Source organism: Amycolatopsis ponsaeliensis, from assembly GCF_030182635.1.
GTDB lineage: Bacteria > Actinomycetota > Actinomycetes > Mycobacteriales > Pseudonocardiaceae > Amycolatopsis > Amycolatopsis ponsaeliensis.
Map to the genome: position 1 here is coordinate 1 of NZ_JAPZLD010000014.1, position 57,109 is coordinate 57,109.

Annotated in this window: 51 protein-coding genes and 2 pseudogenes (1 of these 53 cut by a window edge); 34 read left to right on the forward strand and 19 right to left on the reverse strand. The window is 71.8% G+C overall.

Annotation, left to right across the window (positions count from 1 at the left end; genetic code table 11):
* Nucleotides 1-425: 425 nt before the first annotated feature.
* A pseudogene (locus QQ657_RS21370) lies at nt 426-728 on the forward strand (GtrA family protein); the annotation flags it as partial.
* Nucleotides 729-800: 72 nt separating this feature from the next.
* On the opposite strand, the gene QQ657_RS21375 reads toward QQ657_RS21370, so the two are convergent.
* Nucleotides 801-1,358: a GNAT family N-acetyltransferase gene (locus QQ657_RS21375; protein ID WP_284743967.1), complete on the reverse strand. Its 558-nt coding sequence runs from the start codon at nt 1,356-1,358 to the stop codon at nt 801-803.
* Nucleotides 1,359-1,471: 113 nt separating this feature from the next.
* Here QQ657_RS21375 and QQ657_RS21380 point away from each other — a divergent pair, with 113 nt between their 5' ends.
* Complete coding sequence (locus tag QQ657_RS21380; RefSeq protein ID WP_284743968.1) at nt 1,472-2,686, forward strand: winged helix-turn-helix domain-containing protein; 1,215 nt, start codon at nt 1,472-1,474, stop codon at nt 2,684-2,686.
* A 165-nt stretch (nt 2,687-2,851) separates the two neighbouring features.
* On the opposite strand, the gene QQ657_RS21385 is transcribed toward QQ657_RS21380, so the two are convergent.
* Both QQ657_RS21385 and QQ657_RS21390 read right to left on the reverse strand, forming a co-directional pair.
* On the reverse strand, nt 2,852-3,814 hold the full coding sequence (locus tag QQ657_RS21385; RefSeq protein WP_284743969.1) for a DUF4097 family beta strand repeat-containing protein: 963 nt from the start codon (nt 3,812-3,814) through the stop codon (nt 2,852-2,854).
* 11 nt (nt 3,815-3,825) lie between these two features.
* Nucleotides 3,826-4,338, reverse strand: coding sequence for a toxin-antitoxin system HicB family antitoxin (locus QQ657_RS21390; protein ID WP_284743970.1), 513 nt, complete (start codon nt 4,336-4,338; stop codon nt 3,826-3,828).
* A gap of 121 nt (nt 4,339-4,459) precedes the next feature.
* Between QQ657_RS21390 and thyX the strand changes: the two genes are divergently transcribed.
* From thyX to QQ657_RS21430, 8 genes are all read left to right on the forward strand, one after another.
* Nucleotides 4,460-5,212, forward strand: a complete 753-nt coding sequence (gene thyX, locus QQ657_RS21395) for an FAD-dependent thymidylate synthase (RefSeq protein ID WP_284743971.1) — start codon at nt 4,460-4,462, stop codon at nt 5,210-5,212.
* Nucleotides 5,212-5,610, forward strand: a complete 399-nt coding sequence (locus QQ657_RS21400) for an ACT domain-containing protein (RefSeq protein WP_284743972.1) — start codon at nt 5,212-5,214, stop codon at nt 5,608-5,610. Before thyX ends, QQ657_RS21400 begins: the two co-directional genes overlap by 1 nt.
* A gap of 113 nt (nt 5,611-5,723) precedes the next feature.
* The gene (locus QQ657_RS21405) at nt 5,724-6,965 is read left to right on the forward strand and encodes an Nramp family divalent metal transporter (RefSeq protein WP_284743973.1); all 1,242 of its coding nucleotides are present in this window, start codon (nt 5,724-5,726) and stop codon (nt 6,963-6,965) included.
* 26 nt (nt 6,966-6,991) lie between these two features.
* Nucleotides 6,992-7,438 carry a hypothetical protein gene (locus QQ657_RS21410; RefSeq protein WP_284743974.1) on the forward strand — a complete coding sequence of 149 codons (447 nt, stop codon included), beginning with the start codon at nt 6,992-6,994 and terminating at the stop codon, nt 7,436-7,438.
* A gap of 76 nt (nt 7,439-7,514) precedes the next feature.
* Nucleotides 7,515-9,014, forward strand: a complete 1,500-nt coding sequence (locus QQ657_RS21415) for a serine/threonine-protein kinase (protein ID WP_284743975.1) — start codon at nt 7,515-7,517, stop codon at nt 9,012-9,014.
* A 102-nt stretch (nt 9,015-9,116) separates the two neighbouring features.
* A complete protein-coding gene (dapA, locus tag QQ657_RS21420) occupies nt 9,117-10,130 on the forward strand; it encodes a 4-hydroxy-tetrahydrodipicolinate synthase (protein ID WP_284743976.1) in 1,014 nt (337 codons plus the stop codon).
* A complete protein-coding gene (locus tag QQ657_RS21425; protein ID WP_284743977.1) occupies nt 10,127-11,824 on the forward strand; it encodes a ribonuclease J in 1,698 nt (565 codons plus the stop codon). The genes dapA and QQ657_RS21425 overlap by 4 nt, the downstream gene beginning before the upstream one ends.
* A 349-nt stretch (nt 11,825-12,173) precedes the next feature.
* Nucleotides 12,174-13,817 (forward strand): VWA domain-containing protein, encoded by a 1,644-nt coding sequence (locus QQ657_RS21430; RefSeq protein WP_284743978.1) that lies wholly within the window; start codon nt 12,174-12,176, stop codon nt 13,815-13,817.
* Nucleotides 13,818-13,904: 87 nt separating this feature from the next.
* On the opposite strand, the gene QQ657_RS21435 is transcribed toward QQ657_RS21430, so the two are convergent.
* The 4 genes from QQ657_RS21435 to QQ657_RS21450 all read right to left on the reverse strand — a co-directional run bounded on the left by QQ657_RS21435 (nt 13,905) and on the right by QQ657_RS21450 (nt 18,014).
* Entirely contained in the window at nt 13,905-15,251 is a 1,347-nt protein-coding gene (locus QQ657_RS21435; RefSeq protein ID WP_284744176.1) for an amino acid permease, read from the reverse strand.
* Between the two features lie 89 nt (nt 15,252-15,340).
* Nucleotides 15,341-16,288 (reverse strand): EamA family transporter, encoded by a 948-nt coding sequence (locus tag QQ657_RS21440; protein WP_284743979.1) that lies wholly within the window; start codon nt 16,286-16,288, stop codon nt 15,341-15,343.
* Nucleotides 16,289-16,338: 50 nt separating this feature from the next.
* Nucleotides 16,339-16,953 (reverse strand): NAD(P)H:quinone oxidoreductase, encoded by a 615-nt coding sequence (gene wrbA / locus QQ657_RS21445; protein ID WP_284743980.1) that lies wholly within the window; start codon nt 16,951-16,953, stop codon nt 16,339-16,341.
* Nucleotides 16,954-17,198: 245 nt separating this feature from the next.
* Nucleotides 17,199-18,014, reverse strand: coding sequence for a lysophospholipid acyltransferase family protein (locus tag QQ657_RS21450; protein WP_284743981.1), 816 nt, complete (start codon nt 18,012-18,014; stop codon nt 17,199-17,201).
* Nucleotides 18,015-18,169: 155 nt separating this feature from the next.
* On the opposite strand from QQ657_RS21450, the gene QQ657_RS21455 reads away from it, so the two are divergent.
* The 4 genes from QQ657_RS21455 to QQ657_RS21470 all read left to right on the forward strand — a co-directional run bounded on the left by QQ657_RS21455 (nt 18,170) and on the right by QQ657_RS21470 (nt 22,996).
* The gene (locus QQ657_RS21455) at nt 18,170-20,665 is read left to right on the forward strand and encodes a DNA translocase FtsK (RefSeq protein WP_284743982.1); all 2,496 of its coding nucleotides are present in this window, start codon (nt 18,170-18,172) and stop codon (nt 20,663-20,665) included.
* Between the two features lie 146 nt (nt 20,666-20,811).
* A complete protein-coding gene (locus QQ657_RS21460; RefSeq protein ID WP_284743983.1) occupies nt 20,812-21,963 on the forward strand; it encodes an AAA family ATPase in 1,152 nt (383 codons plus the stop codon).
* Nucleotides 21,964-22,019: 56 nt separating this feature from the next.
* Nucleotides 22,020-22,523: an RloB family protein gene (locus QQ657_RS21465; RefSeq protein ID WP_284744177.1), complete on the forward strand. Its 504-nt coding sequence runs from the start codon at nt 22,020-22,022 to the stop codon at nt 22,521-22,523.
* A gap of 44 nt (nt 22,524-22,567) precedes the next feature.
* Nucleotides 22,568-22,996, forward strand: a complete 429-nt coding sequence (locus tag QQ657_RS21470) for a hypothetical protein (RefSeq protein ID WP_284743984.1) — start codon at nt 22,568-22,570, stop codon at nt 22,994-22,996.
* On the opposite strand, the gene QQ657_RS21475 is transcribed toward QQ657_RS21470, so the two are convergent.
* The 3 genes from QQ657_RS21475 to QQ657_RS21485 all read right to left on the reverse strand — a co-directional run bounded on the left by QQ657_RS21475 (nt 22,989) and on the right by QQ657_RS21485 (nt 24,735).
* Nucleotides 22,989-23,600, reverse strand: coding sequence for a nitroreductase family protein (locus QQ657_RS21475; RefSeq protein WP_284743985.1), 612 nt, complete (start codon nt 23,598-23,600; stop codon nt 22,989-22,991). The two genes, QQ657_RS21470 and QQ657_RS21475, sit on opposite strands and share 8 nt — an antisense overlap.
* Nucleotides 23,601-23,644: 44 nt before the next feature.
* Nucleotides 23,645-24,076: a phospholipase gene (locus tag QQ657_RS21480; protein WP_284743986.1), complete on the reverse strand. Its 432-nt coding sequence runs from the start codon at nt 24,074-24,076 to the stop codon at nt 23,645-23,647.
* Nucleotides 24,077-24,219: 143 nt separating this feature from the next.
* Complete coding sequence (locus QQ657_RS21485) at nt 24,220-24,735, reverse strand: amino-acid N-acetyltransferase (RefSeq protein ID WP_284743987.1); 516 nt, start codon at nt 24,733-24,735, stop codon at nt 24,220-24,222.
* 145 nt (nt 24,736-24,880) lie between these two features.
* Between QQ657_RS21485 and rimO the strand changes: the two genes are divergently transcribed.
* The 7 genes and pseudogenes from rimO to QQ657_RS21520 all read left to right on the forward strand — a co-directional run bounded on the left by rimO (nt 24,881) and on the right by QQ657_RS21520 (nt 32,352).
* On the forward strand, nt 24,881-26,317 hold the full coding sequence (gene rimO / locus QQ657_RS21490) for a 30S ribosomal protein S12 methylthiotransferase RimO (RefSeq protein ID WP_284743988.1): 1,437 nt from the start codon (nt 24,881-24,883) through the stop codon (nt 26,315-26,317).
* Nucleotides 26,314-26,955, forward strand: coding sequence for a CDP-diacylglycerol--glycerol-3-phosphate 3-phosphatidyltransferase (pgsA, locus tag QQ657_RS21495; RefSeq protein WP_284743989.1), 642 nt, complete (start codon nt 26,314-26,316; stop codon nt 26,953-26,955). Before rimO ends, pgsA begins: the two co-directional genes overlap by 4 nt.
* Nucleotides 26,956-27,000: 45 nt before the next feature.
* Nucleotides 27,001-27,384: pseudogene (locus QQ657_RS21500) on the forward strand (CinA family protein); the annotation flags it as partial.
* Between the two features lie 318 nt (nt 27,385-27,702).
* Nucleotides 27,703-28,170 (forward strand): helix-turn-helix domain-containing protein, encoded by a 468-nt coding sequence (locus QQ657_RS21505; protein WP_284743990.1) that lies wholly within the window; start codon nt 27,703-27,705, stop codon nt 28,168-28,170.
* A gap of 428 nt (nt 28,171-28,598) precedes the next feature.
* Nucleotides 28,599-29,438: a PspA/IM30 family protein gene (locus tag QQ657_RS21510; RefSeq protein WP_284743991.1), complete on the forward strand. Its 840-nt coding sequence runs from the start codon at nt 28,599-28,601 to the stop codon at nt 29,436-29,438.
* 29 nt (nt 29,439-29,467) lie between these two features.
* On the forward strand, nt 29,468-30,460 hold the full coding sequence (gene pspM, locus QQ657_RS21515; protein ID WP_284743992.1) for a phage shock envelope stress response protein PspM: 993 nt from the start codon (nt 29,468-29,470) through the stop codon (nt 30,458-30,460).
* 446 nt (nt 30,461-30,906) lie between these two features.
* Nucleotides 30,907-32,352 (forward strand): allophanate hydrolase-related protein, encoded by a 1,446-nt coding sequence (locus tag QQ657_RS21520; protein ID WP_284743993.1) that lies wholly within the window; start codon nt 30,907-30,909, stop codon nt 32,350-32,352.
* On the opposite strand, the gene QQ657_RS21525 is transcribed toward QQ657_RS21520, so the two are convergent.
* The 5 genes from QQ657_RS21525 to QQ657_RS21545 form a co-directional block, all read right to left on the reverse strand.
* Nucleotides 32,318-33,361 (reverse strand): quinone-dependent dihydroorotate dehydrogenase, encoded by a 1,044-nt coding sequence (locus tag QQ657_RS21525; RefSeq protein WP_284743994.1) that lies wholly within the window; start codon nt 33,359-33,361, stop codon nt 32,318-32,320. The two genes, QQ657_RS21520 and QQ657_RS21525, sit on opposite strands and share 35 nt — an antisense overlap.
* A gap of 66 nt (nt 33,362-33,427) precedes the next feature.
* Nucleotides 33,428-33,997, reverse strand: a complete 570-nt coding sequence (locus QQ657_RS21530; protein ID WP_284743995.1) for a GNAT family N-acetyltransferase — start codon at nt 33,995-33,997, stop codon at nt 33,428-33,430.
* Between the two features lie 386 nt (nt 33,998-34,383).
* Entirely contained in the window at nt 34,384-35,430 is a 1,047-nt protein-coding gene (add, locus tag QQ657_RS21535; RefSeq protein ID WP_284743996.1) for an adenosine deaminase, read from the reverse strand.
* 121 nt (nt 35,431-35,551) lie between these two features.
* Nucleotides 35,552-36,361, reverse strand: coding sequence for a DNA-formamidopyrimidine glycosylase family protein (locus QQ657_RS21540; RefSeq protein ID WP_284743997.1), 810 nt, complete (start codon nt 36,359-36,361; stop codon nt 35,552-35,554).
* Nucleotides 36,362-36,364: 3 nt separating this feature from the next.
* Nucleotides 36,365-37,258 (reverse strand): ParA family protein, encoded by an 894-nt coding sequence (locus QQ657_RS21545; protein ID WP_284743998.1) that lies wholly within the window; start codon nt 37,256-37,258, stop codon nt 36,365-36,367.
* Between the two features lie 106 nt (nt 37,259-37,364).
* Here QQ657_RS21545 and QQ657_RS21550 point away from each other — a divergent pair, with 106 nt between their 5' ends.
* From QQ657_RS21550 to QQ657_RS21560, 3 genes are all read left to right on the forward strand, one after another.
* Nucleotides 37,365-38,090, forward strand: a complete 726-nt coding sequence (locus tag QQ657_RS21550) for a methyltransferase domain-containing protein (protein ID WP_284743999.1) — start codon at nt 37,365-37,367, stop codon at nt 38,088-38,090.
* Nucleotides 38,091-38,196: 106 nt separating this feature from the next.
* Entirely contained in the window at nt 38,197-39,411 is a 1,215-nt protein-coding gene (dinB, locus tag QQ657_RS21555; RefSeq protein ID WP_284744178.1) for a DNA polymerase IV, read from the forward strand.
* A 482-nt stretch (nt 39,412-39,893) separates the two neighbouring features.
* Nucleotides 39,894-40,298, forward strand: coding sequence for an SCO2097 family morphological protein (locus QQ657_RS21560; RefSeq protein ID WP_284744000.1), 405 nt, complete (start codon nt 39,894-39,896; stop codon nt 40,296-40,298).
* A 162-nt stretch (nt 40,299-40,460) separates the two neighbouring features.
* Here the strand turns inward: QQ657_RS21560 and QQ657_RS21565 are convergent, their stop codons facing one another.
* The 3 genes from QQ657_RS21565 to QQ657_RS21575 all read right to left on the reverse strand — a co-directional run bounded on the left by QQ657_RS21565 (nt 40,461) and on the right by QQ657_RS21575 (nt 45,531).
* Complete coding sequence (locus QQ657_RS21565) at nt 40,461-42,950, reverse strand: transglutaminase TgpA family protein (RefSeq protein ID WP_284744001.1); 2,490 nt, start codon at nt 42,948-42,950, stop codon at nt 40,461-40,463.
* Between the two features lie 208 nt (nt 42,951-43,158).
* The gene (locus QQ657_RS21570; protein WP_284744002.1) at nt 43,159-44,433 is read right to left on the reverse strand and encodes a DUF58 domain-containing protein; all 1,275 of its coding nucleotides are present in this window, start codon (nt 44,431-44,433) and stop codon (nt 43,159-43,161) included.
* A gap of 27 nt (nt 44,434-44,460) precedes the next feature.
* Nucleotides 44,461-45,531 (reverse strand): AAA family ATPase, encoded by a 1,071-nt coding sequence (locus tag QQ657_RS21575; RefSeq protein ID WP_284744003.1) that lies wholly within the window; start codon nt 45,529-45,531, stop codon nt 44,461-44,463.
* Nucleotides 45,532-45,838: 307 nt separating this feature from the next.
* Between QQ657_RS21575 and QQ657_RS21580 the strand changes: the two genes are divergently transcribed.
* The 4 genes from QQ657_RS21580 to QQ657_RS21595 are packed head-to-tail and all read left to right on the forward strand — an operon-like array spanning nt 45,839 to nt 48,031.
* On the forward strand, nt 45,839-46,189 hold the full coding sequence (locus tag QQ657_RS21580; protein WP_284744004.1) for a hypothetical protein: 351 nt from the start codon (nt 45,839-45,841) through the stop codon (nt 46,187-46,189).
* Entirely contained in the window at nt 46,182-46,736 is a 555-nt protein-coding gene (locus QQ657_RS21585) for a DUF3558 domain-containing protein (protein ID WP_350310693.1), read from the forward strand. The genes QQ657_RS21580 and QQ657_RS21585 overlap by 8 nt, the downstream gene beginning before the upstream one ends.
* A 15-nt stretch (nt 46,737-46,751) precedes the next feature.
* The gene (locus QQ657_RS21590; protein WP_284744005.1) at nt 46,752-47,309 is read left to right on the forward strand and encodes a PPE domain-containing protein; all 558 of its coding nucleotides are present in this window, start codon (nt 46,752-46,754) and stop codon (nt 47,307-47,309) included.
* Nucleotides 47,306-48,031 (forward strand): ESX secretion-associated protein EspG, encoded by a 726-nt coding sequence (locus tag QQ657_RS21595; protein WP_284744006.1) that lies wholly within the window; start codon nt 47,306-47,308, stop codon nt 48,029-48,031. Before QQ657_RS21590 ends, QQ657_RS21595 begins: the two co-directional genes overlap by 4 nt.
* A gap of 63 nt (nt 48,032-48,094) precedes the next feature.
* Here the strand turns inward: QQ657_RS21595 and QQ657_RS21600 are convergent, their stop codons facing one another.
* On the reverse strand, nt 48,095-49,051 hold the full coding sequence (locus tag QQ657_RS21600; RefSeq protein WP_284744007.1) for a hypothetical protein: 957 nt from the start codon (nt 49,049-49,051) through the stop codon (nt 48,095-48,097).
* A 543-nt stretch (nt 49,052-49,594) separates the two neighbouring features.
* Here QQ657_RS21600 and mraZ point away from each other — a divergent pair.
* The 6 genes from mraZ to QQ657_RS21630 form a co-directional block, all read left to right on the forward strand.
* Entirely contained in the window at nt 49,595-50,026 is a 432-nt protein-coding gene (mraZ, locus tag QQ657_RS21605) for a division/cell wall cluster transcriptional repressor MraZ (RefSeq protein WP_284744008.1), read from the forward strand.
* A 213-nt stretch (nt 50,027-50,239) separates the two neighbouring features.
* Complete coding sequence (gene rsmH / locus QQ657_RS21610; RefSeq protein WP_284744009.1) at nt 50,240-51,193, forward strand: 16S rRNA (cytosine(1402)-N(4))-methyltransferase RsmH; 954 nt, start codon at nt 50,240-50,242, stop codon at nt 51,191-51,193.
* Nucleotides 51,190-51,921, forward strand: coding sequence for a cell division protein FtsL (gene ftsL, locus QQ657_RS21615; protein WP_284744010.1), 732 nt, complete (start codon nt 51,190-51,192; stop codon nt 51,919-51,921). Before rsmH ends, ftsL begins: the two co-directional genes overlap by 4 nt.
* Complete coding sequence (locus tag QQ657_RS21620; RefSeq protein ID WP_284744011.1) at nt 51,921-53,843, forward strand: peptidoglycan D,D-transpeptidase FtsI family protein; 1,923 nt, start codon at nt 51,921-51,923, stop codon at nt 53,841-53,843. The genes ftsL and QQ657_RS21620 overlap by 1 nt, the downstream gene beginning before the upstream one ends.
* 235 nt (nt 53,844-54,078) lie before the next feature.
* Nucleotides 54,079-55,623 (forward strand): UDP-N-acetylmuramoyl-L-alanyl-D-glutamate--2,6-diaminopimelate ligase, encoded by a 1,545-nt coding sequence (locus QQ657_RS21625; RefSeq protein ID WP_284744180.1) that lies wholly within the window; start codon nt 54,079-54,081, stop codon nt 55,621-55,623.
* Nucleotides 55,620-57,109 carry the 5' portion of a UDP-N-acetylmuramoyl-tripeptide--D-alanyl-D-alanine ligase gene (locus QQ657_RS21630; RefSeq protein ID WP_284744012.1) on the forward strand. Its footprint extends 13 nt past the window's final position, so 1,490 of the gene's 1,503 nt are visible here — the first part of the coding sequence; the start codon lies at nt 55,620-55,622; its stop codon lies beyond the right edge, outside the window. Before QQ657_RS21625 ends, QQ657_RS21630 begins: the two co-directional genes overlap by 4 nt.

Below are 57,109 nucleotides of genomic sequence, written 5' to 3' on the forward strand. Positions count from 1 at the left end.
CGGCGGAGTCGCCGTAGCCCGGGCTGCCTCGGCGCGCCAGCGTTTCGCGGTCCGGTAGTTGACCCCGACCTGCCGGGCCGCTTCTCTGCTGCCTGTTCCTGCTTCCACCAGCGCAAAGTAGGTCACCCGCTCGGCGGTTAACGCTCGGCCACGCCGATCAGGACTACACACGGTCCGGCTCAAAGCCCGGTCTCGATCCCGTCTGGACAAGAGGCAACTCCTGAAAACTCAGGTGTTGCAACCAACCCTAGAAACCGCCGCGCCAGGGGGGTCGCACCGGAAGATCACCTGCCGGACGGCCTGCGGTCACCTTTGCTTGCCAGGCTGACGGGGTGGCCGCCGACCTTTCCCGAACGCCCGCCGACCGATTCGGCGCCCTCTGCCGGGCGCTCGTGCGGGTACTGCCGCTGGGGTTGTCGCGGATCGTGGCGCCGACGTTTCTCGGCTTCTGCCTCATCAACGGCTTCACGTTCGGCGTCGACCTGGGGCTGCTGACCGTTTTCCACGGGCTGGCCGGCTGGCCCGTGTGGCTCGCGATCACGGTTTCCTACGTCTGCGCGTTCGGGCTGAGCTTCGCGCTGAACCGGACGTTCAACTTCCATTCCCACGCCGCCGTCGGAATCCAGCTGCTGCTTTACATCGTCGCGATCGCTGTCAATTACGCGGCGTTTTTGCTGGGTGTGGGCGCGGGCCTGACGGCGCTGGGCGTCGAATACCACCTGTCGCGGGTGCTCGCGGGCGCCTGCGAGGGCGTGTTCATGTACGCGGTGATGCGGTGGGTGATCTTCCGCGACGCCGGCTCAGGCGAGCGCGAGGTCGAGGGTGCCGGTGAGGCGGACCTCGCGGACCATGCGGTCGCCGGTGTCGAGGGTGCGGACCGTGCCGTCGGGGTTCCAGCCGGCCCGGCGGTAGAAGCCGAGGGAGGCGTGGTCGCCCTGGGCGACCCAGGCGATGCCGCGGGCGGCGCCGTCGGCCCGCAGGCCCGCGGCGGCCGTCGCGAGTAGGCGCCCGGCGTGCCCGCGCCGTCCCCACCGCGGCTCGACGAGCAGGGCGGCGACGAGGCCGGTGCTGCCGGCGTCCTCGGGCAGGCTGCCGTCCGCGGCGGCGACTTCGCCTTCGGGCGCCCGGCCCGCGACGCAGAACCCGACGGTGAACTCGCCCTCGACGGCGACGTAGACCTGGCTGCCCGGGTAGTCGATGGTCTCGGTCCAGGTGCCGACGAGGTCGGCGGCGTCCAGCTCGGCCAGGGCGCTCTTGCCGAGGAGGTCCTCGTAGGCGGCGTGCCAGGTTTCGCGCTGGATGCGGGCGATCTCCGCGGCGTCGGACAGGTCGGCGGGGCGGACGGCGGCGTCGCTCATGCCAGGAAGTTAGTACAGCGGAGCGCGGCTCCTCCGTCGAGGGCGGTGGCGGGGCATGGATGGAGCTGGCGGGGCGCGTTTTTGTCGGTGGTGGGTGGCACCATGACGGCACCATGCAAACGATCAGCGTCACGACGGCCCGGAAGACCTTCCTGGCCGCACAGGGCTTCGCCGACCCACGTCCGTCCGGTCCGGTTTCCCGGCGGCACCTGAAACGCGTGCTTTCGCGAGTCCAGCTGTTGCAGCTGGACTCGGTGAACGTCGCGGTCCGGGCGCACTACATGCCGGTGTTCTCGCGGCTGGGCGCGTACGAGCCCGCGCTCCTGGACGGCGCGGCGTGGTCGCACTCGGCCCGCCAGCCCCGGCTGCTGGTCGAGACGTGGGCGCACGAGGCGAGCCTGCTGCCGGTCGAGGACTGGCCGCTGATCCGTTCCGGCGCGAAGCGCGACGGCTGGTGGAAGCACTACGGGCCGCTGATCGAGAAGTCGCCGGGGCTGGTCGAGGAGATCCTGTCGGTGGTGAAGGAGCTGGGCCCGATCGGCGCGGGCGGCATCGAGCGCGAGGTGGCGGCGGACGCGCAGCGGCGCGGCCCGGGCTCGTGGTGGGAGCGGTCGGAGGTCAAGCGCGTCTGCGAGTACCTGTTCGGGATCGGCCAGCTGACCACGGGCACGCGCCGCTCGTTCGAACGGCTCTACGACCTCACCGAGCGCGTGGTCCCCCCGGAGATCCTGGCCCGGTCGATGTCGGCGGAGGAAGGCGCGCGGGGCCTGATCGAGCGATCGGCGCGGGCGCTGGGCGTGGCGACGGAGACGGACCTGCGCGACTACTACCGCCTCGGCCCGGCCCCGGCGCGCCAGGCGGTGTCGGAGCTGGTGGAGTCGGGAGTCCTGGAGCCCGTGGCGGTCCACGGCTGGAAGGCAACGGCCTACCGCCACCTCGAGGCGCGCACGCCCCGAGCGGTCACAGGCCGGGCGCTGCTGTGCCCGTTCGACCCGCTGATCTGGGAACGAGCCCGCACGGAGCGGCTGTTCGGGTTCAGGTACCGCATCGAGATCTACGTCCCGGAGCCGAAGCGGGTGTACGGGTACTACGTGTTCCCGTTCCTGCTGGACGGTTCGCTGGCGGCGAGGGTGGACCTGAAGTCCGACCGCGCGGCGGGGGTGCTGCGGGTCCAGGGAGCGTTCGCGGAGGAGGGCGCGGACGTGGCGCGGGTCCTCCCGGAGCTGGCGGCAGAACTGCGGCATATGGCGGAGTGGCTGGGCTTGTCGGGCGTGGCGGTGGGCCACCGCGGCGACTTGGCGCCGGCATTGAAGAAGCTGGTGCGCTGAAGCGACCCGGCCGGAAACCTCCGCCGGATCGCCCGGACGCAAAGAAACGGGCCGTTCCCGGAAACCCCTCCGGGAACGGCCCGTCACCCCCTTCGACCAGGCGGCCGCGGGAGTCGCCCGGTCGTGCGGGTCGTTCCCGGCCCCCACCGGGAACGACCCCTTTCATCAGCCGGCCGCGCGCGTCACCACGGCGTTGCCGGAGCCCGTGCGGGCTCGCACCTTCAGCTTCACTCCACCCGTCGGGGCGCTGTCGGCGATGTCCAGCTCGCTGGACACCTTGCCGCCACTGGACGTCAGGTCGACCTCCGCCGCCGTGCCGCCGCGGATGCCGATGCGGACCTCGCCGGAACCGGTGATCAGGTCGAGCGTGCCCGAGGCCGCGTCGGCCACCGACAGGTCGCCGCTGCCCGTGCGGGCCATCACCTCGCCCGATACCGCGCCCAGCCAGACGTCGCCGGTGCCCGTCGCCAGCGTTGCGGAGCCCGCGATCGACGACGCCTCGACGTGGCCGCTGCCGCTGCGCAGCTGCAATCCGCCGAGTGTCGGACCGAGCTTGATGCCGCCGCTGCCGGTGCGGACCGTCGCCGAGCCGTCGGCCCGGTCGAGCTTGACCTCGCCGGAGCCCGTCAGCAGGTCGACGCGCCCGGCCGAACCGGTCACCGTGACGTCCGCCGCGCCGGCCCGCACGTCGACGTGCGATCCCGCCGGGGCGCGCACGATCACCGACAGCGCGACGTTGCGCAGCTGCCACGCCTTCGGCGCCTGCACGACCAGCCGGTTGCCGAGCTTCTCGATCCGGCTCTGCCGCACCGCCTCGGCCGGGTTGGCCCCCGACGGGTCGACGCCGAGCTGGTCGCCGAAGCGCTCGCCGACCCAGGACAGCAGGTTGTTGACCCCCGCGACCCACGGCTGCTGCTCACCCTGGTCGTGCCGCAGCTCGACGCGGGCGCCGGAGTCGCCTTCCAGGACCACCTCGACGCGCCCGATCGTCACGCCGATGTCGAGCTCCAGCGGGACGTCGGTCTCGAACTCGTCGATCCGGACCAGCTCGTCGTCCGGAGCAGCGGGCTCCGGAGCAGTGGTCTCCTCGGGAGTCTCTTCGGCCGGTGTCGTCTCTTCGTCACTCATCTTCGATCCCCTCAACCCTCGACCCAGCCGTGCAGGTGCGACCCGGGCCGCTCGCCCTTGCCGTGGTGCTTGGAGCCCCCGCCGAACGAGCCGTGGCCCAGCGCCCCCTGCACCGCCTGGGAGACGAACGTGTTCAGCGAGACACCCTGGGCCTGCGCCGCGCGCTCGGCCTGCCCCTTGATCTGCTCGACCAGGCGCAGGGTGATGCGCGAGATGTCACCGCCGTCGATCGGTGGTGGCGGCGTGGTGTCACGTGGTGTCGCGTGTGGCGGCGCCTCTTCGGCGGCTCCGGTGACGACCACGCGGACGTCCCGGCCGTCCAGCCGCACGTCGACCACCTGGCCGGGCAAAGCGGCCGTGACCTCGGCGGCGAGGTCGGCGAGGGCGTTCATCAGCGTCAGGCGGACGGAGGGTTCGAGCGCGGAGGACAGCAGCGCGGCCGCCCGCCGGGTCTGCTCGTCCCCGGCGGCAGCCGTGTTCGCGAGGTCCTCGCGAAGGTTGGCGATGTACGGCGTCAGGTCCATGACACCACTATGACGTCATTAGTGGTGTCAGTCAAGGAAGCCGGTGCTGTCACGTGTCCCCCGGGAGTGGGCGCCCGCACGCGGTTAGGCTGCCGGGGGGAGCTTGCGGAAGGAGTGCGGAGTGGCCGAAACCGTGTCACCGAGGGTGCAGCTGATCGCCAAGACGGAGTTCTTCCCGCCCGCGGACGTCCCGTGGACGACCGACGCGGACGGCGGCGAGGCGCTCGCGGAGTTCGCCGGCCGCGCCTGCTACCAGTCGTGGCAGAAGCCGAACCCGGCCACCGCGACCAACGCCGGCTACCTCGAGCACATCATGGACGTCGGCCACCTTTCGGTGCTGGAGCACGGATCGGTGACCTTCTACATCACCGGCATCTCCCGCTCCCTGACCCACGAGCTGATCCGGCACCGCCACTTCTCGTACTCGCAGCTCTCCCAGCGGTACGTGCCCGAGCGCGACGCCGAGATCGTCGAGCCGGACGTCATCGCGAACGATCCCGTGCTGCACGAGAAGTTCCTCGCGGCGGCCCAGGCGAGCGTCGACGCCTACAAAGAGCTCCTGGCCGGGCTCGAGGAGAAGTTCGCCGACGTCCCGAGCGCGACGCTGCGCCGCAAGCAGGCCCGCCAGGCCGCGCGGGCCGTGCTGCCGAACGCGACCGAGACGCGCATCGTCGTCACCGGGAACTACCGGGCCTGGCGCCACTTCGTCGCGATGCGCGCCACCGAGCACGCCGACGTCGAAATCCGCGAGCTGGCCGTGGAATGCCTGCGGCACCTGCAGAAGGCCGCGGCGAACGTGTTCGCCGACTTCACCATCTCGACGTTGCCGGACGGCACCGAGATCGCTACGAGCCCGAAGGTGTTCGAAGGCTGATGAAGCGTCTCGCGATCGATGTCCGTCCCGGCGAGTACGCCGTCGTCCGGCTGCCCGCGGACGCCCCGGTGCCCGCCGAGCTCCTCGCCGCCGGCGAGCCCGCGTTCGTCTCGGTGACCCGGACGCCCGAAGAGCTGTCCATCATCTGCCCGGCCGGACGCGAACCATCCGGTGGCACGGCGTCAGAGGACGGCTGGCGGCTGCTCTCGGTCCGCGGGCCGCTGGAGTTCACGCTCACCGGCATCATCGCCGCGCTGGCCTCCGAGCTGGCCGCGGCCGGGGTGGCGCTGTTCTCGATGTCCACCTTCGACACCGACCACATCCTGGTCCGCGCCGACGACCTCGGGCACGCCGTGAAGGCACTGCGCGAATCCGGCCACGAGGTCGCGCACCCCTGACCGAATCGGGTACCCGGGAGGCGAGGGTGGGAGCCGTCACCCTTGAAATCGAAAGTTCGGCACGCCTAAACTTCGATTTGGGATCCCCGACACCCGGTTGAGAGGCAGGCGCCATGGCGGTCACCGAGGCGGCCCGGCCGAGACTCGCGTCGCGCCTGCGCACCGGGTCGGCCCTGCTGGGCCCGGCGTTCGTCGCCGCGATCGCCTACGTCGACCCGGGGAACGTCGCGGCCAACATCAGCGCCGGCGCCCGCTACGGCTACCTGCTGGTCTGGGTGATCGTCGCGGCGAACCTGATGGCGGTGCTCGTGCAGTACCTGTCGGCGAAGCTCGGCCTGGTCAGCGGGATGTCACTGCCGGAGGCCCTGCGCGCCCGGCTGTCCAAGCCCGCGCGGCTGGCCTACTGGCTGCAGGCCGAGGTCGTCGCCATCGCCACCGACCTCGCGGAGGTCGTCGGCGGCGCGATCGCCCTCTACCTGCTCTTCGACCTGCCGCTCGTCGTCGGCGGCCTGATCACCGGCGCGGTCTCGCTGACGCTGCTGGCGGTCCAGGATCGCGGCGGCCAGCGCACGTTCGAGCGCGTCGTCACCGGCTTGCTGCTGGTCATCGCGGTCGGGTTCCTGGCCAGCCTGTTCGTCGAGCCGCCGTCGGCGTCGGGCACGCTCGGCGGGCTGGTGCCGAAGTTCGACGGCTCCGGCAGCATCCTCATCGCGGCGGCGATGCTGGGCGCCACGGTCATGCCGCACGCCGTCTACCTGCACTCCGGCCTGGTCCGCGACCGGCACGGCCTGCCGGACGTCACCACCCGCCGCCGCCTGCTGCGCGCCACCCGCGCCGACGTCGGCCTCGCGATGCTGCTGGCCGGCGCGGTCAACCTCGGCATGCTGCTGCTCGCCGCGACGAACCTGCAGGGCCAAACGGGCGTCGACAGCATCGAAGGCGCGCACGCCGCGGTCGCGGTGGCCCTCGGCCCGGGCATCGCGTTGATGTTCGCGATCGGCCTGCTGGCGTCGGGTCTGGCGTCGACGTCGGTGGGCGCGTACGCGGGCGCGATGATCATGCAAGGGTTGCTGCACAAGCGGATCCCGCTGGTCCTGCGCCGTCTCGTGACGCTCACGCCGGCGATCGTGGTGCTCGCGCTCGGCGCCGACCCGAGCGCGGCGCTGGTCGTCTCGCAGGTCGTGCTGTCGTTCGGGATCCCGTTCGCGCTGGTGCCCCTGATCCGGCTGACAGCGGACCGTGATCTGATGGGGGCGGACGCCAACCGCAGGCTGACGACCATCGCCGCGTCACTGATCGCGGTGGTGATCATCGCGCTCAACCTGGTGCTGATCTACCTCACCTTCACCGGGTGAGCCCACGAGCAGGGAGACTCTCCACCATGGCCTGGATCTTCGCCCTCAACGCCGAATGCGGTGGGCGGGAGACCCACGCCCGTGACCTCGCGCGCCACTTCGACGGCTGGCCCGCCCGAGTCTTCGGCGACTCCGGCGGCGGCTGGTGGTGCGGTGTCGCGCCCGAAGGGCTCAGCCGCAGCGGCGCGCACACGCCCGAAGAGGCCGTGGCGATGACCGCGGCCGGGCGCCGGCTCTACTGGCTGCTGCGCACCGCGCCGCCGGTCTACCGCTACGCCCTCGCCGGGGTCGAGACCGACGAGTTCCGCACCTACGACGAGCTGATGGCCCAAGGGGAGGACCTGACGGTCTTCCCCGGACTCGTGGTCAGCGAGGACATCTGGGCCGCGACCGGCGAACGCGCCGAGTTCAGCGACTTCGCCCCCGGCTACCGGTGGATCCCCTACCGGGGGGAGACCCCCACCCGCGGCTGACAACAATTCCGCGGAACCCCGAACGCTCCGGAGCGGTCCGACTAGCATCTGCGCGACCGCCGCTTGAAGGAGCACCGTGACCGACGAACAGACCCGGCCGTATCCACCCCAGGCGCCCGCCACGCCTGGTCAGCGGGTGGTCGCGGGCCGTTATGCGCTGCTGGGCGAGCTCGGCCGGGGCGGCATGGGCGTCGTGTGGCGGGCGCAGGACCAGGTCATCGGCCGGCAGGTCGCCGTCAAGGAACTGAGGCTGCCCGACGCCGAGTCCGCCGCCGTCTTCTCCGAGCGCGCGCTGCGCGAGGTGCGCACCGGCGGGCGGCTCAACGACCCCGCCGTCGTCACCGTCTACGACGTCGTCACCGACGGCGGCACCACCTTCATCGTGATGGAGCTCGTCGAGGCGCCGTCGCTGGCCGACCTCGTCCGCCAGCGCGGCCCGATGCCCGCCGCACAGGCCGCGCTGATGGGGGAGCGGGTCCTGGCCGCGCTGCAGGCCGCCCACGCCGCCGGGATCGTGCACCGCGACGTCAAGCCAGCGAACATCCTCGTCGCGCCGGACGGCCGCGTGAAGCTCACCGACTTCGGCATCGCCCACGCCGTCGACGACCCGCGCCTGACCACCAGCGGGATGATCGTCGGCTCGCCCGCGTTCATGGCGCCGGAGCGCGTCGAGGGCCGCGAAGCGCTGCCCGCGTCCGACCTGTGGTCCCTCGGCGCGACGCTGTTCTTCGCCGTCGAAGGCTCGATCCCGTTCGAGCGCGCGACCACCGCCGCGACGCTGCACGCGATCATGACCGAGATCCCGTACCTGACCCGCGGCCAGGGCCCGATCGCCGCGGCCATCCTCGGCCTGCTCGTCGCCAACCCCGACGCGCGCCTCACCGCCGCCCAGGCGCAGAACCTGCTGACCACGGCGCAGGGCGTCCGGCCGACACCGCCGAACGGCACCGCGATGCTCCACGGCGGCGGCCCGATGACGCGGGTCGCGCCGCAGCCGCCCGCCAAGAAGAACCTCCGCGCGCTGTGGATCTCGCTCGCCGCGGTGCTCGTCGTGGGCGCGCTGGTCGGCGGGTTCTTCGCGGGCAAGGCCTACGAAGCCCCGGTCGTCGACGCGCAGATGCTGCCGACCGTCACCTTCGGCCTCGGCGGGCAGATGCGCGTGGACTCCCGATCCGGCTACCCCTGCTACAACGCCCAGATCCAGGACGGCAACGAGCTCAGCAACGCCAACGACGGCGACTGCAAGGAGAGCCACACCCTCGAGATCTACGACGCCGAGGACGTCATCGGCATCGCGAGCTGGTCCGACAGCGACGCCGCCGTCGCGGACTACCCGGGCCTGGCCGCCGTCACCGCGGCGGCCGAAGCCCGCTGCGCGGCGTCGTTCCACTCGTCGATCGTTCCCCAGGCCAAGCGCGAAGGCCTCAAGTACCGGGCCCTGGTACCGACCGAGGCGCAGTGGAAGAGCCTGCCCGACGAGGAGACCAGCGACCAGCCGACGCGGGAGTTCTACTGCGTGCTCGCCAAGGGCGACGGCGGACCGATCTCCGCGCCGATCGTGACCAAGGTCAAGTAGAAGTTCCGCGACGAGCGGCCGGGGCCCGGAAATCCTCCGCACTTCGCCGGGCGTGACCAGGTCGGCGCGGTTTTCGCCCGCGTGACGGGGTACCGTCTCAGCATGTCCAACCCACCTACCGCAGCGCCCGGAAGGCCCTTCGGGCGCGTGCTCACCGCGATGGTCACCCCCTTCGACGCCGAAGGCGCGCTGGACCTGAAGCGGGCGCAGGAGCTGGCCGAGCACCTCGTGGAGCTGGGGAACGACGGCCTCGTCATCAACGGCACCACCGGCGAAAGCCCGACCACGAGCGACGCGGAGAAGCAGGAGCTCATCCGCGCCGTGGTCGAGGCCGTCGGCGACCGCGCGACGATCGTGGCCGGCGCGGGCACCAACAACACCGCGCACAGCATCGAGCAGGCGAAGCAGGCCGAAGCGGCCGGTGCGCACGGCCTGCTGGTCGTCACCCCGTACTACTCGCGGCCGAGCCAGGCCGGCCTGCACGCGCACTTCACGACGGTCGCCGACAGCACCGGGCTGCCGGTGATGCTCTACGACATCCCGCCGCGCTCGGTCGTGCCGATCGAGGTCGACACGCTGCTGCGGCTGGCCGAGCACCCGCGGATCGTCGCGGTCAAGGACGCCAAGGGCGACCTGATCGCCGGCTCCGAGGTCATCGCCAACACCCACCTCGCGTACTACTCCGGCGACGACGGGCTGAACCTGCCCTGGATCTCCGTCGGCGGCACCGGCGTGGTGAGTGTGATCGGTCACGTCGTCGCGGGCCGGATCCGCGCGATGATCGACGCCTACGAGAACGGCGACACGTCCACCGCGCGCACGAACCACCGCGGCATGCTTCCGGTGCTGCGCGCGATGTCGCGGGTCGGCGGGGTCGCGTTCAGCAAGGCGGCGCTGCGGCTGCGCGGCTTCGACGCCGGCGAGCCGCGGCTCCCGATCGTCGCGCCGACGGCCGAGCAGACGGCCCTGATCGCCGGTGATCTCGGGCAGGGCGGCGTGCCGCTGGGCGACACGGCGGCCCGGGACTGGCATGGTGAGCGGGTGGCACAAGCAGATTCGAGGGCCGCCTACGTGGCGCCGACCTCGCACACCAGCGTTGGGACCCTGCCTCGGTGAGCTCACTTCCCCCAGGTCCAGGCCCCACCAACGCCCCGCCCGAACTGCCCGCCGGGGCCCTGCGCGTCGTCGCGCTGGGCGGCATCGGCGAGGTCGGGCGCAACATGACCGTCTTCGAGTACGCCGGCCGGCTGCTCATCGTCGACTGCGGGGTGCTCTTCCCCGAGGACGACCAGCCCGGCGTCGACCTGATCCTGCCCGACTTCCGCGCGATCGAGGACCGCCTCGACGACATCGAAGGTCTGGTGCTCACCCACGGGCACGAAGACCACATCGGTGCCGTCCCGTTCCTCCTGCGCCTGCGGCCGGACCTGCCGATCTACGGCTCGAAGTTCACCAACGCCCTGCTCGCGGCGAAGGCCAAGGAGCACCGGCAGCGGCCGAAGCTGATCCAGGTCCGCGAGGGCGAGCGCCGCGACGTCGGCGTGTTCAACCTCGAGTTCTTCGCGGTCAACCACTCCATCCCGGACGCGCTGGCCGTGGCCATCCGCACCCCCGCGGGCGTGGTGCTGCACACCGGCGACATCAAGCTCGACCAGCTCCCGCTGGACGGTCGTCTCACCGACCTGGCCGGCTTCTCCCGGCTCGGCGACGAGGGTGTCGACCTGTTCTGCGTCGACTCGACCAACGCCGAGGTGCCCGGGTTCGTCATGCCCGAGCGCGACATCGGCCCGGTCCTCGACGACGTCATCCGCCGCGTCGACCAGCGTGTGATCGTGGCCTGCTTCGCCAGCCACGTCCACCGCGTCCAGCAGGTGCTCGACGCCGCCCAGCGGCACGGCCGCCGGATCGCGTTCGTCGGCCGGTCGATGGTCCGCAACATGGGGATCGCGGCCGAGCTGGGCCTGCTGAACGTGCCGGACGGCCTGCTGGTCGACCTCGACCAGGCGAGCGGCCTGCCGGAGAGCAAGGTCCTGTTCGTCTCGACGGGGTCGCAGGGCGAGCCGCTCTCGGCGCTGTCGCGGATGGCGCGCGGCGAGCACCGGCAGATCTCGATCCGCGCGGGCGACACCGTCGTGCTGGCCAGCTCGATGATCCCGGGCAACGAGACCGCGGTGTTCGGCGTGGTCAACGGCCTGACCCGGCTCGGCGCGAACGTCGTGCACCAGGGCAACGCCAAGGTGCACGTGTCCGGCCACGCGTCGGCGGGGGAGCTGCTCTACCTGTACAACGCGGTCCGGCCGAGCAATGTCATGCCGGTCCACGGCGAATGGAAGCACCTGAAGGCCAATGCCGAGCTGGCGATCCGCACCGGCGTCGCGGCGGACAACGTGGTGATCGCCGAGGACGGCGTGGTCGTCGACCTGGTCGACGGCAAGGCCACCCGCACCGGCCGCGTCGAGGTCGGGCACGTCTACGTGGACGGCCTCTCGGTCGGCGACGTCGGCGAGTCGACCCTGTCCGACCGGCTGGTGCTCGGCGAGGGAGGGTTCATCTCGATCAGCGTCGCGATCGAATCCGCCACCGGCCGCCCGGTCAGCGCCCCGACGGTGTCCGGCCGCGGCTTCTCCGACGACCCGAAGGCGCTCGCCGCCGTCGTGCCGCTGGTGGAGATGGAGCTGGCGCGCACCGAGGCCGAAGGCATCACCGACACCCACCGCATCGCGCAGGCGGTCCGCCGGGTGGTCGGCCGCTGGGTGGCCGACACCTACCGCCGCCGCCCGATGATCGTCCCGACGGTCATCCCGGTCTAGCTTCGGTCTTTTTGGCCGTGAGGGGCACCCTGATGGACTTCAGGGTGCCCCTCACGGCTTTCAGCGCGTCACCTTGGCCAGCACGAGGGCGAAGGCGACGGTGGCGGTCTGGCGGAGCAGAGCCCGGCGGGCGCGGCGCTGGTCGGCTCGTGTCGGTTTCATGCGTACCCCCAAGCGGTCAGGCCCCCAGTGTCGCGCGCGGGCCGGGCTCGGACATCCCACTTCGGGCCAAGACCGCATCCTTCCCGGGTATGAGGGCTGCTGTTAGGCCGTCTGGACCACGAACCGGTGGTTTGCCGGGCGATAGCCTTGATCCCCACCCCCGCCTCCCCGAAGAGAGGCCGCGCCGATGGGACGTCACTCGCCGGACGGACGACGCCGGCTGCTCGTACCCGTCCTCGCGACCTCTCTCGTGGTCGTCCTCGGGGCCGCGACCTGGGTCACCGTTTCGGCGGTGCGGTCCCGGCCCACGTGCGAGCAGCCGGCGAAGGTCCTCGTCGCCGCGTCCGCCGACATCGCGCCCGCGCTCTCGATCGTCGCGCGCGGTCTCGACCTCCCGTGCGGCAGCGTCGAGGTCCAGACCAGGGAGGCGGCCGCCGCGGCCGAGCAGCTCGCCATGTCCGACGGCAGCCCGCGGCCGCAGTTGTGGGTGCCGGACTCGACCCTCGCGCTGCGCCGCGCCCACCAGTTCGGCGCCGCCGACGTCCCCGAGTCCGGGGCGTCGGTGGCCAGCTCGCCGGTCGTGCTGGGCGTCGCCGAGGCCGTCGCCAAGGGCATCGGCTGGCCCGAGCACGTGCCCACCTGGGCGGAGGTCCTGGGCGCGCAGGGCGCCGTCCCGGGGATGTCCGACCCGGCGCGCGACTCGGTCGCCGCCGTGTCGTTGCTGGGGTTGAAGGAGAGCGTGAAGACGGCGCCCGAGCCGGCGGCCGCGTATGTCGCGCTGCTGCGGCGGTTCTCCGCCAACACGCTCGGCGCGGAGACGGACCTGATCGCGCGGCTGCCGGGATCGGGCGGCACCGGCGGCACGGCCGCGGTGACGATGTTCCCCACGTCGGAGAACGCCTTGCTGCGCCACAACATCGAGGACGCGTCGTCGCCGCTCGTCGCCGTCTACTCGAGCGCGGTGCCCACATTGGACTATCCGTTCGCCGAGCTGGGCGGGGTCACACCGCAGCAGCGGCCGATCGTCGACGCGTTCCGGGAAGCGGTCCTCGGCGACGCGGGCGCGGACGCGATCGCGAAGACGGGCCTGCGTGCGGCGGGCGGGCAGGCCCTGCGCGAGCACGCCGACGACCCGCGCGTGTCGACGGCCGGGTTCCGGGCCGCGATCCTGCCGCCCGCCGCGTCCGTCGACGAACTGCTCAACCAGTGGGCCGGGATCAACCTGAGCGCGCGGGTGCAGGTGCTGGTCGACGTCTCGGGGTCGATGAACGCGCAGGTGCCGGGGACCGGGCTGAACCGGATGCAGCTGTCGATGCAGGCGACGGCGAAGGCGCTGCACCTGTTCAAGCCGACGACCCAGCTGCGCATGCTGGCGTTTTCGACGCGCTTGGACGGCGACAAGGACTACCGCGAGCTGCTTCCGATGGCCCCGGTGGCCCAGCACCTGGCAAGCGGCGCGCTGGACAAGCTCGCCCAGGTGAAGGCGACCCCGAACGGCGGAACGGGGTTGTACGACAGCGTCCTGGACACGTACCGGACGGCGCGGCGCGAGTGGGAGCCGGGCCGGCTCAACCTGGTGATCGTCCTGACGGACGGCCGGAACGAGGACCCACGCGGGATTTCGCGCCCGGACCTGCTGGCGGAGCTGGCAAAACTCCAGGACCCCCGCCGCCCGATCCCGCTGATCGGCGTGGGCATCGGCCCGGACGCGGACAAACCGGAACTGGACCAGCTGACCGCGGCGACGGGCGGCCAGGCGTTCGTGGCCCCGGACCCGGCAAAGATCACGGACGTGTTTTTCGGAGCACTGAGCCGCATCGCCGGCGGCTGAGACCGTAACTCGCGTGACCGGAGGCGGATCTCGCGTGATCAGACCCGTAACTCGCGAGTTCCGCCTTCAATCACGCGAGTTCCGGCCTCAATCACGCGAGACACGAGGGGAATCACGCGTGTCGACCGTTGAGTCACGGCTCGAGCGCCGGCGGATGAGGGCATAGACGCCCAGGATCACCGCCAGGCTGATCAGGCTCAGATACAGCTGCGCCCGCGTGTCCTCGTCCACGAACAGCATCGACGCCACCACGACCAGCGTCAGCACCAACGTCAGCCAGCTCAACCACGGATAACCCCACATCCGCAGCTTCAACGTCTCCGGCGCCGAAGCCTCCAACCGCCGCCGCATCCGCAGCTGGGACCCGCAGATGATCGCGTACACGAACAGCGCCACCGCGCCCGCCGAATTGATGATGAAGTAGAAGATCTTGTCCGGGGAGACGTAACTCATCACCACGGCCACGTAACCGACCGAAGTGGACACCAGGATCGCCTTCCACGGCACGCCGCGCCGGTTCGTGTCCGCCACCCACGACGGCGCCCACCCGTGGCGGTGCAGGGCGAACAGCATGCGGGATGCCGTGTACAGCCCCGAATTCAGCACCGACAACGCCGCCGTCAGGACGACCGCACTGACCAAAGTGGACGCCGCCGGGACGCCGAACCGGCCGAACGCCGCCGCGAACGGGCTCGTCTCGCTCGGGACCTCGCGCCACGGCGTGATCATCACCAGCAGGGCCACCGAGCCCACGTAGAACACGATCACGCGCCAGACGATCGTCGACGTCGCTTTGCGGACCGCCGTCTCCGGCTCGCTCGACTCCGCCGCCGCGATCGTCACGATCTCCGCGCCGAAGTACGAGAAGATCACGATCACCACGCCGTGGACGACCGAGAACCCGCCGTTCGGGACGAAGCCGTCGAGCCCGATGTTGCCCACCGAGAAGTGCGCGCCCGGCCAGAGCCCGAGCACGAACAGCAGGCCCAGCACCAGGAACACCACGATCGTCGCGACCTTGATCGACGCCAGCCAGAACTCCGTCTCGCCGAACGACCGCGCCGACGCCAGGTTCGTCGCCGTGAGCAGCAGCATCAGCGCCAGCGAGAACACCCATTGCGGCACACCGGGAATCCAGCCCTGCAGGATCTTCGCGCCGGCCACCGCTTCGAACGCCACCACGCCGACCCAGAAGTACCAGTACAGCCAGCCGATCGTGAAGGCCGCCCAGCCGCCGAGCGAGTCGCGCGCGTACTCCATGAACGAGCCGAGCGCCGGTGCGGCCGTCGCCATCTCGCCGAGCATCCGCATGACGAGCACGACGAGCAGCCCGCCCAGCGCGTAGGAGAGCACGGCCGCCGGGCCGACGGTGTGGATCACCGCGCCGCTGCCGATGAACAGGCTCGCGCCGATGATGCCGCCGAGGGCGATCATCCGGACGTGCCGCTGCCGCAGTTCGGGCCGCAACCCCTGAGTCGTCACGGTGGGGAATTCTCGCACCGATGCGTGATCTCGTGAAGAGATCAGCTCGTCAGGATCTCCGACTTCCGCTGCACCAGGTACGCGCCGGCCAGCAGGATCGCCGAGCCGAGCAGCTGCGGCCAGGTCAGCTCCTCGCCGATCAGCGCCCACGCTGCGACGGTGGTGATCACCGGCTCGACCAGCCCGAGCACGCTCGCGACCGACGCGGGCAGGTGCCGCAGCGACGAAATCCCGCAGACGTAGGCGAGCACCGTCGCGACCAGGACCAGCAGGACCATCAGCAGCCACACCGGCGGGTGCCAGGCGCCGAACTCGACGTCCACGGCGAGCAGCCCGACCGGCCACGTCCACGGCGGCGCGACGAGGCTGATCAGCACCGCGCCGATCACCATGCCCCAGGTGACCAGGCCCAGCGGGTCGATGTCGGCCACCGCGCGTTCGCCGAGCAGGAAGTACCCGGCCGAGCACAGCGCCGCGCCGAAGCCGGCGAGCAGGCCGACGCCGTTCAGCGTGACGCCCTGCCAGACCTGCGCGACCAGCGACAACCCGGCCATGGCCAGCGCGATGCCGCCCCACACCGACCGCGGCAGCCGGTGCCGCCGCACGAACCGCACCCACAGCGCGATGAGCACCGGCGAGATGAACTCCAGCAGGATCGCGATGCCGACCGGGATCCGGCCCGCGGCGACGAAGTACAGCAGCTGCACACCGGCGACGCCGAGCAGGCCGTAGCCGGCCAGCACCGGGAGCTCGCTGCGGCGCACCCGCAGTTTTCGCGGCGCCACCAGCGCCACCCCGGCGAGCAGCACGAGCCCGGCGAGCCCGATCCGCATCGCGGCGACCTGCTCCGGGGTGAAGCCGGCGGACATCGCGGACTTGCCCAGCGTGCCCGATGTGCTGAAGAACAGCGCCGCGAGCAGGACGAGCGTGGTCCCGCGGCCGCGGTGGGCGACCCGGGGAGGTGCGAGAACGGGCAGCTCGGTGGTCACCCTCGCGACTGTAGGGGCGCACCGCGTGACTGCCAAAGTGGTTTTTCCGGTTATTCGGCCTGCTTCAGCCCGGTCGCGACGTGCGTCGTGATCGTCGCGAGCCGCCGCCCCTGGAGGCGCAGCGCGCCGAGGGCGAGCTCGTCCGGCGCCGCCGACTTGCGCGACACGAACGAGCCGCCGTACGGGTTGCCGGACTCCATCAGGTGCGGGTCGGTGTAGCCGAGCGGGACGACGATCGCGCCCCAGTGGTAGAAGACGTTGTTGATCGCCAGCAGCGTCGACTCGAGGCCGCCGTGCCGGGTGGACGCCGTCGTGAACGACGTCGCGACCTTGTCGGCCAGCTTCCCCTGCGCCCACAGCCCACCGGTGCTGTCCAAATAGGACTTGAGCTGGGCCGCCGGGCCGCCGAACCGGGTCGGGCTGCCGACGGCGAGCCCGTCGGCCCACACGAGGTCGTCGAGCGTGGCCAGGGCGTGGTGCGGACCGGAGTCGATCCAGGCCTGCCAGCGCCGGTTCTGCGCGATGGCTTCGGCGGGCACTGTCTCCGGCACGGTCCGCACCCGCACGTCGGCGCCGGTTTCGCGGGCCCCGGCGGCGAGGGACTCGGCGAGGGCGGCGGTGTTCCCGGTCGAGCTGTAGTAGACGACGAGTATCCGTGTGCTCACATCCGCCGACTCTAGGTGCACCCCGGACGGCGTCTCAGGATCCGGACGGCCTCAGCAGCCCTGCCTGCCGCTGTCGATCGTGTAGCCCAAGCCGAGAGTGCCGCTGCTGCTGTCGTAGGTCTTCGTCCCCGAGCACGACACCGCGGCGCTCGCCGGTGTCGCCATGACAGCTCCGGTGGTCGCCGAGAACGCAGCACTCACGCCCGCGGCGAGAAAAGGGTTTAGCCGATGTGCGGAGCCGGAGTTCAGGATCCGGACTTGGGCTTCCAGGGACTGACGGTGTCGGTCGGCCGCGTCGGGTCGTGGAAGCGGGGCCGGTCGAGCTCGCCCGCGCGCAGCGGGATGAGACCGTCGGTGATCGCCTGCATGATCTTCGCGTGCGCGCGCACCCCGGCGCCCGGGCGCTCCGGCTCGACGCCCGACAGGTCGACGGGGTCGCCGAAGTGCACCCGGAACTTCGGCCTGCGCAGCGGCGCGCTGAGCCCGGAGCGGGCGAGCGGGACCAGGTCGGCCGGGCCGTTGACGGTCTCGGTGCCCCAGTACACGGCCTCGTGCGCGCCCCACTGGCTGATCGGGATCACCGGCACGTCCGCGGCCAGCGCGAGCCGGGCCGCGCCGGTCTTGCCGCGCTCCGGCCACAGGCCGGGGTCGTGGCTGATCCGGCCCTCCGGGTAGACGATGATCGGCTCGCGGGTGGTCTTGAGCGCTTCGACGGCCTCGGTGAACTGCCCGACGGCGGTCGCGGCGACCTTCCGGTCGACCCGCAGGTGGCCGCTGACCCGCAGCGCCGGGCCGATGACCGGGGCGTCGAGGATGCCGCCGGCCAGCATGAACCGCGGGTTGATGCCGATCCGCTTGCACGCCGCCATCAGCACGAACGCGTCGAACACGCCGATGTGGTTCGCGGTCATCAGCAGCGGCTTGCCGCGCAGCTGCGCCGGGATCCGCCCGCTGACGGTGAGCCGCCCGACGAGGTTCACCAGCCCCCGGTCGATGTTCAGCATGGTCCGCCAGATGGCGGGGGCTCGGCGGGAGGTGTTGTCGGAGTGCAGCGCGACCATGGGCAGAGCATGGCAGACGTCGGATTCACCCGGTTGTGCACTGGCCGGATCGGTTCACCCGGATGGCCGCTCAAGGGCGGCTGTGAGGCAGAAGTTCACGCTGGGCCGAGAGTGGCGCATGGGACGAACGGCGACGGCCGGTTACCGTAAAAGGCATGGCTGGGTCGGCGACGAGGAAGCGAAGCACGGGAAGCGGCGCGAAGGGGGCAGCGGCGCGTAAGCCGCGTACACCCGCGAAGCCACGTGCGTCGGCCGCTCGCAAGCCCGCCCCCCGCTCGCGGCGCAAGACGCCCGGGATCTTCGGCAAGGGCGTCCGCGGCACCTGGAACCTGCTGGCCAAGGGCATCGGCACGCTGGCCAGGACGGTCGGCCGCACCCGTGAACTGGAGGCCGAACACCGCCGTGACGGCCTCGCGCTGGGCCTGATCGCCCTGGCCATCGTCGCGGCCGTCGGGGTCTGGTGGCGGGCCGCCGGGCCGATCGGGGCCGGCGTCGAGATCGCCACCCGGTCCGTCCTCGGCGCCGGGGCCGTGACGCTCCCGCTGGTCCTCGTCGTCGTGGCCGTCGCGCTGATGCGGTCCGAGCCACACCCCGAGACACGGCCGCGGATGGTGATCGGCACGATCATGGTCGTCCTGTCCGTGCTCGGGATGCTGCACATCTTCACCGCGCTCCCGGCCACGAACGACGGCCGGATGTACGCCGGCGGCATCATCGGCGCCTTCTCCGGCGGCCTGCTGACCATGGGCGTCACCACCTGGGTCGCCGTGCCGATCCTCATCCTCGCGCTGGTGTTCGGCGTGCTCGTGTTCACCGGCACCCCGGTCCGCGAGATCCCGCACCGGCTGCGCAACTGGGGTCTCGACGAAGAAGAGATCGCCGAAGCGGACCAGAAGCCCGGGTTCGCCACCGACGAGGAAGCCGTCACCGAGGCCGACCCGAAGTCCGCGCGCCTGCGCAAGCCGTCGCGCCGCCGCCAGGCCGCCGACGCGAACCCCGAGCAGCTCGACCTCGACGCCGCGCTGGCCGAGCTGCCGACGCCGATCAAGCCCCCCAAGGCGAGCACAGTCGCGCCCAAGCCGGTCGAGGTGCCCGAGAAGAAGCCGAAGAAGGCCCCGGAGCCGCCGCTGGCCGTCACGCGGACCGTCGAAGGCGACTACCAGCTCCCGCCGCCCGACCTGCTGAAGCTCGGCGACGCGCCGAAGTCCCGCAGCAAGGCCAACGACGCCATGATCGAGGCGATCACCGGCGTGCTGGAGCAGTTCAGCATCGACGCGCAGGTCACCGGCTTCACCCGCGGCCCGACCGTCACGCGCTACGAGGTCGAGCTCGGCCCGGGCGTGAAGGTCGAGAAGATCACCGCGCTGACCAAGAACATCGCCTACGCCGTCGCGACCGACAACGTCCGGCTGCTGGCCCCGATCCCCGGCAAGTCCGCCGTCGGCATCGAGGTGCCGAACTCCGACCGCGAGATGGTCCGCCTGGGTGACGTCCTGCGCGCGCCGTCCACGGTCAAGGACAACCACCCGATGGTGATCGGCCTCGGCAAGGACATCGAGGGCCACTTCGTCACGGCCAACCTGACGAAGATGCCCCACCTCCTGGTCGCCGGTTCCACCGGTTCCGGTAAGTCGAGCTTCGTCAACTCGATGCTGGTGTCGCTGCTCGCGCGGGCGACGCCGGACGAGTGCCGGATGATCCTGATCGACCCGAAGATGGTCGAGCTGACGCCGTACGAGGGCATCCCGCACCTGATCACGCCCATCATCACCCAGCCGAAGAAGGCCGCCGCCGCGCTGGCCTGGCTGGTGGAGGAGATGGAGCAGCGCTACCAGGACATGCAGGTCAACAAGGTCCGGCACATCGACGACTACAACAAGAAGGTCCGCTCCGGCGAGATCACCGCGCCGCCGGGGTCCGAGCGCGAGTACCGGCCCTACCCCTACATCATGGCGATCGTCGACGAGCTCGCCGACCTGATGATGACCGCCCCGCGCGACGTCGAGGACGCGATCGTCCGGATCACCCAGAAGGCCCGCGCGGCCGGCATCCACCTGGTCCTGGCGACGCAGCGGCCGTCGGTCGACGTCGTGACCGGCCTGATCAAGACGAACGTGCCGTCCCGGCTGGCCTTCGCGACGTCGTCGCTGACCGACTCGCGGGTCATCCTCGACCAGCCGGGCGCGGAGAAGCTGATCGGCATGGGCGACGCGCTCTACCTGCCGATGGGGGCCGGCAAGCCGGTCCGCATCCAGGGCGCGTTCGTCGGCGACGAAGAGATTTCCGCGGTCGTCAACTACGCCAAGGAGCAGGCGCAGCCGGACTACCAGGACGGCGTCACGGCGCAGAAGGCCGGCGAGAAGAAGGAGATCGACCCGGACATCGGGGACGACCTGGACGTCCTGCTGCAGGCGGCGGAGCTGATCGTGACGTCCCAGTTCGGCTCGACGTCGATGCTGCAGCGCAAGCTGCGGGTCGGGTTCGCCAAGGCGGGCCGCCTGATGGACCTGCTGGAGAGCCGGGGGATCGTCGGCCCGTCGGAGGGCTCGAAGGCGCGAGACGTGCTGATCAAGCCGGAGGAGCTGGAAGGCGTCCTGTTCATGATCCGCGGCGGCGACCCGGTCCCGGCCGACCCGGACGACGACGAATAAGCACCCCTGGCTGGTGCTTCGAGCCGTTCTGTGCGGTTTACTGGTACAGAACGGCTTGGAGTACTGCCAGGGAGGTGTTCAGGATGCTGCGCAGCTTCCGGCTGGGCAACCATCGTTCGTTCCGGGACGAGCAGGAGCTGCTGCTCATGCCGGCGATGCCCGGCGACGAGCGGCCCGCGGTGCCGGTGGCCGCCGTCTACGGTGCGAACGCCTCCGGCAAGTCGAATCTCTTCAAGGCCATGACCCTGGTGATGGGGGCCGTCACGAACCGGCACCTCCCGAACCCCGCCGGCCGTCACGACATCGTCGCTGTGCAGGACCCCTTTCGGCTCGACCCCGGCGCCGAGCCGCGGCCGTCGACGTTCGTCTTCGAACTGATCGCCGAAGGTGTCCCGTACACCTACGGTTTCCTCCTCGACGGATACGAGATCCTCGAAGAGTGGCTCTACTCCTATCCGGAGAAGCGGAAGCGAGTCGTCTTCGAGCGCGATCGGGAGGGCATCAAGTTCGGCACCACGGTGGCCGACATCAAGCCGAAGCTGGAGGTCCTGGAGGAGCTGATCCGGCCGACGGCGCTGTTCCTGAGCGTGTGCGACCGGCTTGAACTCGGCCCGTTGATGCCGGTCTTCCGATGGTTCTCCTCCGGGCTCCTGGTCAACGGCCTGGGCGGCGGGTGGTTCGACTCCGGATTCGTGCAATGGGTCGTTGGCGACTACCTGCTCCGGAATCCGGAAAACCGGCAGCGCATGGTCTCGCTCCTCAACGTGGCCGATGTCGGCATCGTGGACGTCGTCGTGGCGGAGCGGAAGGATTCGCATCGTCGGCGTGGTGGGTTCGACCTGGAACTCAAACTTCTCCACGGGGCTGAGCGAGAGCTGTTCGACTTCGACGACGAGTCTTCGGGGACGCGCAACTGGATCGGTCTTCTGCCCCAGGTGCTTTCGGCACTGGATGAAGGGCTGGTCTTGCTGGTCGACGAGATCGACGCCAGTCTGCACCCGCTGCTGACGGCGAAACTGGTGGGACTGTTCCAGGACCCAGAGGTGAACACCCACGGCGCGCAGTTGGTCTTCACGACGCACGACACCAGCTTGCTCGGGACCATGCTCGGCGAGCAGGTGCTCGACCGGGACCAGATCTGGTTCGTGGACCGGGACGCCGAAGGAGCGAGCAGTCTGTATCCGTTGACGGACTTCAAGCCGAGGAAGGATCAGAACACCGAACGGCGTTACCTCGCGGGCAGTTACGGCGCCGTGCCGGTGCTGGGTGATTTCGCCGAGGCACTGCGCAGTCGATGAACCGTCGTGAAAACAGTGATCGGCGCCGAGCGCCGTTCCGTGAGCCACACCGGTCGATCCTCGTCGTCTGCGGTGCGAAGGCGACCGAGCCTGCGTATTTCGAGGGGCTCAAGCGGTCGAGGCGGAACCCGGCCGTGACGATCAAGATCAAGTCGAAGCCGGCGGATCCCGCGACCGTCGTGAAGTACGCCGCCGATCTCGGAAGCCGCGCCAGGGCGGAGTACGACGAAATCTGGTGTGTCGTCGACGTCGACGAGTTCGACCTCGACAAGGCGGTCGCGGCGGCTCGGCAGCTGGACGTGTGCCTGGCCGTCTCGAACCCGTGCTTCGAGTACTGGTTGCTGCTGCATTTCGAGGCTTGCGCGGCGCCGCTGACCTGCTACGGAGACGTTGAGAAACGGCTGCTGCGGCACGCCCCCGGCTATCGCAAGTCGGCCCTGCGCTTCGACGACTACGCGCACGGCGTCGACGTGGCTGTCGAACGGGCTCGCCATCCGGACGCCGGACATGGTCGCAACCCGTCCAGTCAGGTCGGGCTCCTGGTCGAGAAGATCGGCTGAGTACGTAGTGCAACCCGCAGCCGGGCTCGTTCCGTCCTGAGCACATGGACCTGCAGCGCATCGCAGCCGGACTGTTCGCCTTCGCCGTCGTCGCGGTGGGCGCCGGGAGTTCGGTCGCCTCCGGGCAGCCCGTCCCGGCCCGGCCGGCGGCGCCGTCGACCGTCAGCACCGCTCCGCAGGGTGATGTCACCCTGCACCTCGGCCAGGAAGCCGCGGTCCAGGGGAAGGACCTGGTGGTCCGCTACCTGCGCGTCGTCTCCGACTCGCGGTGCCGGCCGAACATGACCTGCATCTGGCAGGGCGAGGCGACGCTCGCGTTCCTGCTGAGCGAGCCCGGCCGCGGCGAGAGCACGACGGCCGAGCTGCACAGCGGCCCGCGGACCGGCCCCCAGGCGACCTCGTTCGCCGCCAGCCGCGTCGAGCTGGTGTCGGTGAGCGAGGACGGCCTGGCGGCGACAGTGCGCGTCAGCTGAGCGGCGTGCCCCAGTGATCGAGGTAGGCGACCTCGGCCAGCGGCACTCGCTCGGCCGGCTTGAAGTCCGGCGTCGTCGTGTACGCCACCGGCAGCAGACCCGCCTGCGTGTAGCCGTCCGGGACGCCGAGGATCTCCGCCGCTTCCGCCTCGCGGGAGAGGTGGTACGTCGTGAGCGTCGAGCCGAGCCCGCGCGAGCGCAGCGCCAGCTGGAAGTTCCAGACCGCCGGGAAGATTCCGCCGTAGAACGCCGCGTCCACGGCGTTGTCCCCGGTCGGGCGGCCCTTGAGGACCGGGATCACGAACACGGGTACTCGCTCGATGACGTCGACCAGGTGCCGCCCGGACGTCAGCGCCCGCGACTCGCCCTCCGTGGCCCGCTGGGCCAGGTAGGCCGCGCCGACCTCGCGGAAGAGCACGCCGAGCCGGTCCTTCACGTCTTGGTCGCGCACGACCAGCCAGCGCCACGCCTGGGCGTTGCCGGGGGTCGGCGCCTGCAGCGCCAGGTTCAGGCAGTCCGCGAGGACCTCGGGCTCGACCGGCCGGTCGAGGTCGAGCTTCCGGCGCACTGCACGGGTCGTGCTGAGCAGGTGATCGATCTCCATGACCCCATCCTGGCCCGGGCACGCGCCCGGGCCAGGGGCCGGGCTCAGCTGCCGAACTGGCGCACGGCCTGGTAGTACGTCCAGGCGGCGGCCTTGCAGGCCACGTTGGAGCCGCAGACGCCCTTGAGGTCCGAGTAGAGGTTGTCGTCGATCTTCAGGCGGTTCGCCTCGGTGAACCGGCCCTGCTTCTTGTAGTTGCGGTAGCCGAAGTCGTGCCGGTGGCAGCCGGGCAGGAACTTCCAGCCGAACGGGTTGTCCGGCGCCCACGAACAGCCGTCCGAGGACCAGTCGAGCTGGCCGTTGTACGGCGCCTGGCCACGGATCGTCTCGAAGTTCGAGAGGGAGGTGCTGAAGAGGTACTGGTCGGTGACGGTCGGGATGTCGACCGCCGCCGCCGTGCCGGCGCCCAGGAGGGCACCTCCGCCGACGGTCGCGGCCACCGCGATGGTGGCCCCCAGGTTCCGCAATGTGCCCATTGTTGTGGTGTTTCCTCGCTGATCAGGGGATGGATGTGCGTGATCAGCATCGGGCCTCGGGTGGCGCGCGTCACCGCCCGAAAGAATGTTGTCGGGAAACTTTCAGATTTCGGGCGTAGTAGGGGTGGTAGTAACGCCGCGGGTCAGAGCTGGAGCAGCATCCGCGAGTTGCCGAGCGTGTTCGGCTTGACGTACGGCAGGTCGAGGAACTCGGCCACACCGGTGTCGTGCGAGCGCCGCATCTCCTCGTAGACCTCGTGCGACACCGGCGTTCCTTGGATCTCGACGAAGCCGTGCCCGGTGAAGAAGCTCGTCTCGAACGTCAGCACGAACAGTCGCCTGAGACCCAGCTCACGCGCCTCGTCGACCAGCCGGGCCACGAGCACCCGCCCGACCCCCTGGCCGCGGACGGCCTTGTCGACCACCACGGTCCGCAGCTCGGCGATGTCCTCCCAGAGCACGTGCAGCGCGGCCGCCCCGACGACCTCGCCGTCCACCTCGGCGACCCAGAACTCCTGGACCGCTTCGTACAGCGTGACCAGGTCCTTCTCCAGCAGGACGCGGCCGGCGTCGGAGTCGACCAGGGCCTTGATCTTGCGGACGTCGGCGATCCGCGCGCGGCGGACGGCGGGGGAGGCGGACGGCACGATCGTCAACATTGCCACATCGCCCGGCGCGGGCGCCGACCCAACTGCTTTCGGGGGTCCGGGTGGCGAAGCCCCCGGCCCGGGGCGAAGCCCCGGTTGTCACGACCGGGCTACGCCGTCGTCGGCCTGCCCGGGACCGGCGGCTACCCTCAACGTCGTGCCTTCTCCTGCCACTGACCCCGCCGCCACCCGACGCGTCTCCCTGCTGACCCTGGGCTGCGCCCGCAACGAGGTCGACTCGGAGGAGCTGGCGGGCCGGCTGGCGGCCGGCGGCTGGGAGCTGGCGGCCGATCCGGAGGACTCCGACGTCGTGGTGGTCAACACCTGCGGCTTCGTCGAGTCGGCCAAGAAGGACTCCGTCGACACGCTGCTGGCGGCGTCGGACACCGGCAAGAAGGTCGTCGCGGTCGGCTGCATGGCCGAGCGCTACGGCCACGAGCTCGCCGACAGCCTCCCCGAGGCCGACGCGGTGCTGGGCTTCGACCACTACGCCGAGCTCTCCGACCGGCTCGACGACGTCGTCGCGGGCCGCAAGGTCGCCTCGCACACGCCGGGCGACCGCCGCAAGCTGCTGCCGATCAGCCCGGTCCAGCGGCCCGCCGCGGCCGAGAGCGTCGAGGTCCCGGGCCACGCGCAGCACGGCTGGGGCCCGCGGGTGCTGCGCACGCGCCTCGACGACTCGCCGGTGGCCGCGCTGAAGATCGCCTCCGGCTGCGACCGGCGCTGCTCGTTCTGCGCGATCCCGTCGTTCCGCGGCTCCTTCGTGTCCCGCCAGCCGGACGAGATCGTCGCCGAGGCCATGTGGCTGGCCGAGCACGGCGTCAAGGAGCTGTTCCTGGTCAGCGAGAACTCGACGTCCTACGGCAAGGACTTCGGCCGCGACGGCGCCACCGCGCTGGAGCGGCTGCTGCCGCGGCTGGCGGAGATCGACGGCATCGAGCGCGTCCGCGTCTCCTACCTGCAGCCGGCCGAGACGCGCCCGCAACTGGTCAAGGCCATCGCGACCACGCCGGGCGTCGCCGAGTACTTCGACCTGTCGTTCCAGCACTCGAGCGAGCAGGTGCTGCGCCGGATGCGCCGGTTCGGCTCCACGGACTCGTTCCTGGCGCTGACCGAGCAGATCCGCGAGTACGCCCCCGAGGCCGGCATCCGCACCAACGTCATCGTCGGCTTCCCCGGCGAGACCGAGCACGACCTGAGCGAGCTGGAACGCTTCCTGACCGGCGCGCGCCTCGACGCCGTCGGCGTCTTCGGCTACTCCGACGAGGACGGCACCGAGGCCGAGACCTTCGACGGCAAGCTCGATGCCGACGAGGTGGCCAAGCGCGTCACCCGGATCTCCTCGCTGGTCGAGGAGCTGACCGCGCAGCGCGCCGAGGACCGGATCGGCACCTTCGTCGACGTGCTCGTCGAGCTGGACGACGACGGCGAGCTCACCGGGCGCGCCGCCCACCAGGCCCCCGAGGTCGACGGCGAGTGCGTCATCCTCGACGCGCCCGAGAAGACGGAGGTCGGTGACTTCCTGCGCTGCGAGGTCGTCGACTCGGCGGGCGTCGACCTGATCGTCCGCGCGTCACCGGACGCCGACCGGTGAGTGCGCTCCCGAGCGACGCCGCCGACGAGGGCACGGCCCACGAAGGCCCCGCCCAGGTCCCGGTGGCGACCCCGGTCCCGACGCTCAACGTCGCCAACCTGCTGACGCTCTCGCGCCTGGTGCTGGTGCCGCTGTTCATCGCCGCGCTGTTCACCGGCGACGGTGCCGACACCACCTGGCGCGCGATCGCGACCGGGCTGTTCGCGGTCGCCTCGGCCACCGACCAGCTGGACGGCTGGGTGGCCCGCAAGTACGGCCTGATCACCGACTTCGGCAAGATCGCCGACCCGATCGCGGACAAGGCGCTGACCGGCGCCGCGCTGGTGGGCTTGAGCATCCTCGGCGAGCTGGGCTGGTGGGTCACGATCGTCATCGCCGTCCGCGAAATCGGCGTCACGCTGCTGCGGTTCTGGGTGATCCGGCACGGCGTGATCCCGGCCAGCCGGGGCGGGAAGGCCAAGACGATGGCGCAGATCGCCGCTATCACGGCCTACCTGCTGCCGCTGCCGGCCGGCGCGGACCCGGTCCGCTGGGCGCTGATGGGCCTGGCCCTGGTGCTGACCGTGGTGACCGGCGTGGACTACCTGGTCCGGGCCGTCCGGCTGCGCGCGGCCGGGCGCCGCGTCACCGGGAGCTGACGGGTGGCCGAGGAGCCCGGGAACCGGACGAGTCCGCCGCGGCTCGTGGTGGGGCCGGGCGGCGAGCAGGCCGCGGCCCTGATCGCCGCGCTCGTCGCCCGCGGTGAGACCGTCGCGGCGGCCGAGTCGCTGACCGCCGGGCTCGTCTGCGCCACCCTGGCCCAGGTGCCCGGGGCGAGCGCCGCGCTGCGCGGGGGACTGGTCGTCTACGCCACCGAGCTGAAGACCGCGCTGGCCGGGGTCGACGCCGGCCTGCTCGCCGAGCACGGCGCCGTCCACCCGGAGGTCGCCGCCCAGCTGGCCACGGGCGCCCGCGAGCGGTGCGGCGCCACCTGGGGCCTCGGGCTCACCGGCGTGGCCGGGCCGGCCGCGCAGGACGGCGTCGCGCCGGGCACCGTGTACGTCGGGCTCGCCGGGCCGGGAACACGCACCCCGCGTCTTTCGGGGGCTCGGGTGGCGGAGCCCCCGACGCGAGGCGAAGCCTCGGTTGACACAGGTCTTTCGGGGGAGCGGGTGGCGGAGCCCCCGCCCCGAGGCGAAGGCTCGTTTGTCACGGTCCGTACCCTGGCCCTCAGCGGCGACCGGGACTTGATCAGGACCCAATCGGTCCGGGCGGCGTTTTCCCTGCTCGGGGAACATCTGGCCTGAATCGGGCGTTCGCCCTTGGCGTACGGGCACACCAACTCCTGCGCCCAGGGCGCCGCTCTGGGTAACGTAGGGGGTACTTGTACGGAAGGGAGGCGCGTGATGACCGTGCTGTTGCGTGAGGCGATCGGTGATCGGCTCCGTCATGCCCGCACCAACCAGCGTCGTACGCTGCGCGACATCTCCCGCGCCGCCAGGGTCAGCCTCGGCTACCTCTCCGAGGTGGAACGCGGCCAGAAGGAGGCGTCGAGCGAGCTGCTCGCGTCCATCTGCCAGGCCCTGGACCTTCCGCTCGGCGAGCTGCTGCACAAGGTGGCGGCGGACGTTTCGGCCCTCGACAACGTCGAGGTCGCACCGGTCGACGAGCGGATCGGGGACGGCGCGCCCCGGGAGAAGGTGCCCGAGCGCGGCGCCAAGGCCACCGCGGCCGGCATCGAAGGCGGCCGCCTGATGTCGGAGCTGATCGGGAACGACCTCGCCGACCTGCGGGTTTCCCCGGCACCGCGGATGAACACGACCCTGCGCACGACGATCGGGCAGCCGAAGCTGGCTTCGACGATCGCCGCGTAGGTTCGGCGCACACGACCGACGGCCCCGGGCAACCCGCCCGGGGCCGTTCGCGTCGCCGGGGCCGGGTGAAGTGTGCTCGCGGAGAGTGCTCGCCCTCGCTGTGTCGCTTGGGGCCGAGCCCCCGGAGCCCTGCCGGGCAACCCCTCGGACCCCCCGAGGTGCAATTTCGTCCGGTTTGTGCAGCTTCGCGGCCGGGTTTCGGCCCCGATTTCGGTTGCCGGGGCCGGGCAACCCGCCCGGGGCCCGGGGCGTTACCTCCAGGGGTGATCAGGGGCGAACCCTGAAATCCCCCGGGGTCGCCTGGAACGGACGTGGCCGACCTGACACGATGGAACCCAACGCCGGGGTCGGTGCGTTGCATGTGCAGGGGAGCGACGCCCCACCCCGAGTACCTAGGCCCGTGGGACGCAAGAAGGCAGGCGGAGGAGATGGCCAACCCGTTCGTGAAGTTCTGGAAGTACATGATGGCGGCGTTCTCGTCGAAGATCGACGAACACGCCGACCCGAAGGTACAGATCCAGCAGGCCATCGAGGAGGCGCAGCGCAACCACCAGGCGCTGACGCAGCAGGCCGCCTCCGTGATCGGCAACCAGCGGCAGCTGGAGATGAAGCTCAACCGGCAGCTCGGCGACGTCGAGAAGCTGCAGGCCTCGACCCGGCAGGCCCTGGTCCTCGCGGACGAGGCCCGGTCCAAGGGTGACGAGCAGAAGGCCGTCGAGTTCGAGAACGCCGCGGAGAGCTTCGCGACGCAGCTCGTCACGGCCGAGCAGAACATCGAGGACCTGAAGACGCTGCACGACCAGTCGCTGCAGGCCGCGGCCCAGGCCAAGAAGGCCGTGGAGCGCAACTCGCAGATGCTGCAGCAGAAGCTGGCCGAGCGCACCAAGCTGCTCTCGCAGCTGGAGCAGGCGAAGATGCAGGAGCAGGTCTCCGCTTCGCTCAACCAGATGAGCCAGCTGGCGGCGCCGGGCAACACGCCGTCGCTGGAAGAGGTCCGCGACAAGATCGAGAAGCGCTACACCACGGCGCTGGGCTCGGCGGAACTGGCGCAGAACTCGGTCCAGGGGCGCATGATGGAGGTCCAGGCCTCCACCACGCAGCTGGCCGGCCAGTCGCGGCTGCAGCAGATCCGCGCGTCGATGCACGGTGACTCGGTCGCCCAGGTGACCGACGGCGGCAAGGCGGCCCAGCCGGCCGCCAGCTCGGGCGACATCCAGCGCGAGATCCAGGCGCGCGTGCAGGCCGAGCAGGGCAAGAACCCGGCCTGACGCGGTCGGCGAGTTCGAAGGGGGCGAGCATGGGGCAGCAGGGCAGACGACGCGACTTCGGCGAGTTCAGCGCGAAGCTGGAGAAGCACATCGAGAAGCTGCCCGACTACGCCGTGCGCGCCCAGGAAAAGCTCCAGAAGGTGCAGAAGTACTTCCCGCCGGCCGACCAGGCCGGCGGGAAGCCCGCACCGCAGCGCCCCCGGCCGAACCCGCTGCAGCGGCCGCCGGTCCGGCGGTCCGACATGTCGGCGACGTTCTCGACCGTGGCGAACCAGGTCCCGGCGTTCGCCGAGGCCCGGGCCAAGTGGGACCGCTGGAACCACCCGGCCGCGAAGCACGAGCGTCGCAAGCGCCGGACGTCGCGCGCGATGACGCTGTGGATCCTGCTGACGATCCTGTGCGGCGTCCTCGCCGTCTCGGCCGGGCTCGGCTGGATGAGCGCGACCGGCGCGCCGATGATGCCGCAGGCGATCATGGCGTTCGCCGGCGCCGTCGTCTTCGGGACGTTCGGCGTGCGAAGCGGACTCAAACTGCGTGAACTGAAGCGCACCCAGCTCCCCACCGCACCGGCCGGCCCGCCGCCGCTGCCGCCCGCGGGATCGGCCGCGCGCCAGCCGATGGAACGGCTGGCGGAGTGCGAGGCTTCCCTGGGTGAGCTGCTGCGCCAGCTTTCCGTGCCGTCCTCGGTCGGCACGACACCGGTGTCCGAAGTGTCCGTCGCGGACGCCGGGCAGACCGCGACCGAAGCCGCGGCGGCCCTGCGCGGCCTGGCGGGCCGCGTCCAGGCGATCGAACGCGGCCGCAACTCCGCCCCGGCCCGCGAGCAGGCGGCCCTGGACGCGGCGGTCGGCAAGCTCCGCGAACAGCTCGACGACGGCCTCGAGGGCTACCGCGGCCTGGTCGCCGCGGCCGGCCACACGGTCGCCGCGTCGAGCGACGGCCTCGTGACGTCCAAGCAAGCCCTCACCGACGCCACCGACCGCCTGGCCGGCCTGGCCATGGCCCTGCGCGAACTCTCCTGACCCGCCACCGGCGTGATCGAAGGGTCGACACGCGTGATTGAAGGGTCGACACGGCGAACCAGGCTTGGCTGCGGTGTGTCGACCCCCGGATCACGCGTGTCGACCGTCCAATCACGCGTGTCGACCCCCTGATCACGCGAATTCGGTCGGGATTGGGCCGCCTGAGGTTTCAAACTCGGCCGTTCGGGTGCCGCATCCGGGGGAACCGGGCCTTCGTCACCCGGCGTGCGTGATCGTGCGTTTCACCCCGGCGTCGCGCCCTGTTCACCTCTTGGTCCCGAAACCCGCGCGTAATCGGAAACAGCTGGCTACGGAAACGTCGACCACCTAACGTTTCTGTCATGCATGCAGAGGTGTCACTAGCCGGGAGGCCCGCCGTGCTTTGAGGATCGCCGGCGCCGACCGTACACAGTGGACTTTCTCGATCGCCGAGGGAAGGACGCCCCGTGAACACGCTCCCGCCGGACCCGGATCCCACGCCGCCGACCCCGCCCACCGCCTCGCAGCGCGTCATCGCGGCCTTCGAGCGCATCACCGAAGCGAACCGTCCCGAGCTCTGGTCCACCCTCCGTGCCGTCGAGGACGTCCTCGTCGACGCCAAGGCCGTCGAAGAACGCGTCCAGGCGGGGGAGGACCTGCCGCTGGCGGGCACCGTCTTCACGGTGCCGGAGCTGATCGACGTCGCCGGGCAGCCGTCCGGCCGCTCGGTCCCCGAAACCAGCGCCACGGTCGTCTCGCGGCTCACCGCGGCCGGCGCCGTCGTGCTCGGCAAAACCGGGGCCGCCACCGTGGCCTCGGCCTGGGACCGGACGAAGACCGGTGGCCGCGGCGCGGCTGTCGTCGTCGCGCTGGGCATCGTCGACCTGGCACTGAGCACTGCGGGCGCGGTCCCGGCGGCCCTGAACGCCGTCGTCGCGCTGAAACCGACCCGCGGCCTGCTGCCCATGACCGGCGTCCGCGCCTCCGAAGCCGTCTCCGTCTACACGAACGGCCTGGTCGCCGGCCGGCGCGCGCTCGCCCTGATGACCGGGCCGGACGGCATCTCCCCGACCCGCACCTGGCCCGCCGACGTCCGCCTCGGCGCCGGCGAGCACCCCCGCGTCGCGTACGCGCGCGACCTGCCCCTGGGCCCCGCCGCGGCCATCGCCTTCGAGGACACCGTGAAGCGGCTGACGGCGGCGGGCGTCGTCCTCGAACCGGTCGTCCTCTCGGGAGGGGTGCCGGACGGCTTCGACGCGCTCCTCGTGCCCACCGTGCCGGACCACCCGGAGCTCGCCGACGCCCTGGCCGACCCGGCCGCCGTCGACCACCGCCTGGCCGGCTGCACGGCCTTCGCGAACCTGCTCGACCTGGCGGCGGTCACCGTCCCGGTGCGGCCGGGCGACAAGCGCCCGTTCGGCGTCACGTTCCTGACGCGGGCCTTCGAGGACCAGATCGGCCTGGACCTCGCGACGGTCTGCACGGACGAGCCCATGACGCCCTACCCGGAACCGGGCGAGGACGTCGTCGTGTTCGGTGCGCACCTGCGTGGCCAGCCGCTCAACACCCGGCTCACCGAGCTCGGCGCCCGGTTCACCCGGCCGGTCCGGACCACCGAGAGCTACCGGATGGTGCTGCTGGACACCGAGCCGCCGCAGCCGGGCGTGCTGGACCACGCCGAGGGCAGCAGTCTCGACGGCGAAAGCTGGCGGCTGTCCCCGGCCGCGTTCGAGCGGTTCGTCACCACGCTGGAGGAACCGTTCGTGCTGGACCGCGTCGAGCTCGACGACGGCTCCCGGCCCCTGGCGGTCCGGTGCGCCGCGACGGCCGGCGGGACCGGTCTGGACCGCTACGAATCCTGGCGCGGGTACGTCCGGTTCACCTCGACGGCCGGGCTGCGAGACCCCGGCTGACCCGGCGCACCAGACCGGGCCCGTGCAGCGCGAACCCGCTGTAGAGCTGCACGAGTGACGCGCCCGCGTCCACCAGCCGGACGGCGTCGCCGGGGCCCATGATCCCGCCGACGCCGATGATCGGCAGGCTCCCGCCGGTGTGGTCGTGCACGAACCGCACGACCTCCGCCGCGCGGGTGGTCAGCGGCCGGCCGGACAGTCCTCCCGCCTGTCCGGCCAGGCTGCTCTCCGCGGGCACGATGCCGTCGCGGGCGAGCGTCGTGTTGGTGGCGATGATCCCGGCGACGCCGTGCTCGAGCGTGACCTCCAGGAGCTCGCCCAGGGCGTCGTCGGTCAGGTCCGGCGCGACCTTCACCAGGATCGGCGTCGGCGTGCTCGCGCCGGCGAGCTCCGCGGCCGTCGCGCGCAGTTCGCCGAGCAGCTCGCCGAGCGCGGCGCGGTCCTGGAGCTGCCGCAGCCCCGGTGTGTTCGGCGAGCTGACGTTGACGGCGAAGTAGTCGGCGTACGGGTAGAGCGCACGCAGGGAGAAGCGGTAGTCCTCGACGGCGTCTTCGAGGGGCGTGACCTTCGACTTGCCGATGCTGATCCCGAGCGGCACGCCGGGTTTCCCGTCGCGCGCCAGCTTGGCTGCGAGCGCTTCGGCGCCGTCGTTGTTGAAGCCCATGCGGTTGATCACCGCGTCGCTGGCGGGGAGGCTGAACAGCCGCGGCTTCGGGTTGCCCGGCTGGGCCAGCCGCGTCACCGTGCCGACCTCGACGAAGCCGAAGCCCAGCGCGGCCCACGCGGGCAGCGCGCGGCCGTTCTTGTCCATCCCGGCGGCGAGGCCGACGCGGTTGGGGAACCGCAGGCCCAGCACGGTCACCGGGTCGTCGACGCGCAGCGCCCCGCCGACCGCGGGCGCCACCTTGCCGAGCCGGGCCAGGACGCCGATCGTGCGCTCGTGCACCAGCTCGGGGTCGTGGTAGGAGAGCCGGTACAGCGCCGGGCGGACGATCTTGTCGAAGAACACGCCCCCATGCTGCCAAACCACGCGAACCGCGCGACCGGAGCGTCACCCCGGGGTGAACACGGCCACTTATTCGGTGGCTTCGCGTTCCTTCCACTCGTCTTCGAGCATCCCGTAGACCAGCTCGTCGGTCCACTCGCCCTTGACGATCTCGTTCTCCCTGAGGTGCGCTTCCTCGCGCATCCCGAGCCGCTCCATCAGCGCGGCGGACGCGGTGTTGCGGCCGTCGCAGCGGCCGATGATGCGGTGCAGCCCCAGGTCTTCGAAGCCCAGCCGCAGCAGTTCCGTGGTCGCCTCCGCGGCCAGGCCCTTGCCGTGGTGGTCCGGGTGGAAGACGAACCCGATCTCGCCCTGCCGGTGCTCGCTGCTGAGCCACTCCAGGTTCAGGTCGCCGATCAGCTGCCCGGTCGTGGCCAGTTCGACCGCCACGGCCAGGAACTGCCCTTCCTTGGTCAACGTCGAGCTGTGCACGCGTTTCGCGAGCGCCGCGGCCGATTCGGCGCGGCTGCGCGGGCCCCAGTAGAGGTAGCGGGCGACGTCGGCACGGGACTGGAAGGAGTTCAGCGCGTCGAGGTCGTCGGGCGTGAACGGGCGCAGGAGCAGCCGAGCCGTCGTGATCGGGTAGTCGGGCCTGAGCATGCTTCCAGGCTAGCGACCTTCAGCCGTCCGGGGGACAGATCAGGCCAATGTGTTTCGTTCGCCCCGTGCTCGGATCGCCGGGCGGTCGTCCGGCGTCGGCGGACGGCGTGACCTGCACAAATGAGCGCATTAAGGAACCCCCGGGGTGTCTCTCAAGCGCCGTCAAACGCTTGAGCCCGAGCCGGACTGGTGCTCGGAAACCCCGGGGGCACGGTGACTGCCTGGTATTCGCTATCAGGCATCACGTGGAGCAGGCGATGAGCCGAAGGTGGCTCAGCTGTAACGCTGCTCAAAGTCCTCCACGTGCCATCCGCTAGCGGACAGCCACCTCACAAGTCCTGTTGGAATACAACTTAGGACCACCTCCTCTCTTGTGTACTGCCACGCTAGGCGAAGTTCCCGGGGTCCGGCAATGTCATTTCTTCGATCTCACTCCGCAGACGGGCTTTGCGCTCCTCGCCGAGGAACGACGCGTCGACGGCGTTCTCGGCCAGCCGCGCCAGTTCGGCCCTGGTCAGCCCGAGGGTTTCGGCGACGGCGACGTACTCGCCCGTCAGCGTCGCGCCGAACATCGGCGGGTCGTCGGTGTTGAGCGTGACGACGACGCCGTGGTCGAGCATCCGCCGCACGGGGTGGGCGGCGACGCTCGGGACCTGGCCGGTGCGCACGTTCGACGTCGGGCACACTTCGAGCGGGATCCGGTGGGCCGCAAGGTGTTCCAGCAGGGCCGGGTCGGCGGCGCAGCTGGTGCCGTGACCGACGCGCTCGGCGCCGAGGTCGTGCAGTGCGGACCAGATGGTGGCCGGCCCGGTGGTTTCGCCGGCGTGCGGGACGCTGTGCAGCCCGGCTTCCCTGGCGCGGGTGAAGAACGGTTCGAACTGCGCTCGCCCGACGCCGAGTTCGGGGCCGCCGAGGCCGAAGGACACCAGGCCCTCCGGGCGTTCGCGCAGCGCGAACACGAGCGTCTCCTGCCCGGCCTTGGTGCCCTTTTCGCCGGGAATGTCGAAACACCAGGCCAGTTCGACGCCCAGTTCGGCGGCGCGGGCCCGGCCGGAGGCGAGCCCGGACAGCAGGTCGTCGCCGGGAACGCCGTCGAGCAGGTGGTTGTAGGGCGTCACGGTGACTTCGGCGTAGCGGCAGTTCTGCGCGGCGAGATCCGCGGCCAGGCCCGCCACGAGCGTGTGGATGTCGTGGCGGTCGCGCACGAGGGAGGTGACCGCGAGGTAGACGGTGAGGAAGTGGGCGAAGTCGCGGAAGGTGAAGAACTCCGCGAGTTCGCGCTCGTCGGTGGGGACACCGGCGGCCGGTCGCCGCCGGGCCAGCTCCAGGACGGTCGGCAGGCTCGCCGAGCCGACGAGGTGGACGTGCAGTTCGACCTTGGGCAGGGCGTGCGCGAAGGCGCGCAGCGCCTGCCCGGTCGGGATTCCGGGCATGACTGAGCTCCCTGGGAAGTGGTGGGGTGACGGAAGGAGCGCGGGCGGCTCAGGGAGCGAGGTCGCCGCGTTCGGTGTCGGTCCCGTAGAGCGGGAGCTTGAACGACGTCACGGGCCCAGCTTAGCCCGCGGGAGCCGGGCCGTGCTGGTCCTTCGGGCAGAACCACGTCGGCCGCCGCTGGACGTCGTGGCCCTGCGTGCGGACCAGGACCTGGCCGCCGCAGCGGAAGCAGCCCTGGCGGGTGCGCTCGTAGACCCAGTTCTTGCGGTTGCGGTCGAGGTGGCCGGTGGTGCTCTGGTCGAAGCGCCCGGCGGCGGCGTTGGCCAGGATCAGCTTGCGGGCCAAGGCGACCGTCGCGCCGGCGTCCACTTCGGACACCGGCGTCCACGGGGTCACGCCGAGCAGGAAGGCGATCTCGCACTTGTAAAGGTTCCCGACGCCCGCCATGACGCGCTGGTCGAGCAGGGCGAGTCCCAGCTCGCGCCCGGGATCGGCGGCCAGTGCGGCCATCGCGCGGGCCGCGCACTCGTCCGTCCACTGTGGATCCAGCAGGTCCGGGCCGAGGTGGGCGACGAGGTCGTGTTCCTTCGGCGTGGCCACGAGCTTGAGGTCGTGGACCCGGAAGCCGATCACCTGGACGTCGGCGGCGGTGAGGACCACGCGGGCGTGGTGGCCGGGCCGACGCCACTTCGCGCCGGCCGGGTAGACGTCCCACATGCCGTCCATCATCAGGTGCGAATGCAGGGTGAGGTCGCCGGAGAAGCGGGTGAACAGGTGCTTGCCGACCGTCCCGACGCCGAGCACCTCGCGGCCGGCGAGGTCCACGGTGGCCAGCTGCGGCACCCGGAACTGGCCGCGCAGCAACGTCTTTCCCGCGATCGCCCGGTCGAAGCGCTTTCCGACGAGGTAGACGGTGTCACCTTCGGGCACGGTTCACCCCGCGGATTCGGTCACCTCGGCCGGGGCCGCGGGCGTCTCCGGCGCCGGGCCCTCGGGCCAGTCCGGGCCTTCGGGCTCTTCGCCGGCGATGCGGTGGCGGCCCGCCCGGTTGGACCGCAGGATCTTCGCGAGCACCATGTTGAACGTCAGCGCGATCTCCTGCGCGCCGGGCGAGTGCCACTCGTGGATCGGGCTGCACGCGCCCTGGGCCTGCTGGACCGCCAGCCGGTCGGTGATCGCCGTCGGCATCACCAGCGAGCCGAAGTTGTCGCGCAGCTCGGCGATCCGGAACTGGTGCTCGTAGGAGCGCACGCGCAGCTTGTTCACCAGGACGCCGATCGCGCGCAGGTCCGGGTTGAGCTCCTTGCGGATCTTCTCGATCGCTTCCAGGGCCCGGTTCGCGCCGGCGACGGCGTAGATCGTCGGCTCGGTGACGATCAGCGCGCTGTCCGCGCCGACCAGTGCCGACTTCGTCAGCCGGCCCAGCGACGGCGGGCAGTCCAGGACCACCAGTTCGTACGGCGTCTCGCGCAGCGGCGTGCGGTGCAGCTCGTCCAGGGCGCGGGAGAAGTTCGCCAGGCGCTCGCTGTCGGCGTCGGGGTCGTTGAGCAGTTCCAGCTCTTCGGTGCCGACGAGGACGTCGACGTCCTCGCCCCAGACGCTCGGCGCGATGGCGCGTTCCAGCATCTCGCGCGTCGGGTTCTCGAGCACGTCGGCGAGGGTCGCGTCGGTGCACGGCGGGTCGAGCGAGGTCGTGGCGTTGCCCTGCGGGTCGAGGTCCACCACCAGCGTCCGCGTGCCCCTACGCAGGGCGGCGGACGCGATACCGAGAGCGACCGTCGTCTTGCCGACGCCTCCCTTGAGGCTGAGTACGGCGACCGTGTGCACGAAGACCAGCGTACGGGTGCGCGCGAGAGGTGCCGCCGGGCAAGGGGCGTTCACTCGAAGGGAGGAGCCGGGGAGGCGGGCCGGGGTGGGCACTACCCTGTCCGGCATGAAGACGGAGACCGTCGCCGCCCGGGGTTCGGGCGCCGTCCGCCGGGTGCTCGAGGCCGAGCTGAAGGCCGCCCGCGCCCGGGGCGCCGAGCACCCCCGCGTCGTCGACGTGGGTGGCGGCAGCGGCGGCTGGGCGGTGCCGTTCGCGGCGGCCGGCTGCCGGGTCACGGTCGTCGAGCCGAGCCCGAACGCCCTGGCCACCTTGCAGCGCCGGGCCGAGGAAGAGGGCGTCTCCGAGCTGATCACGGTCGTCGCGGACGACTCGGACGCGCTGGGCCGCCACGTCGAGGCCGGCTCGGCCGACCTGGTGCTGGCGCACGGCCTGCTGGAGATCGTCGACGACCCGGCCGCGGTGCTCACCGCGCTGGCCACGGCGGTCGCGCCGGGCGGAGCGGTGTCGGTGCTGGTCGCGAACCGGCACGCGGCGGTGCTGCACCGTGCGTTGTCGGGCCGGGTGGCCGAGGCCCAGCGGCTGCTCGAGAGCGCGGACGGGGTCGTCCCGGGTGACACGGTGCTGCGGCGGTACTCCGCCGCCGGTCTGCGTGCCGACCTGGAGGCCGCCGGCCTCGAAGTGGCGTCGCTGCAGGGCGACCGGGTGATCTCGGACCTGGTCGGCGGCGACGTCCGCGACGACGAGCTGGCGGAGTTCGAGCGGGTGGCGGCGGCCTCGCCGGCGCTGCGCGACATCGCCGGCCGGCTGCACGCCGTCGCGCGGCTCGCCTGACCTCTTTCCGGCGGGTTTCGGCCCTGGTCTCCGGTGGTGGCGAAAACTGTCGGTGCCGGCCGGTAGCGTCCTGGGTGTGGGGCGAAATGCTGAGCTACCAGGCGGGATGGGCCGGTTCCGCGTCCGGCCGGGGGAACCACCGCCGGACGACACCGGGTGCGGGATGCTGCACGTCGACATGGACGCGTTCTTCGTGTCCGTCGAGCTGCGCACCCGGCCCGAGCTGGCCGGCAAGCCGGTCGTCGTGTCCGGCGGCGGGCCGCGAGCGGTCGTCGCGGCGGCGAACTACCCGGCGCGGAAGTTCGGCGTGCGCTCGGCGATGCCGTTCTCGACGGCGAAGCGGCTGTGCCCGCAGCTGATCAACATCCCGCCGACCGGCGGGCTCTACGGCGAGGTGTCCCGCGGGGTGATGGGCATCTTCCGCGAGCTGACGCCGCTGGTCGAGCCGCTGAGCCTGGACGAGGCGTTCCTGGACGTCAGCGGGGCGTTGCGGCGCCTGGGTGCGACGCCGGCTTCGCTGGGCGCGGAGATCCGCTCGCGGGTCGAGGCCGAGCACGGGATCACGTGCTCGGTCGGGGTGGCGAAGGTCAAGTTCGTCGCGAAGCTGGCGTCGGGGATGGCGAAGCCGGACGGCATGGTCGTGGTGCCGGCGGCGGAGACCCTGGCGTTCCTGCACCCGCTGCCGGTGTCGGCGCTGTGGGGAGTCGGCGCGCGCACGGAGGAACACCTGCGGCGGCTGGGGCTGGGCACGATCGCGGACGTCGCGGCGTTCCCGCCGGAGCGGCTGAAGAAGTCGATGGGGGTGGCGGTGGGCGAGCACCTGTACCGGCTCGCCCACGGCGTGGACGAGCGATCGGTAGTCGTCGACTCGCCGGAGAAGTCGATCGGCGCGGAGCACACGTTCGACGTCGACCGGCATTCTCGCGCCGAGCTGGGCCTGGAGCTGCTGCGGCTGGCGTCGCGGGTGGGGGCGACGTTGCGGGAGCGGGGGGTGCGCGGCCGGACGGTCTCGATCAAGGTGCGGTTCGCGGACTTCCGGACGATCACCCGGGCTCGCACGCTGGTCTCGGCGACGGACGTGGCGCGGGAGATCCACGCGGTGGCGGTGGCGTTGCTCACGGAGCACGCGCCGACGGGAGCGGTCCGGTTGATCGGGGTGCGCGTGGAGGGGCTGGACACGGGGGAGGCGGGGGAGCAGCTGGTGTTCGAGTCCCCGGCCCCGCGGTGGAGGGATGCCGAGGTGGCGGCGGATGTGGCGCGGTCGAAGTTCGGGTCGGCAGCGGTGCGGCCGGCGTCGTTGCTGGGGCCGAGGGAGCGCTGAGGGGGCGCGGCGCACTTTCGGGTTTGCGTGGCTGTACTTACGCCGACCTTCGTGAGGTGTGTTGCGTGTGAGCTGAGCGCGGTCACGGGATTTCGCCTGCGGTGGCGACAGCCTGGCCGGCTGTCCGCTTGGTCCGATCTTGCTCACTCGGAACCGGCCGCTCGGCCGACCTCGCCGCCGGGCCCGCTCGTGCCGCCGCCGGCTGCCGCCCAGCCCCGCGCACTCCGCGTGATCTTCGGCTCGGTCACCTTCCCCCACATTGCCGCTCAGGCCGTGAATTGGTCACTTTGGGTGGCGGTGACCGTCCGCAACCCCGCTCCGGCGGGATTTAGCCCAATTCGATCCCTTCTGGATGCGGGATCGGGTAGTCGTCCGGGCGCGGGCCTCGTATCCTGGACAGTGCCACCCCGCCTGGGGTTGGCTGTTGGGTCCAGAACGTTGCGCGGCCCGGCGCCCGCGACAGCTGTGCCGGAGGAGGAAAGATGCCACTCTCCGAGCATGAGCAGCGGCTGCTCGATCAGATCGAGCGCGAGCTCTATGCCGAGGACCCCAAGTTCGCATCCACGGTGCGTGGCACCCGGTTGCGTCGCCCCGCTCGCCGACGGCGTATCCAGGGCATCGCCCTGTTCGTAGTGGGCGTGGCCCTGCTGGTGCTGGGCGTGGTGGTGCCGCAGTTCCGGGTGGCCGACATCCCGCTGATCAGCGTGCTCGGGTTCCTCGTGATGTTCTTCGGAGTCATGTTGGCCGTCACATCGATCCGGCACGGCGCCGAATCGGACGGCAAGGGCGGTGGATCGGGAAGTCGCGGGGCCAAGCAGTCGGGCCGCCGGAGTTCCTTCACCCAGCGCATGGAAGAGCGCTTCCGCCAGCGCTTCGAGGAGCAGTAGCGCCGCAAGACCACGAGATCCGCGCCCGCCACCCCCGGCAGGCGCGGATCTTCTTGTGTGCTCAGCCTGACGCGCCGGCCCTGGTGACACTCGGTGGCACCCGATCGGGTTCAGAGAGCCGACACGACCGCGGACCGCCGTGTCGGCCCTTCCCGCACAACCTCAGTCGCGGTTGCGGAACAGAGACCTCGGGAACAACCGGCCCTTCCAGGACAGCGGGGCGTTCCGGTGCAGGCTCCGCCGCAGGTGGTCGAACGCCGACGGGAGCGTCGGGTCGGCCACGCCGTTCTCGCCGTACCACGACTTCTCCACCACGCCGATCACCGTGCGCAGGCCCTCGCGGCCCTCGTCGTCCAGGTGGTGCTTCGCCGCCAGCTTCTGACCCGCCACGCGGACCGTGTCGCTCGGCGGGATCGGCAGCCCACGGTCGGCGCACTCGGCCCGCAGCTCGGACCACGCCGCGTCCGCCGCCCCGGGCCGCTGCCCGACGATCTCCTGCAGGCGGCGGCGCCGTCCGACGTCGCGGGCCGCCGACGGGCCCAGCAGCCCGGCCAGCACCAGCACCACGATCAGGCTGAACCACCAGGCCACCAGCCACGTCAGCACGCCGAGCACGGCGACCCACAACGCCGCCGCGATCAGCGGCAGCCAGTTCTTGAGCAGCGCACCGAGCCCGGTCGCCGCGGGTTCGCGATCCGGCCGTCTGCGGTGGCCGCCGGCGACCACCAGGATCGTCGCCACCAGGGAAAGCACGACCAGCGCCAGGACGAGCCCCCACAGCCAGGGCGGCGTGCCCTCGTCGGTGGTCTGCGGACCCTGCGCCTGCGTGTTCTGCTCGGTGTCGCGGGGCGTGCCGGTCGGCGCGGCGCTCGACTGGACCGTGCTCGGCGCCACCTGGGTGTCGTCGGGCTGGTTGCCGTCCTGTGAGCCGGCCTGCAGGTACGACGGGGTGATGCCGCGGCCGTCGGACAGCGGCGTCGGGTCGAACGTCACCCAGCCCTTGTCGCCGAAGTACGCCTCGACCCACGCGTGCGCGTCCTGCGTGTTGATCGAGAGGTAGTCGTTGACCTGCACGCCGGGGGTGAACCCGATGGCCACCCGCGACGGGATGCCCGCCACCCGCAGCATCACGGCCATCGCCGACGCGAACTGCTCGCAGAAGCCGCGCTTGCCGTTGAGGATGAAGTCCGCGAGCGCGTCGGCGTCGTTCGCCGGCGCGGTCTTCGTGTCGTAGACGAACCCGTTCTGCGCCGTGAAGTACCGCCAGATCGCCGACGCGCGGTCGAAGTCGTTCGACTCGTTGGCGATCAGCTGCTGCGTCTTCGCGCGGACGCGGTCGTCGACGCGGTCGATCTGGGTGTAGCGCGGCGGCAGGTCGTCGACCCGCGGGGTCACGCGCAGCTCCTGGGCCGTGGGCTCCTTCAGCGACGCGTATTCGACGTAGGACGGCGGCACCTCGCTGCGCGTGGTGAAGACCGTGCCGCTGACCTGGTCGTAGAGGTAGCCGTTGGAGGCGCCGTCGATCACCCGCGGCGCGCCGTACACCGGCAGCCAGTTGTCACGCCAGCTCGACGGTTCGACGTCGATCCGGCGCGCGGCACCGCTGCCGTCGTCACCGGGCGCGGGCGGCAGCTGCGGCCCGACCGGGACGCCCTGCTGCGACCGGCCTTCGTCGTGCAGGCCCCAGCCCTTGTTGGGGTAGTAGGTGTCCAGCGTCATCGCGCGCAGCAGCCGCTTGTCGGTGCCGAGGCCGCGGACCTTGAACAGCTCGCGGTTGGCTCCCTGGTCGAGCATGCCGCGCAGCTCGGTGAACGGCTGGATGCCGAACCCGCCGGAACCGGCGCCGGGGCCGTCGCCGCCGTTGCCGAACGGGATCCGCCCGACCGTGCCGACCCAGGTGATCGCGCCGCCGAACAGGCCGAGCACGATCGCCGCGCAGACCACCGCGACCGGCGCGGACAGCACGCCCGGCTTGCCGCTGCTCCCGGGTGCTTCCCGGGTCCGCCAGCGCCGGTGCCGGTGGTTGCCGTCGACCGCCAGCAGGCCGGCGAACGCGGCCCCGCCGAGCAGGAACGTCCACCACGGCAGCATTTCCTCGCTCAGCGCGGCGGGCACGGCGTAGACGCAGAGCAGCACGAGCCCGGTCGCGGCGGGGGCCGCGGCGGCCACCGTCAAGGTGTCGACGAGGACGGCGACCAGGCCGACCAGGATCGTCACCAGGCACAGGATCGGCTGGCTTCCCTCGACCGGCGGCAGCCCGACGCGGATCTGCTCGGCGGCGGCCGAGAGCGTGCTCCCGATCTCGCCGAACGCCTCCGGGCCGGGGATGACTTGCAGGATCCCGTGCGTGGTGAACGCGCCGGTGATCAGGAACAGCAGCACCAGCAGCTGGCCGAGGCCGACCAGCACGGTCGGCACCTGCAGCGAGCGCAGCGCGAGGCCGGTGGCGGCGATCAGCAGCACGGCGACGAAGAGGTACCCGAACCAGGCCAGCCCCGAGACGACGCTGGTCACCGAGGTCGCGGCGCAGAGGGTCGCGATCCCGGCGGCGGACGGCGCGAGCAGGCTCCCGCGCCAGGCGGAGAGGGGGTGCTGGGAGGCGGGGCGCCGCGGCGGGGTCGCGGACGGACGTGGCGGGGCGGCGGTGCTCATCGGGTACCGCCGATCGGTGCTGGGGTGACGGAAGCGTTCGTTGCGAGCCGGGGTGCGTGGTGGCGGTGGGTGCTCTTGCTCGTCCGCCTGCTGCCGACCGGGGCCGGGGTGGCGGAGGGGTTCGTCGCGCGCCGGGGTGCGCGGTGGTCGGCCGGAGTGGTGGTCGTGCTCATCCGCCTGCCGCAGACCTGGGCCGGGGTGCCAGTGCTCATCGGGTACCGCCGATCAGCGTGCCGCGGCGGGCGCCTGCCTGGCAGAGCTCGGCCCACACCTGGGGCATCGGCGACCCGGGACCCGCGATCACCACGCCCCAGCCGGACGCGCGCAGCAGCGCCGCCGAGTCCTCGGTGGCGGCGGCCCGCTGCTCGGGGGCGGTCACCCCGGCCGACCACGTCGGCGTGTCCAGCAGGACCGCCAGGCTGCGGATGCCGCGCGGGCGGAACTGGGCCAGCTCGTGCACGGCCTCGGTGCTGACCGTGCCGAGCACGGCGATCAGCTCCTGGCCGTCGGCCGGGTCGCCGGCCAGCGTGATGTCGCGCTGGTGGGCGGGCTGCAGTGCCGCGAGGGCGTCGAGCACGACGTGGTCGTAGTGGTCGCCGCCGTCGCCGGGGGTGTCGGCGAGCGTCGCGCCGTGCTCGCTGACCAGCCGGACCCGGTGCCCGGACCGGCGCAGGTGCAGCGCGGCCGACGCGGCGAAGGACACTGCCCACTCCAGGCTGGCGGCCGGGCCGCTGCCGTGGTGGGCGGCAGCGCGGTGGTCGAGCAGCACCGTGGTGCCGCCGCGCCACGGCCGTTCCTCGACGCGCACCATGATCTCGTCGCGGCGGGCGGTCGAGCGCCAGTGGACCTTCCGCAGGTCGTCGCCCTGCCGGTACTGGCGGACGATCACGTCGGCCTCGCCCTGCCCGGCGTGCAGCCGGACCGTGCCGTCGTCGCCGACGCCGATGCCCGCGCCGCTCGGCAGGCCCCACAGCGGGACCACCCGGGGCACGACGACCAGCCGCGAATGCCCGATCAGCTCGCGCTCGAACTCGCACAGCCCGAACGGGTCGGTGATGGTCGCGCGCAGCGGCCCGACCTGCTGGATCCCGCGCAGCACCGGCTGCAGCGGATACCGCAGCGCGACCCGCCGGTCGTGGGGGAGGCGTTCGACGACGAACCGCGGCCGCGAGCCCAGCGCGTACGGCACGCCGTCCTCGAGGAGGATCTCGCCGGCCGGCAGCCGCCCGCTGCGCCACAGCTCCAGCTGGACTTCGCCGGCACCGCCCACCGCGACCCGCTGGGGGCGCAGCGCGCGGGTGGCGCCGATGCGCAGCCGGGTCGCCGAGATGAACACGGCGACCAGCAGCGGCAGCGCCACCACGAAGACGGCGACCCGCAGCAGGTCGCGTTCGTTGAGCACGAACGAGCACACCGCGGCCGCCAGCCCCGCGGCCAGCAGGCAGCGGCCGCGGGTGGTCAGGCCGGACAGGGCACGCAGCACGTCGTTGTCTCCCCTTCGCCGGGTGCGTTACTGGGGCCGGGAGCCCTGCGGCACCGGCACCCGGTGCAGCACCGCCCGCACGACGTCGGTCGCCGACCGGCGCGCCGCGTGGGCCTCGGTGGTCAGCACCAGGCGGTGCGCCAGCACCGGCACCGCGACCGTGTGCAGGTCGTCGGGCACGACGTAGTCGCGGCCCGACAGCGCCGCCTGCGCCCGCGCCGCGCGGACGAGGTGCAGCGTCGCGCGCGGGGAGGCGCCGAGCCGGATCTCCGGGACCTGGCGGGTGGCCGAGACGACGTCGACGGCGTAGCGGCGGACCTCCGGTGCCATGTGCACGCCGCGGACCGTCTCGATCAGGCGGTGCACGGTCTCGCCGTCGGACACCGGCTGCAGGTCGTCCATCGGGTTGTGCCCGGCGTGCTCGTCGACCATGGCCAGCTCGGCCTGCTGGTCGGGGTAGCCGATGGACACCCGCGCGGTGAAGCGGTCGCGCTGGGCTTCGGGCAGCGCGTAGGTGCCTTCCATCTCGATCGGGTTCTGGGTGGCGATCACCATGAACGGCTCGTCGAGGTGGTAGGTCGAGGTGTCGACGGTGACCTGGTGCTCTTCCATGCACTCCAGCAGCGCCGACTGCGTCTTCGGCGAGGCGCGGTTGATCTCGTCGCCCACCACGATGTTCGCGAACACCGGGCCGGGCCGGAACTCGAACTCGCCGCTCTGCCGGTTGTAGATGGAGACGCCGGTGACATCGCTCGGCAGCAGGTCCGGAGTGAACTGGATGCGGCTGACCGTGCAGTCGATGGACCGGGCCAGCGCCTTGGCCAGCGACGTCTTCCCGACGCCGGGCACGTCCTCGACCAGGAGGTGGCCTTCGGCGAGCAGCGTGACCAGCGCGATCCGGATGACGTCGGGCTTGCCGACCAGCACCCGCTCGACGTTCGCGGCGATCCGCCGCGCGGTCTCGTGCAGTTCGTCCAGCGACACTCTCGCGGGCCGGCCGGGAGCCCGGCCGTTGCCCGTGGACTCCGCCGGGTAAGGCGGGCGTCCGGATGCCTGCTCGCCCGATCCGGGCGCCGCAGACTGGATTCTCGACGTCACTCGACCTCCTGGTGGCGCATGGCCGCGCGCACTGTGCGCACCGCCGGGCCCGAACGGCCCCCATCGCTGCTGTCCGCGCGCAGCGACCAGCCTTCCACCCAGTGTGTCAAACCCGGGCGAACCTGGGGGCGGAACCCCGCGAAGCCCGGGCGAGCACGCCCGGCACGTCGGTTGATGACACTGCGCAAGCAGGGACGATACCCCGAACGGGTGGCTTGTCACCCGATTCTGGGCGCTCCCGCTGACACCCCGCTCTGTCGTATGCTGCGATTCGAGGTCGCCCGGCTACTGAGAGGCGTAACCGCTTATGAGCGACGTGCGAACGCAGCCGCCGTACGACGTCCGCGGGTTCGCGGTCGCGCCCGAGCTGGCCACGGACGCCTACGCGAAGCTCGGTGCCCTGCAGGACGTCGTCGGCGAGATGGTCCGCGAGGCCAAGGTGCTCGGCCGGTCGGTGCCGCTCGGCGGCGGGTACGCCGGGGAGATCGGCAAGTTCATGGCCGAGTACGGCATCGGCGGGCGGGGCTCGGCCGTGCAGCAGCTGACGGCGTTCGGCAAGGAGCTCGAGACGCTCAAGCACCGGATCGGCCAGGCGCTGGCGAAGTACCAGCACGCCGACGAGCAGGCGGCGGACGGGGTGGACTGCACGGGTGGCTGACCTGATGCGCACGAAGTACCTGTGGGCGCCGGCCCTCCTCTTGGTACTCGCCGGGTGCGGGCAGCAGCCCGCCCGGCCTGCCACCGTCGGCCACGCCTCCACCCAAGCCACCGCCACGGCCGGGCCGCCGCCCGTCGTCGCTTGGACCGGCCTCGCCGCGATCGACCCGTGCTCGCTGCTCGACCCGCAGGACCGGTCGGCCGCCGGGGTGGGCGTCCTCGGCAAGCCCAAGGAGATCGCCGGCGCCCGCGCGTGCGATTGGACCGTGCCCGGCACCTTCGGCGTCACCGTGACCCTCAGCGAGACCGACGGCCTGGCCGACCTCGAAGTCGCGAAGAAGACGGCGACCAAGACCAAGGTCGGCACGCACCCGGCGCTGCAGGTGGCGGACAAGAAGGCCGCCGACGGCACCTGCGCCGTGCTGCTCGGGGTGGGCGACGCGGCCAGCGTCCAGATCGACGTCAGCAACACCGGCTTCTCGGACACCCCGCTCGCGTGCCGCCGCGCGGGCACGGTGGCCGGGCTGGTCGAGCCCAAGCTGCCCTGAACCGAGAGGTGCGCTGTGTCGGAACCCCCTGTGCCCACCGCGAGGTACGAGGCCTACAGCCACGAGGCGATGGCCGCGGAGGTCGAGCGCGACAACGACCCGGTCGCCGCGGGCGAGACGGGCGCGCGCTGGGAAGAGCTGGCGAAACGGCTGCACGAGTCGACGGCCGACCTCGCCGCGCTGGTGGCCTCTTCGGAAGAGAACTGGGGCGGCCGGGCGGGCGACGCGGCGCGGGCGGCAGTGGGCCGGGCCGCGCAGTGGCTGTCGCACTCCGCCGCGGTGTCGGCGTCCGTGGGTGGCGCGGTCGGCGCCCAGGCGGAGGCGGCCGCGCGGGCCCGCGCCGACATGCCGCCGCCGGTGACGTACGACCCGGCGGCGATGATCCGCGACGCGGCGTCGTCCGGGAACGTGCTCGTGCTGGCCGGGCTGGCCGACGAGATGGCGGCCCGCCGCGCCGAGGCGGAAGCCGCGCGGCAGAAGGCGATCGACGTGCTGCGGACCCGCGACGCGGCCCTGCGCGGCCACGTGCCCGCCGACACGTTTGCGGACCCGCCGACGCTGGGGCCGGCTTGATCCGCGTCTCCGCGTCGGCGTTCGACATCCTCTGGACCGACCTCGGCCACGACCGGCCGCCGGAGCCGCTGACCGTGCGCAGCGTCGGCGGGACCGACGAGGAACGCGCCGAGGTGCGGAAGGCGGTGTACGAGAACCTCGCCGAGCGCGGCCTGTACGACGGCGCGCTGGCACCGGCGCTGGCCTCGCGCCTGGACCTCCTGGCGGGTGGCGAGGTCTTCGTGGCGTGCGAAGCGCTGGCGGACATGACGGCGCCGGCGCCGTTCCGCGCGGTGACGGCGACCCGCGGCAGCCGGGGCGTGCTGGCGACCCAGCCGGAGCAGACGATCGGCCTGGACTCGATCAGCTCGAGCGAGCTCTGCACGGCGCTCGTCGACGTCTTGCCGGAGCTGTCGCCGGGGCCCGGCTACGGGGTCAACCTGGCGGCGTCGGCGCTTTCGGACTCGCCTTCCGAGTCGCGGTCGACGTCGGCCCAGCAGCAGGAGGTCCTGGCGATCCAGGCCCGGCCGGTGTACGCGGCGGGACAGTTCAGCGTGAGCCGGCGGACGGCGTCGGGCCGGGTTTCGCGAGTGGGCGGGCTGACGTGGTTCGACACGGACGTCGGCGCGTACTGCGCGACGAAGAGCGCGGGCCGCGGTGGGCAGGAGTGGGTGAACGTGACCCCGGTCGACAGCACCCGGCTCGCCGCCCGCGTCGCGGCACTCCTCACCCCCGAGGACTGACCACCCGGGTTCTGCTTGTCTTGAATGAGTCATTCAGGACCTCGGAAGACCTGAATGACTCATTCAAGACGCGAGCCGGACCGGGGGACGGGGGCGGATCGCCGCGGCGCGGTAGGCGGCGACCAGTTCGGCGACGACCGCGGCCGGTTCCGCGCGGATCCGGCTGGGCACTGTCTGCACCACCGCGACACCGGCCGCGGCGTACCGGTTGTTCCGGGCGAGCGTCGCCGCATAGCCGGGTTGTCCGAAGTGGAACTCGTAGGAGTCGATCTCCCAAGCCAGGGCGACGTCGTCCCACCATGCGTCGGGGGTCGCGACGTAGCAGCCTCGCTCGTCGCGCAGCTCGAAGTTCCAGACCGGTTCGGGCAGGTCCGAGCGGCGAAGCAAAGCCACGGCTTCGGCCTCGGCGGCCGACCGCGCACCCAGGGTGATCTCCCGGAGTGCCGCCCGAGGGAGGGCACTGCCCCGGGTGCTCCCGTTCTCCAGCTCGGCCGACAGCTCCGCCGGGTCGATCTTCAGTTGCTGGACCGCCTCGGCCAGCAACGCCCGGACCGCTCCGCGCTCGGTCAGCCGGCGGCATTCATCGAGTACGGAGCGAGGTGCGGGAGCCAAGGGCAGGCCATCGATCGGGACCGCGGCCGGCATCCGGGTCGTCCGTTCGACGAGAACGTAGCCACTGCTCATGACCTTCAGGTGCGCGGGCAGGAGGAGATGGACCGGGTCGTTCCGCCCGGCGGGGCGCCGCAGTCCCTGGTGCCGGCACGATTCCAGACCGGTGATGACGGCCTCGTCGCCGCAGTAGAGGAGCGCTCCCTCGACTCGCTGCCGACGCGTCGGCTCACCGGTGCGCAACAAGACCACTCCGGGCAGGAGCCGTTGCCAGGGTTGGCCGGGAAGGCACCGCCGGTAGCTCGTTCGCTGCGGTACGCCCAGGGATTCCAGGTGCGCCACCGTGATGACACCCAACCTGCTGGCCGCGAAGAGGGCTTCCGAGTCGCGTGCCCACGTTTGTCTGACCACGTGTCGATCGTCGCCGGGTCGGTCGCCGCACGGAAGACCTGTCCGTGATCTGTGGACTACTCACGGTTATAACGGGTGACTGTGGACAACTGCGCATCTCAACTCAAACGTCTTGAATGAGTCATGCAGGTCTTCGGAGGTCCTGAATGACTCATTCAAGACGTTTGGGCCGACGAGGACGTGGGGTGGCGGGATCCCCACTGGGCCCCACCGCGTTCCCCACCCGGACCTACCCTGGCCCCCCACTGGGCCCCACGGGACGGCCTTTGGGTTCTTTCGCGGCCGTTATGCGGACGCATGGGGTACAGCTGAGGTTGCTCGGGACCCCGGCACGGGGGATCTTGGCCACCGTCCCCCACCGCACCCCCCACCGACCCCCACCCTGCTGACCTGCGCAAACAAAGCACACGACGGAGTGAGTCGCCGGTTTCACGCGTTGACTGTGGTGAAAAGTGGGGTACGGTGGTGGCCAGTGGGGCGGAAGGGAAGCCCCGTAGCCGTTCGAGGTGGTTCGCCACCTGGGGCGGTAGGGAGGTGGAGGCCGTGTTCCTCGGCACCCACACCCCGAAACTGGACGACAAAGGGCGGCTCGCGCTGCCCGCGAAGTTCCGTGACGCCTTGGCGGGTGGGCTGATGGTCACCAAGGGGCAGGATCACTGCCTCTTCGTCTTCCCCCGCGCCGAGTTCGAGCAGATGGCGCGCAAGGTCGCCGAGGCCCCGTTCACCAACGAGGCGGTTCGGGCCTACCAGCGTTACCTGTTCGCGGGCACGGACGAGCAACGACCGGACGGCCAGGGGCGCATCACCGTCGCGCCCGAGCTCCGCCGCTACGCGGGGCTCAGCAAGGACTGCGTGGTGATCGGGGCGATCACCAGGCTCGAGATCTGGGACGCCCAAGCGTGGCAGGGCTACCTGGAGGAACACGAAGACAGCTACGCGAAGGCTCGAGAGGAAGTACTGCCGGGCGTCTTCTAGGCGTGCGGTCGCGGTGCACCTTCGTCGTCGGGGGACGACAGGTTCGCCGCCCGCACCGACGGGAGACGCCCACCCGGATGCCGTGAGGCCTCTGTCCGCTCAACAGCCCTGGTGCACCTTCCCCGGTACCAGGTCGGCAGCGGGCGGACAGGGACCTGACGGCATCCGCCATATTTCCCCCGGGCCGCCCAGGCGAGAAAGGGGGAGGGGATCATGACGGCACCCGAGCACGTCCCGGTACTGCTCGACCGCATCGTCGAACTGTTCACTCCCGTGTTCGCCGACCGCGACGGCGTCCTCGTGGACGCGACCGTCGGCCTCGGCGGGCACTCCGTTGCCCTCCTCGAAGCCTTCCCGCGGATGCGCCTCGTCGCGCTGGACCGCGATCCCGCCGCGCTGGAGAAGTCCGGCGAACGCCTCGCGCGCCACGGCGACCGCGTCGACCTCGTGCACACCGTCTACGACGGACTCCCCGAAGCCCTCGCCGAGCTGAAGATCGCCAAGGCCGACGGCATCCTGTTCGACCTCGGCGTCTCGTCGATGCAGCTGGACCGCGCCGAGCGCGGCTTCGCCTACTCGAAGGACGCGCCGCTCGACATGCGGATGGACCCGACCACCGGGTTCACCGCCGCCGACGTCCTCAACACCTACGCGCCCGGCGAGCTGATCCGGATCCTGCGGGACTTCGGTGAGGAACGCTTCGCGCAGCGGATCGTCAGAGCCGTCGTGAAAGCCCGCGAACAGGAGCCGTTCACGATGAGCGGCCGCCTGGTCGAGCTGCTCTACGACGCCGTGCCGGCGGCCAGCAGGCGGACCGGCGGGCACCCGGCCAAGCGCACGTTCCAGGCGCTGCGGATCGAGGTCAACGGCGAGCTGGAGGTGCTCCGCCGGGCCATGCCCGCCGCGCTGGGCGCGCTCGGTGTGGGCGGGCGGATCGTCGTCGAGTCCTACCAGTCGCTGGAAGACCGGCTCGTCAAGCAGGCGCTGGCCGAGCTCGCGAAGTCCCGTACCCCGGAAGGACTTCCGGTGGAGCTGCCGGGACACGGACCGGAGCTGAAGCTCCTGACGCGAGGCGCCGAGAAGGCCGGCGAAGAGGAGATGGAACACAACCCGCGTGCCGCTTCGGTGCGGTTGCGGGCCGCAGAGAGGATCGGAGAGCCGCGATGACCGCTCCCACGAAGTCCCGCCGCCGCAACGCGCCGGCGACGCGGGGCCGCAGCGAGGCCGCCCGCACCTCGACCACCGCCGAGCCGGAACCGCAGACCCTCGAGCCGGGCAAGGCGGCGCCGCGCCGCGCGTCGCGGGGGCGCACGTCCGCGGCCGAGCGCGCCTACGCCCGCCGCGCCCAGCGCGCCGACCTGCTGAAGGAGCGCGAGCCGCGGCCAGTGCCGAAGACCGCTGAGCCGGGCGCTCCCAAGGTCCGGCTCAAGCTGCGGCTGCCGAAGTCGCGCGCGTCGTTCGTGCTGCTGATGATGGCGCTGCTGGCCGCCGGCGTGGCGACCACGCTGTGGCTGACCACGCAGGCGATCGCCGACTCCTACCGGCTCGAGCAGCTGCGCACGACCAACGCGAACCTGGCCGAGACGAAGGAACAGCTGCAGCGCGAAGTCGCGAAGGCCGAGTCGCCGGCGTCGCTGGCCCCCGCGGCCCAGCAGCTGGGCATGGTGCCGGGCGGTGACCCGGCGCGCATCCTCGTGGGCCCGGACGGGAAGACCTCGCTCGTCGGCGAGCCCAAGAAGGCCAAGGCGGACTCGCCGGCGGTGCCGGTCGCGCCGCCGGCCGCGCCGGCCGCGGGCACGCAGTCGGCGCAGGGCGTGCCGATCGAAGGTGACCAGCCCGCGGTGCCCGCCGAGGAGCAGCCCGCGCCGCCGGCCCAGCCGGGTGGCGGCCAGTGATGGCTTCGAGCCGGGGACAGTCCCGTGCGCGCACCACCGGCAGCGCGCGGCGCACGTACGCCGCCGGGACGCGCAGCGCGGCCGCGCGGCGGGGCAACGGCGGCAACCGCGGCCGGTTCTCCGCCGTGCGCCTGATCCTGGTCGCCGTGCTGCTCGTCGCCGGCGTGAAACTGGTGCAGGTGCAGTGGTTCGAGGCCGGGGCGCTCTCGGCCGCGGCCGAGCGGCAGCGCACCCAGACCATCGACATCCCCGCCCAGCGCGGGTCCATTGTGGACCGCAACGGCGCCAAGCTGGCGTTCAGCGTCGAGGTGCGCTCGCTGTCGGTGAACCTCAAGGCGCTGCACAAGAACATGGACGACTTCGCCGCGAAGAACCCCGGCACGAAGAAGACGTTCGACGCCGAGACCGCCGCGGCCGCGAAGTACATCGCCGCCAAGGTGCCGAACCAGCTGACCGAGCAGCAGCTGCTCGACCTGTTCCACAAGCAGGCGTCCTTCACCTACCTCGAGCACAACGTCGAGCCGTCGGTCGCCGCCGACATCGTGAAGAACTTCGCGTGGATCGGCGTCGAGAAGCGCGCGCTGCGGGAGTACCCGGGCGGCAGCCTGGCGTCCAACATCGTGGGCGCCGCGAACTGGCGTTCCGACGACCCGGACGTGTCCAAGCACAACCTGCACGGCCTGGTCGGGCTGGAGCAGCTGCGCGACAACGACCTGGCGGGTACGCCGGGCCGGATGCTGGTCAACACCAAGAACGGCAGCGACAACGTCGTCATCCCGGGCACCGAGCGCGACCTGCAGGCCGCCGTGCCGGGGTCGGACCTCGAGCTGACCATCGACTCCGACCTGCAGTACGAGGTGCAGCGCCAGCTCGCGGACTACGTCCAGCAGTCGCACGCCAAGGGCGGCCAGGCGGTCGTCCTGGACGCCAAGACCAGCGAGGTCTACGCGCTGGCCAACAACACGTCGTTCGACCCCAACGACCAGTCGACGTGGACGAACGAGGACCTGGCCAACCCCGCGGTCACGACGCCGTTCGAACCGGGGTCGGTCAACAAGGTCGTCACCGCCACCGGGGCGATCGACTACGGCATCGCGACCCCGGAGTCGACCATCCAGGTGCCCGGCCTGCTGCAGGTCGCCGACAAGACCGTGCACGACGCCTGGACGCACGGGACGCAGACGTTCACCACCGCCGGGATCTTCGCCAAGTCGTCGAACATCGGCACGCTGCTGCTGGCGCAGAAGATCGGCGAGGAGCGCTACGCGGACCTGCTCAAGAAGTTCGGCCTCGGCCAGCGCACCGGCGTCGGCCTGCCCGGCGAGAGCGCGGGAGTCGTGCCGGCGCGCAGCCAGTGGTCGGCGACCACCTTCGGCAACCTGCCGATCGGGCAGGGCCTGTCGATGACCGTGCTGCAGATGGCCGGGCTGTACCAGACGATCGCGAACGACGGCGTGCGCGTCGAACCCCGGATCGTCAAGGCGAAGGTGAACCCGGACGGCACGACGGTGCCCGAGCCGGCGCCGAAGTCGGTCCAGGTGGTCGGCCCGCAGACGGCGAAGACGGTGCGCGACATGATGCGCGCGGTCGCGCAGAACGGCAAGGGCGTGCAGAAGGGCACCGCGCCGACGGCGGCGGTCGAGGGCTACCAGATCTCCGGCAAGACCGGCACCGGCCAGCAGATCGACCCGCGGAACAAGGGCTACAGCGACCACCTCTACAACATCACCTTCGCCGGCATCCTGCCCGCGGACCACCCCCGGTTCGTCGTCGGGATCCGGCTGGACGCGCCGGACACGACGCTGCCGGTGGGGCACTCCGCCGCACCCCTGTTCCACAGCATCGCGTCGTACCTGACGCAGCGGTACCAGATCCCGCTGTCGGACGGGCCGTCGCCGGAGGTCCCGCTCATCGTGCAGTGAGCACGATCCGTGAGAGCCCCCTCACCCGCGTGAGGGGGCTTTCCACGTCCAACGTCCACATCGGTCCGAAGTGTCCGGGAAAGTGTTGCGGCGCAACGGGGTGCGGGCCGCCGTCTAGCACATCTGCCTCAGCCGCGCGCAATCGCCGTACCGCGTGCGGGCCCCCCGAACGCCCGCCGGTAGCCTCTTGGCCGTGTCCGTGTCATCGTCCAGTTCCCAGGTGCCGGAAAGCCCGGTGAAAGCGGTCCCCGCGCCGCCGCGCCCGGCGCGCATCGACCCGGTCCCGCTGGCGACCCTCCTCGCCAGGGCGGACGCGCGGCTGATCGCCGACCGGCCCGACGCCGCCGAGCTCACCGTCACCGGCACCACCCTGCGCGCCCAGCACGTGCTGCCCGGCGACCTCTTCGCCGCCCTGCCCGGCGCCCGGGCCCACGGTGCCGACTTCAGCGACCAGGCGATCGCCGCGGGCGCCGTCGCGGTCCTCACCGACGCCGACGGGGCCGAGCGCCCCGCGCTGCGCGACGCCGGCGTCCCGATCCTCGTGCACGCCGACCCGCGCGCCGCCCTCGGCGAGATCGCCGCCTGGATCTACGGCGAGCCGTCGCTGCGGCTGGCCGTCCTCGGCGTCACCGGCACCTCCGGCAAGACCACGACCTCCTACCTGGTCGACGCCGGACTCGAGGCCGCCGGGCTGACCACCGGCATGATCGGCACGGTCGAGACCCGGATCGCTGGCGAACGCCTGGTCAGCGGGTTCACCACGCCCGAGGCCCCGGACCTGCAGGCCCTGTTCGCGGTGATGCTCGAACGCGGCGTCACGCACGTGCCGATGGAGGTCTCCAGTCACGCGCTCGCGCTCGGCCGGGTCAACGGCACCCGGTTCGCGGTCGGCGCGTTCACGAACCTCTCCCAGGACCACCTGGACTTCCACAAGGACATGCAGGAGTACTTCGCCGCGAAGTCGCTGCTGTTCGACGGCCGCTCCACCACCGAGGTCGTCGTGGTCGACAGCGCGTGGGGGCAGGCGCTGCTCACCCCCCAGACGATCACGGTGACCACCGATCCCGGCACCGACGCCGCGTGGAAGGCCACCGACCTGCAGGCCACCCCGCACGGCGAGCAGACCTTCACCCTGCACGGCCCGGACGGCCTCAGCGCACCCGCGCGGATCCCGCTGCCCGGCGAGTTCAACGTCGCCAACGCCGTGCTGGCCGCCGCGATCCTGAGCACCGCCGGAGTGAGCCTGGAGCACATCGTCGCCGGGCTCGCGCAGGTGCAGGTGCCGGGCCGGATGGAGCGCGTCCACGTCGGCCAGGAGTTCACCGCCGTCGTCGACTACGCCCACAAGCCGGCCGCGGTCGCGCAGGGCCTGGACGCGCTGCGTGCGCGCACCGAGGGCCGGATCATCACCGTGCTCGGCTGCGGCGGCGACCGCGACACCGCCAAGCGCCCGATGATGGGCGAGGCGGCGGCCCGCCGCAGCGACGTCCTGATCGTCACCGACGACAACCCGCGCTCCGAAGACCCCGCGGCGATCCGTGCCGCGATGCTCGCCGGCGCCCGTGCCGTCGGGCCCGCCGAGGGCGGTGAGGTCGTCGAAATCGGCGACCGCCGCGAGGCCATCGCACACGCCGTGGCGCTGGCCGAGCCGGGCGACATCGTCTTCCTCGCCGGCAAGGGGCACGAGACCGGCCAGGCGGCCGGCGGCGTCGTGCACCCGTTCTCCGACCGCGACGAGCTGGCCGCGGCCATCCGCAACAAACTCGAGGTGAGTGTGTGATCGTGCTCAGCCTGGCCGAGATCGCCGACGTCGTCGGCGGCCGGCTGCACCGCGCCGACCCGGGCGCGCAGGTGACCGGCAGCGTGGAGTTCGACACCCGGCAGCTCACGCCCGGCGGCCTGTTCGTCGCCCTGCCGGGGGAGAAGGTCGACGGCCACGACTTCGCCGCGCAGGCCGTCGAAGCCGGTGCCGTCGCCGTGCTGGCCGCCCGCGAGGTCGACGCGCCCGCCATCGTCGTCCCGCCGCTGGCGCCGGGCGAGGCCCACGAACGGTCGGTCGCGCTGACCGGCGACCAGGACGGCTCCGGCGCCGCGGTGCTGGCCGCGCTGGCCAAGCTCGCCCGGTTCGTCGTGCGGCGCCTGGCCGAGGGGAACCTGACCGTCGTCGGCGTCACCGGCTCGTCCGGCAAGACGTCGACGAAGGACGTCATCGCGCAGCTGCTCGAGCCGCTCGGCCCGACGGTCGCGCCGCCCGGGTCGTTCAACAACGAGCTGGGCCACCCGTGGACCGCCCTGCGGGCCGACGCGAGCACCCGGCACCTGGTGCTGGAGCTGTCCGCGCGCGGGCCGGGGCACATCGCCCACCTCGCCGAGATCGCGCCGCCGAAGATCGGCGTGGTGCTCAACGTCGGCACCGCGCACGTCGGCGAGTTCGGCTCGCGCGAAGGCATCGCGAAGACCAAGGGCGAGCTGGTCGAGGCCCTGCCCGAAGACGGCGTCGCGGTGCTCAACCTCGACGACCCGCTGGTCGCGGCCATGGCGAGCCGCACGAAGGCCCGCGTCGTGTTCGTCGGCGAAAGCGCCTCGGCGCGGATCCGCGCGGAGAACATCACCCTCGACGACGAAGCCCGCGCCTCCTTCCGGCTGGTCACGCCGGCCGGCGAGGCCGACGTGAAGCTGCCGCTGCACGGCGAGCACCACGTCGGCAACGCGCTGTCCGCCGCGGCGGTCGCGCTGGAGCTGGGCGCGACGCCGGCGGAGATCGCCACCCGCCTCTCGGGCCTCGAACGGCGCTCGGCGCGGCGCATGGAGGTCGTCACCCGCGAAGACGGCGTCACGATCCTCAACGACTCCTTCAACGCCAACCCCGAGTCGATGCGGGCCGGCCTCAAGGCGCTCGCGGCGATGACGCGGGAGAGCGGCCGCCGGTCCTGGGCCGTGCTCGGCGTGATGGGCGAGCTCGGCGCGGACGCGATCACCGCCCACGACGAGATCGGCCGCCTGGTCGTCCGGCTCAACATCGCCAAGCTCGTCGTGATCGGCCCCGAGGCTGCGGCCCTGCACCAGGGGGCGCACCAGGAGGGCTCCTGGGGCGAGGAATCGACTCTGGTACCCGACGTCGAGGCCGCGATCGCCCTGCTGCATGATCAGCTCCGTCCCGGGGACGTGGTGCTGGTCAAGGCCTCCAAGGTGGCCGGGCTCTGGCGGGTCGCCGAAGCCCTGCTCGAACCCCGGGAAACCGACAACTCCGAGAATCGCTCGAACGG

Bases quoted from the DNA above. Each gene is read 5' to 3' on its own strand.
- QQ657_RS21375 (WP_284743967.1), bottom strand. From the start codon at position 1,358: ATGAGCGACGCCGCCGTCCGCCCCGCCGACCTGTCCGACGCCGCGGAG.
- QQ657_RS21380 (WP_284743968.1), top strand. From the start codon at position 1,472: ATGCAAACGATCAGCGTCACGACGGCCCGGAAGACCTTCCTGGCCGCA.
- QQ657_RS21385 (WP_284743969.1), bottom strand. From the start codon at position 3,814: ATGAGTGACGAAGAGACGACACCGGCCGAAGAGACTCCCGAGGAGACC.
- QQ657_RS21390 (WP_284743970.1), bottom strand. From the start codon at position 4,338: ATGGACCTGACGCCGTACATCGCCAACCTTCGCGAGGACCTCGCGAAC.
- QQ657_RS21400 (WP_284743972.1), top strand. From the start codon at position 5,212: ATGAAGCGTCTCGCGATCGATGTCCGTCCCGGCGAGTACGCCGTCGTC.
- QQ657_RS21405 (WP_284743973.1), top strand. From the start codon at position 5,724: ATGGCGGTCACCGAGGCGGCCCGGCCGAGACTCGCGTCGCGCCTGCGC.
- QQ657_RS21410 (WP_284743974.1), top strand. From the start codon at position 6,992: ATGGCCTGGATCTTCGCCCTCAACGCCGAATGCGGTGGGCGGGAGACC.
- dapA (WP_284743976.1), top strand. From the start codon at position 9,117: ATGTCCAACCCACCTACCGCAGCGCCCGGAAGGCCCTTCGGGCGCGTG.
- QQ657_RS21430 (WP_284743978.1), top strand. From the start codon at position 12,174: ATGGGACGTCACTCGCCGGACGGACGACGCCGGCTGCTCGTACCCGTC.
- QQ657_RS21435 (WP_284744176.1), bottom strand. From the start codon at position 15,251: ATGATCGCCCTCGGCGGCATCATCGGCGCGAGCCTGTTCATCGGCAGC.
- QQ657_RS21450 (WP_284743981.1), bottom strand. From the start codon at position 18,014: ATGGTCGCGCTGCACTCCGACAACACCTCCCGCCGAGCCCCCGCCATC.
- QQ657_RS21455 (WP_284743982.1), top strand. From the start codon at position 18,170: ATGGCTGGGTCGGCGACGAGGAAGCGAAGCACGGGAAGCGGCGCGAAG.
- QQ657_RS21460 (WP_284743983.1), top strand. From the start codon at position 20,812: ATGCCGGCGATGCCCGGCGACGAGCGGCCCGCGGTGCCGGTGGCCGCC.
- QQ657_RS21470 (WP_284743984.1), top strand. From the start codon at position 22,568: ATGGACCTGCAGCGCATCGCAGCCGGACTGTTCGCCTTCGCCGTCGTC.
- QQ657_RS21475 (WP_284743985.1), bottom strand. From the start codon at position 23,600: ATGGAGATCGATCACCTGCTCAGCACGACCCGTGCAGTGCGCCGGAAG.
- QQ657_RS21480 (WP_284743986.1), bottom strand. From the start codon at position 24,076: ATGGGCACATTGCGGAACCTGGGGGCCACCATCGCGGTGGCCGCGACC.
- QQ657_RS21485 (WP_284743987.1), bottom strand. From the start codon at position 24,735: ATGTTGACGATCGTGCCGTCCGCCTCCCCCGCCGTCCGCCGCGCGCGG.
- QQ657_RS21505 (WP_284743990.1), top strand. From the start codon at position 27,703: ATGACCGTGCTGTTGCGTGAGGCGATCGGTGATCGGCTCCGTCATGCC.
- QQ657_RS21510 (WP_284743991.1), top strand. From the start codon at position 28,599: ATGGCCAACCCGTTCGTGAAGTTCTGGAAGTACATGATGGCGGCGTTC.
- pspM (WP_284743992.1), top strand. From the start codon at position 29,468: ATGGGGCAGCAGGGCAGACGACGCGACTTCGGCGAGTTCAGCGCGAAG.
- QQ657_RS21530 (WP_284743995.1), bottom strand. From the start codon at position 33,997: ATGCTCAGGCCCGACTACCCGATCACGACGGCTCGGCTGCTCCTGCGC.
- add (WP_284743996.1), bottom strand. From the start codon at position 35,430: ATGCCCGGAATCCCGACCGGGCAGGCGCTGCGCGCCTTCGCGCACGCC.
- QQ657_RS21550 (WP_284743999.1), top strand. From the start codon at position 37,365: ATGAAGACGGAGACCGTCGCCGCCCGGGGTTCGGGCGCCGTCCGCCGG.
- dinB (WP_284744178.1), top strand. From the start codon at position 38,197: ATGGGCCGGTTCCGCGTCCGGCCGGGGGAACCACCGCCGGACGACACC.
- QQ657_RS21560 (WP_284744000.1), top strand. From the start codon at position 39,894: ATGCCACTCTCCGAGCATGAGCAGCGGCTGCTCGATCAGATCGAGCGC.
- QQ657_RS21565 (WP_284744001.1), bottom strand. From the start codon at position 42,950: ATGAGCACCGCCGCCCCGCCACGTCCGTCCGCGACCCCGCCGCGGCGC.
- QQ657_RS21580 (WP_284744004.1), top strand. From the start codon at position 45,839: ATGAGCGACGTGCGAACGCAGCCGCCGTACGACGTCCGCGGGTTCGCG.
- rsmH (WP_284744009.1), top strand. From the start codon at position 50,240: ATGACGGCACCCGAGCACGTCCCGGTACTGCTCGACCGCATCGTCGAA.
- ftsL (WP_284744010.1), top strand. From the start codon at position 51,190: ATGACCGCTCCCACGAAGTCCCGCCGCCGCAACGCGCCGGCGACGCGG.
- QQ657_RS21620 (WP_284744011.1), top strand. From the start codon at position 51,921: ATGGCTTCGAGCCGGGGACAGTCCCGTGCGCGCACCACCGGCAGCGCG.